General features: G+C 40.9%; 59 protein-coding genes and 1 pseudogene (1 of these 60 only partly in view). 11 read left to right on the top strand and 49 right to left on the bottom strand.

What is annotated here, in order from left to right:
• The 5 genes in view from IQ19_RS13755 to IQ19_RS13735 are tightly spaced (at most 50 nt apart) and all read right to left on the bottom strand, a layout consistent with a single transcriptional unit that may run on beyond the window.
• On the bottom strand, positions 1 to 1,053 hold the 5' portion of the coding sequence (locus IQ19_RS13755) for an MmgE/PrpD family protein (protein WP_144542969.1). The gene continues 300 nt to the left of window position 1, outside the view; the window shows 1,053 of its 1,353 coding nt (coding positions 1–1,053); it begins with the start codon at positions 1,051 to 1,053; its stop codon lies beyond the left edge, outside the window.
• Positions 1,054 to 1,067: 14 nt separating this feature from the next.
• Positions 1,068 to 1,928, bottom strand: a complete 861-nt coding sequence (locus IQ19_RS13750) for an HpcH/HpaI aldolase/citrate lyase family protein (protein ID WP_144542968.1) — start codon at positions 1,926 to 1,928, stop codon at positions 1,068 to 1,070.
• Positions 1,929 to 1,978: 50 nt separating this feature from the next.
• Positions 1,979 to 2,623: a GntR family transcriptional regulator gene (locus IQ19_RS13745; protein ID WP_144542967.1), complete on the bottom strand. Its 645-nt coding sequence runs from the start codon at positions 2,621 to 2,623 to the stop codon at positions 1,979 to 1,981.
• Between the two features lie 35 nt (positions 2,624 to 2,658).
• The gene (locus tag IQ19_RS13740; RefSeq protein WP_110066884.1) at positions 2,659 to 3,927 is read right to left on the bottom strand and encodes a TRAP transporter large permease; all 1,269 of its coding nucleotides are present in this window, start codon (positions 3,925 to 3,927) and stop codon (positions 2,659 to 2,661) included.
• Positions 3,924 to 4,478 (bottom strand): TRAP transporter small permease, encoded by a 555-nt coding sequence (locus IQ19_RS13735; protein ID WP_144542966.1) that lies wholly within the window; start codon positions 4,476 to 4,478, stop codon positions 3,924 to 3,926. The genes IQ19_RS13740 and IQ19_RS13735 overlap by 4 nt, the downstream gene beginning before the upstream one ends.
• 218 nt (positions 4,479 to 4,696) lie before the next feature.
• Between IQ19_RS13735 and IQ19_RS27760 the strand changes: the two genes are divergently transcribed.
• From IQ19_RS27760 to IQ19_RS13725, 3 genes are read left to right on the top strand one after another with little or no spacing between them, the layout of a single operon-like run.
• Complete coding sequence (locus tag IQ19_RS27760) at positions 4,697 to 4,852, top strand: hypothetical protein (protein WP_158638791.1); 156 nt, start codon at positions 4,697 to 4,699, stop codon at positions 4,850 to 4,852.
• Positions 4,849 to 5,829: an NAD(P)-dependent oxidoreductase gene (locus tag IQ19_RS13730; protein ID WP_144542965.1), complete on the top strand. Its 981-nt coding sequence runs from the start codon at positions 4,849 to 4,851 to the stop codon at positions 5,827 to 5,829. Before IQ19_RS27760 ends, IQ19_RS13730 begins: the two co-directional genes overlap by 4 nt.
• The gene (locus IQ19_RS13725; protein ID WP_144542964.1) at positions 5,750 to 6,787 is read left to right on the top strand and encodes a DctP family TRAP transporter solute-binding subunit; all 1,038 of its coding nucleotides are present in this window, start codon (positions 5,750 to 5,752) and stop codon (positions 6,785 to 6,787) included. The genes IQ19_RS13730 and IQ19_RS13725 overlap by 80 nt, the downstream gene beginning before the upstream one ends.
• A gap of 172 nt (positions 6,788 to 6,959) precedes the next feature.
• Here IQ19_RS13725 and IQ19_RS13720 read toward each other — a convergent pair whose 3' ends face one another.
• From IQ19_RS13720 to IQ19_RS13690, 6 genes are all read right to left on the bottom strand, one after another.
• Positions 6,960 to 8,033, bottom strand: a complete 1,074-nt coding sequence (locus tag IQ19_RS13720) for a tartrate dehydrogenase (protein WP_144542963.1) — start codon at positions 8,031 to 8,033, stop codon at positions 6,960 to 6,962.
• The gene (locus IQ19_RS13715; protein WP_144542962.1) at positions 8,030 to 8,611 is read right to left on the bottom strand and encodes a FumA C-terminus/TtdB family hydratase beta subunit; all 582 of its coding nucleotides are present in this window, start codon (positions 8,609 to 8,611) and stop codon (positions 8,030 to 8,032) included. Before IQ19_RS13715 ends, IQ19_RS13720 begins: the two co-directional genes overlap by 4 nt.
• A gap of 23 nt (positions 8,612 to 8,634) precedes the next feature.
• On the bottom strand, positions 8,635 to 9,477 hold the full coding sequence (locus IQ19_RS13710) for a fumarate hydratase (RefSeq protein ID WP_144542961.1): 843 nt from the start codon (positions 9,475 to 9,477) through the stop codon (positions 8,635 to 8,637).
• Complete coding sequence (locus IQ19_RS13705; protein WP_144542960.1) at positions 9,478 to 10,149, bottom strand: GntR family transcriptional regulator; 672 nt, start codon at positions 10,147 to 10,149, stop codon at positions 9,478 to 9,480.
• Positions 10,150 to 10,317: 168 nt separating this feature from the next.
• Positions 10,318 to 10,698: a 4-carboxymuconolactone decarboxylase gene (gene pcaC, locus IQ19_RS13700; RefSeq protein WP_144542959.1), complete on the bottom strand. Its 381-nt coding sequence runs from the start codon at positions 10,696 to 10,698 to the stop codon at positions 10,318 to 10,320.
• A gap of 260 nt (positions 10,699 to 10,958) precedes the next feature.
• Positions 10,959 to 11,426 (bottom strand): PaaI family thioesterase, encoded by a 468-nt coding sequence (locus IQ19_RS13690; protein WP_144542958.1) that lies wholly within the window; start codon positions 11,424 to 11,426, stop codon positions 10,959 to 10,961.
• Between the two features lie 231 nt (positions 11,427 to 11,657).
• Here IQ19_RS13690 and IQ19_RS13685 point away from each other — a divergent pair, with 231 nt between their 5' ends.
• Positions 11,658 to 12,578 (top strand): LysR family transcriptional regulator, encoded by a 921-nt coding sequence (locus IQ19_RS13685; RefSeq protein WP_144542957.1) that lies wholly within the window; start codon positions 11,658 to 11,660, stop codon positions 12,576 to 12,578.
• 294 nt (positions 12,579 to 12,872) lie between these two features.
• Here the strand turns inward: IQ19_RS13685 and IQ19_RS13680 are convergent, their stop codons facing one another.
• From IQ19_RS13680 to IQ19_RS13650, 7 genes are all read right to left on the bottom strand, one after another.
• A complete protein-coding gene (locus IQ19_RS13680) occupies positions 12,873 to 13,949 on the bottom strand; it encodes an acyl-CoA dehydrogenase family protein (protein ID WP_144542956.1) in 1,077 nt (358 codons plus the stop codon).
• Positions 13,946 to 15,103: an acyl-CoA dehydrogenase family protein gene (locus IQ19_RS13675; protein ID WP_144542955.1), complete on the bottom strand. Its 1,158-nt coding sequence runs from the start codon at positions 15,101 to 15,103 to the stop codon at positions 13,946 to 13,948. The genes IQ19_RS13680 and IQ19_RS13675 overlap by 4 nt, the downstream gene beginning before the upstream one ends.
• Before the next feature lie 45 nt (positions 15,104 to 15,148).
• Positions 15,149 to 15,922 (bottom strand): enoyl-CoA hydratase-related protein, encoded by a 774-nt coding sequence (locus IQ19_RS13670; protein ID WP_158638789.1) that lies wholly within the window; start codon positions 15,920 to 15,922, stop codon positions 15,149 to 15,151.
• A 49-nt stretch (positions 15,923 to 15,971) separates the two neighbouring features.
• Positions 15,972 to 16,757 carry an SDR family oxidoreductase gene (locus IQ19_RS13665; protein ID WP_144542953.1) on the bottom strand — a complete coding sequence of 262 codons (786 nt, stop codon included), beginning with the start codon at positions 16,755 to 16,757 and terminating at the stop codon, positions 15,972 to 15,974.
• 302 nt (positions 16,758 to 17,059) lie between these two features.
• Positions 17,060 to 18,229, bottom strand: coding sequence for a UxaA family hydrolase (locus IQ19_RS13660; protein ID WP_144542952.1), 1,170 nt, complete (start codon positions 18,227 to 18,229; stop codon positions 17,060 to 17,062).
• The gene (locus tag IQ19_RS13655) at positions 18,229 to 18,528 is read right to left on the bottom strand and encodes a UxaA family hydrolase (RefSeq protein ID WP_144542951.1); all 300 of its coding nucleotides are present in this window, start codon (positions 18,526 to 18,528) and stop codon (positions 18,229 to 18,231) included. The genes IQ19_RS13660 and IQ19_RS13655 overlap by 1 nt, the downstream gene beginning before the upstream one ends.
• 15 nt (positions 18,529 to 18,543) lie before the next feature.
• Entirely contained in the window at positions 18,544 to 19,812 is a 1,269-nt protein-coding gene (locus IQ19_RS13650; RefSeq protein ID WP_242020999.1) for a nickel pincer cofactor-dependent isomerase, group 22, read from the bottom strand.
• Positions 19,813 to 20,250: 438 nt separating this feature from the next.
• On the opposite strand from IQ19_RS13650, the gene IQ19_RS13645 reads away from it, so the two are divergent.
• A complete protein-coding gene (locus IQ19_RS13645) occupies positions 20,251 to 21,954 on the top strand; it encodes a dihydroxy-acid dehydratase (RefSeq protein ID WP_144542949.1) in 1,704 nt (567 codons plus the stop codon).
• Between the two features lie 45 nt (positions 21,955 to 21,999).
• On the opposite strand, the gene IQ19_RS13640 is transcribed toward IQ19_RS13645, so the two are convergent.
• From IQ19_RS13640 to IQ19_RS13520, 26 genes are all read right to left on the bottom strand, one after another.
• Complete coding sequence (locus IQ19_RS13640; RefSeq protein ID WP_144542948.1) at positions 22,000 to 22,875, bottom strand: fumarylacetoacetate hydrolase family protein; 876 nt, start codon at positions 22,873 to 22,875, stop codon at positions 22,000 to 22,002.
• Positions 22,876 to 22,934: 59 nt separating this feature from the next.
• Complete coding sequence (locus tag IQ19_RS13635; protein WP_144542947.1) at positions 22,935 to 23,627, bottom strand: RraA family protein; 693 nt, start codon at positions 23,625 to 23,627, stop codon at positions 22,935 to 22,937.
• A 39-nt stretch (positions 23,628 to 23,666) separates the two neighbouring features.
• Entirely contained in the window at positions 23,667 to 24,647 is a 981-nt protein-coding gene (locus IQ19_RS13630) for a 2-hydroxyacid dehydrogenase (protein ID WP_144542946.1), read from the bottom strand.
• A gap of 210 nt (positions 24,648 to 24,857) precedes the next feature.
• Positions 24,858 to 25,724 (bottom strand): 2-oxoacid:ferredoxin oxidoreductase subunit beta, encoded by an 867-nt coding sequence (locus tag IQ19_RS13625; RefSeq protein ID WP_144542945.1) that lies wholly within the window; start codon positions 25,722 to 25,724, stop codon positions 24,858 to 24,860.
• The gene (locus IQ19_RS13620; RefSeq protein WP_144542944.1) at positions 25,724 to 27,454 is read right to left on the bottom strand and encodes a 2-oxoacid:acceptor oxidoreductase subunit alpha; all 1,731 of its coding nucleotides are present in this window, start codon (positions 27,452 to 27,454) and stop codon (positions 25,724 to 25,726) included. The genes IQ19_RS13625 and IQ19_RS13620 overlap by 1 nt, the downstream gene beginning before the upstream one ends.
• A gap of 53 nt (positions 27,455 to 27,507) precedes the next feature.
• Positions 27,508 to 28,293, bottom strand: a complete 786-nt coding sequence (locus IQ19_RS13615) for an SDR family NAD(P)-dependent oxidoreductase (protein WP_144542943.1) — start codon at positions 28,291 to 28,293, stop codon at positions 27,508 to 27,510.
• A 51-nt stretch (positions 28,294 to 28,344) separates the two neighbouring features.
• Positions 28,345 to 29,532 carry a CaiB/BaiF CoA transferase family protein gene (locus IQ19_RS13610; protein WP_144542942.1) on the bottom strand — a complete coding sequence of 396 codons (1,188 nt, stop codon included), beginning with the start codon at positions 29,530 to 29,532 and terminating at the stop codon, positions 28,345 to 28,347.
• A gap of 36 nt (positions 29,533 to 29,568) precedes the next feature.
• Positions 29,569 to 29,775, bottom strand: coding sequence for an FAD-binding oxidoreductase (locus IQ19_RS29135; RefSeq protein ID WP_338422660.1), 207 nt, complete (start codon positions 29,773 to 29,775; stop codon positions 29,569 to 29,571).
• Positions 29,776 to 29,847: 72 nt separating this feature from the next.
• Entirely contained in the window at positions 29,848 to 30,084 is a 237-nt protein-coding gene (locus IQ19_RS29130; RefSeq protein ID WP_338422657.1) for a hypothetical protein, read from the bottom strand.
• An 80-nt stretch (positions 30,085 to 30,164) separates the two neighbouring features.
• Positions 30,165 to 30,914 carry an SDR family NAD(P)-dependent oxidoreductase gene (locus IQ19_RS13600; protein WP_144542941.1) on the bottom strand — a complete coding sequence of 250 codons (750 nt, stop codon included), beginning with the start codon at positions 30,912 to 30,914 and terminating at the stop codon, positions 30,165 to 30,167.
• Positions 30,915 to 30,984: 70 nt separating this feature from the next.
• Positions 30,985 to 32,967: a TRAP transporter permease gene (locus IQ19_RS13595; RefSeq protein ID WP_144542940.1), complete on the bottom strand. Its 1,983-nt coding sequence runs from the start codon at positions 32,965 to 32,967 to the stop codon at positions 30,985 to 30,987.
• 31 nt (positions 32,968 to 32,998) lie between these two features.
• Positions 32,999 to 33,400: a PaaI family thioesterase gene (locus tag IQ19_RS13590; protein ID WP_144542939.1), complete on the bottom strand. Its 402-nt coding sequence runs from the start codon at positions 33,398 to 33,400 to the stop codon at positions 32,999 to 33,001.
• A gap of 135 nt (positions 33,401 to 33,535) precedes the next feature.
• Positions 33,536 to 34,681, bottom strand: a complete 1,146-nt coding sequence (locus IQ19_RS13585) for an acyl-CoA dehydrogenase family protein (RefSeq protein WP_158638786.1) — start codon at positions 34,679 to 34,681, stop codon at positions 33,536 to 33,538.
• Positions 34,682 to 34,691: 10 nt separating this feature from the next.
• Positions 34,692 to 35,498, bottom strand: coding sequence for an enoyl-CoA hydratase/isomerase family protein (locus IQ19_RS13580; protein ID WP_144542937.1), 807 nt, complete (start codon positions 35,496 to 35,498; stop codon positions 34,692 to 34,694).
• A gap of 15 nt (positions 35,499 to 35,513) precedes the next feature.
• On the bottom strand, positions 35,514 to 37,079 hold the full coding sequence (locus tag IQ19_RS13575; protein ID WP_144542936.1) for an AMP-binding protein: 1,566 nt from the start codon (positions 37,077 to 37,079) through the stop codon (positions 35,514 to 35,516).
• Positions 37,080 to 37,102: 23 nt separating this feature from the next.
• Positions 37,103 to 38,053, bottom strand: coding sequence for a hydroxyacid dehydrogenase (locus tag IQ19_RS13570; protein WP_158638784.1), 951 nt, complete (start codon positions 38,051 to 38,053; stop codon positions 37,103 to 37,105).
• A 157-nt stretch (positions 38,054 to 38,210) separates the two neighbouring features.
• Positions 38,211 to 38,774 (bottom strand): thiamine pyrophosphate-dependent enzyme, encoded by a 564-nt coding sequence (locus tag IQ19_RS13565; RefSeq protein WP_144542934.1) that lies wholly within the window; start codon positions 38,772 to 38,774, stop codon positions 38,211 to 38,213.
• Positions 38,771 to 39,295, bottom strand: a complete 525-nt coding sequence (locus tag IQ19_RS13560) for a thiamine pyrophosphate-binding protein (protein ID WP_144542933.1) — start codon at positions 39,293 to 39,295, stop codon at positions 38,771 to 38,773. Before IQ19_RS13560 ends, IQ19_RS13565 begins: the two co-directional genes overlap by 4 nt.
• Before the next feature lie 12 nt (positions 39,296 to 39,307).
• Positions 39,308 to 40,078, bottom strand: a complete 771-nt coding sequence (locus IQ19_RS13555) for an RraA family protein (RefSeq protein WP_144542932.1) — start codon at positions 40,076 to 40,078, stop codon at positions 39,308 to 39,310.
• Positions 40,079 to 40,166: 88 nt separating this feature from the next.
• The gene (locus IQ19_RS13550; protein WP_144542931.1) at positions 40,167 to 41,192 is read right to left on the bottom strand and encodes a TAXI family TRAP transporter solute-binding subunit; all 1,026 of its coding nucleotides are present in this window, start codon (positions 41,190 to 41,192) and stop codon (positions 40,167 to 40,169) included.
• A gap of 330 nt (positions 41,193 to 41,522) precedes the next feature.
• The gene (locus IQ19_RS13545; protein WP_144542930.1) at positions 41,523 to 42,920 is read right to left on the bottom strand and encodes a hypothetical protein; all 1,398 of its coding nucleotides are present in this window, start codon (positions 42,918 to 42,920) and stop codon (positions 41,523 to 41,525) included.
• 12 nt (positions 42,921 to 42,932) lie between these two features.
• Positions 42,933 to 44,402: an acetate--CoA ligase family protein gene (locus IQ19_RS13540; protein ID WP_144542929.1), complete on the bottom strand. Its 1,470-nt coding sequence runs from the start codon at positions 44,400 to 44,402 to the stop codon at positions 42,933 to 42,935.
• Positions 44,399 to 45,133: an acetate--CoA ligase family protein gene (locus IQ19_RS13535; protein WP_144542928.1), complete on the bottom strand. Its 735-nt coding sequence runs from the start codon at positions 45,131 to 45,133 to the stop codon at positions 44,399 to 44,401. Before IQ19_RS13535 ends, IQ19_RS13540 begins: the two co-directional genes overlap by 4 nt.
• A 50-nt stretch (positions 45,134 to 45,183) precedes the next feature.
• Complete coding sequence (locus tag IQ19_RS13530) at positions 45,184 to 45,372, bottom strand: hypothetical protein (RefSeq protein WP_144542927.1); 189 nt, start codon at positions 45,370 to 45,372, stop codon at positions 45,184 to 45,186.
• On the bottom strand, positions 45,365 to 46,597 hold the full coding sequence (locus IQ19_RS13525) for an acyl-CoA dehydrogenase family protein (RefSeq protein WP_144542926.1): 1,233 nt from the start codon (positions 46,595 to 46,597) through the stop codon (positions 45,365 to 45,367). Before IQ19_RS13525 ends, IQ19_RS13530 begins: the two co-directional genes overlap by 8 nt.
• Positions 46,598 to 46,926: 329 nt before the next feature.
• Positions 46,927 to 47,364: a VOC family protein gene (locus IQ19_RS13520; RefSeq protein ID WP_144542925.1), complete on the bottom strand. Its 438-nt coding sequence runs from the start codon at positions 47,362 to 47,364 to the stop codon at positions 46,927 to 46,929.
• A gap of 175 nt (positions 47,365 to 47,539) precedes the next feature.
• Here IQ19_RS13520 and IQ19_RS13515 point away from each other — a divergent pair, with 175 nt between their 5' ends.
• Together IQ19_RS13515 and IQ19_RS13510 are read left to right on the top strand one after the other, a co-directional pair.
• Positions 47,540 to 48,763, top strand: a complete 1,224-nt coding sequence (locus IQ19_RS13515; RefSeq protein WP_144542924.1) for an MFS transporter — start codon at positions 47,540 to 47,542, stop codon at positions 48,761 to 48,763.
• Positions 48,764 to 49,032: 269 nt separating this feature from the next.
• Positions 49,033 to 49,215: a hypothetical protein gene (locus tag IQ19_RS13510; protein ID WP_144542923.1), complete on the top strand. Its 183-nt coding sequence runs from the start codon at positions 49,033 to 49,035 to the stop codon at positions 49,213 to 49,215.
• 49 nt (positions 49,216 to 49,264) lie between these two features.
• Here the strand turns inward: IQ19_RS13510 and fosM are convergent, their stop codons facing one another.
• Positions 49,265 to 49,687 (bottom strand): FosM family fosfomycin resistance protein, encoded by a 423-nt coding sequence (gene fosM / locus IQ19_RS13505; protein WP_144542922.1) that lies wholly within the window; start codon positions 49,685 to 49,687, stop codon positions 49,265 to 49,267.
• A gap of 223 nt (positions 49,688 to 49,910) precedes the next feature.
• Entirely contained in the window at positions 49,911 to 51,434 is a 1,524-nt protein-coding gene (locus IQ19_RS13500) for a DHA2 family efflux MFS transporter permease subunit (RefSeq protein ID WP_144542921.1), read from the bottom strand.
• A gap of 186 nt (positions 51,435 to 51,620) precedes the next feature.
• Between IQ19_RS13500 and IQ19_RS13495 the strand changes: the two genes are divergently transcribed.
• On the top strand, positions 51,621 to 52,520 hold the full coding sequence (locus IQ19_RS13495; protein WP_144542920.1) for a TetR/AcrR family transcriptional regulator: 900 nt from the start codon (positions 51,621 to 51,623) through the stop codon (positions 52,518 to 52,520).
• Positions 52,521 to 52,680: 160 nt separating this feature from the next.
• Entirely contained in the window at positions 52,681 to 54,171 is a 1,491-nt protein-coding gene (locus tag IQ19_RS13490) for a spore germination protein (RefSeq protein ID WP_144542919.1), read from the top strand.
• Between the two features lie 46 nt (positions 54,172 to 54,217).
• Here the strand turns inward: IQ19_RS13490 and IQ19_RS13485 are convergent, their stop codons facing one another.
• Positions 54,218 to 55,645 carry an FMN-binding glutamate synthase family protein gene (locus tag IQ19_RS13485; RefSeq protein ID WP_144542918.1) on the bottom strand — a complete coding sequence of 476 codons (1,428 nt, stop codon included), beginning with the start codon at positions 55,643 to 55,645 and terminating at the stop codon, positions 54,218 to 54,220.
• A 220-nt stretch (positions 55,646 to 55,865) separates the two neighbouring features.
• Here IQ19_RS13485 and IQ19_RS13480 point away from each other — a divergent pair, with 220 nt between their 5' ends.
• Positions 55,866 to 56,612 carry a YqjF family protein gene (locus IQ19_RS13480; RefSeq protein WP_144542917.1) on the top strand — a complete coding sequence of 249 codons (747 nt, stop codon included), beginning with the start codon at positions 55,866 to 55,868 and terminating at the stop codon, positions 56,610 to 56,612.
• A 93-nt stretch (positions 56,613 to 56,705) separates the two neighbouring features.
• Positions 56,706 to 56,864 carry a hypothetical protein gene (locus IQ19_RS28105; protein WP_199749470.1) on the top strand — a complete coding sequence of 53 codons (159 nt, stop codon included), beginning with the start codon at positions 56,706 to 56,708 and terminating at the stop codon, positions 56,862 to 56,864.
• 46 nt (positions 56,865 to 56,910) lie between these two features.
• On the opposite strand, the pseudogene IQ19_RS13475 reads toward IQ19_RS28105, so the two are convergent.
• Both IQ19_RS13475 and IQ19_RS29285 read right to left on the bottom strand, forming a co-directional pair.
• Positions 56,911 to 57,241, bottom strand: a pseudogene (locus tag IQ19_RS13475) (nitric oxide synthase oxygenase); the annotation flags it as partial.
• Entirely contained in the window at positions 57,234 to 57,347 is a 114-nt protein-coding gene (locus tag IQ19_RS29285) for a nitric oxide synthase oxygenase (RefSeq protein WP_415802457.1), read from the bottom strand. The gene IQ19_RS29285 and the pseudogene IQ19_RS13475, both read right to left, overlap by 8 nt.
• Positions 57,348 to 57,671 lie beyond the last annotated feature (324 nt).

Genomic DNA, 57,671 nt, shown 5'->3' with positions numbered 1-57,671 from the left:
AGCCTTCACCTCCGGCTTATTGACAAATTCGTCTGTAAACTCATTTACGCCTGCTTTTAAATGGAGGAACCCTGCAGCAACACAGTGGTAAACACTAAATTTCCCTTCAAGCCCTGTCGTAAAATCAGTTTTGCCGGTTAGTTCTTTAACAAGCGGATGGCCTGTAATATGAATTTCTTCTACTTCTTCAGGTTTTAAGTTATGTGCTCTCTGAATGGCTATGATTCCATCAATGGCCGGATGGGTAACAATGCCGCTGGCAAATGGTTTATAGCTGTTCTTCTCAATTTCCCAATTATCTCCCCAGTTATCTGTCAGAAGCTCCAATTTTGTTTCTTCTGATAAAACATTGATAAATCCGCGCTCTGCTTCCAGCGCTTTTTTAGAACTTGTAAATCCTTCGCCTGCAATGAATGCGGCCAGCATCCCATTCATTGCCGCTTTTCCCGGATGGTAGGGCTTCGTCATGGTTCCAAACATTTCCCTTAACCCGGTAGGATCTGTGGCGGCTATTCCAATGGCAAAGGAGGTTTTTTCCTCGTCCAGCCCCAATAGCTTGCTCATTGCCGCAGCGGCTCCAATTCCTCCTACACTGCCTGTTATATGCCAGCCCCGCCAATAGTGGGAAGGATATACAGCCAGGGCTAGTCTAGCCTGAACCTCACACCCTATAATGAAAGCCTCTAAAACCTCTTTCCCGGTTTTTTTCTTATATTCGCTATAAGCTAATACAGCAGGAAAAACAGGTGAAGAAGGGTGAAGGACCGTTTCAAGCAATGTATCATCAAAATCATAAATGTGGGAGGACATTCCGTTTAGCAAAGCAGCGAATAGCATATCCGCCTTTTCTTTTCTTCCCAGAATAGTCGCTTGCGGGCTGCTATCCATCAATCTTGAAACATTTAAAACTTTGTCCATTGATTCATGGTGAGCTGCTCCAATAGCAACACCGAGCCAGTTTAATAGACTTCTTTTTGCTTCATATACAGCATTTTCACTGATTTGGCCAAAATTTGTACGGTTGATATTTTTGGCAAGTTGACTGGTTACCATATTGGTCTCTCCTTTTATAAACCTGAATACTGTAAAAGCCCTTTTGCTTTTTTATACACAGGATAATCCACTAATTTATTCCTTACCGAAATAGATGCACTGCCCTTTTGTTCAGCCTCCTCAAATGCTTCTACAATTTCTCTGGCTTCCTCAAGAATTTTTTCATCCGGAGTAAAAATCTGATGAATGACATTTAGCTGTTTTGGATGGATGGCCAGCTTGGATTTAAATCCTGAAATTCTCGCCCGGTCAGCCTCTCTGCTTAACCCTTCTTCATTGGATAGATCAGGGTATACTGCATCCACTGGGCTGCCGACTCCAGCTGCTCGCGATGCATTAACAATTTGGGATCTTGCATAATAAAGTTCTTCTCCGCCATCCGTGAGCTCGCAATCTATATCTAGTGAATAGTCAATAGAGCCAAACACAAGCCTCGGAACTAAGGAATGAGAATTTGCAATTTCATAGGCAAAGTGAACGCCAGACGCTGTTTCGATAAGGGGCAGCACTTCAAAAATATCCCCTTTTCTGCCTGCTCTTTCAAGCAGCTCAATCACTGTTTGGCAAATAACTTTCATATTGCTGCCGCTTTCGGCTTTCGGAACAATGATCCCCTTCGCTCCTGATTCCACGGCACACTCGATGTCCTTTCTCCAATACACTGTTGTAAAATCATTGATTCTAATATATACATCTTTTTCAGCCGGATAATTTAGTAAGTAGTTTTTTGCTCTTTCTCTTGCAATCTCTTTTTCATTAATGGCTACAGCATCTTCCAAATCAAAAATAACGCTGTCTGCTTCACTGGATATTGCCTTTCCCATCATTTTTTCAGAAATGGCTGGAACAAATAAGTAGGAACGCTTTGGTGCCATCGTAACTCCTCCTTAATGGATATTGGATCCGATTCTTATGAAGAAATAACTTACTCAATTACTTGAGTAAGCGCATTCCCTGCCCTCATGATGTGATTTTCAACCAGCTGCCTTAGCATAATAGGATCCTTCAATTCAAGTGCTCTTAACATTTGTTTATGCTCTTCATTCGAAACAAACATTGTTTTTGGAATGAGGCTTGGAACATGTGCCGGATAACCCTCAATAAATTCCTTCGTCAGCAATTTAATTTTTTTCCAATTGCATCCCTTTTGCAGCAGCATGTGAAACTGATGATTATGGGTGATAAAGGAATCCATATCATTGTTATCAATATCCTGATCCATTTTTTCAACCAATGTGTTTAGTTCTGTCCTATCCTTTTTAGTAAGAAAATTCATTGATTTTTGGACTGTAATGCCTTCCAGGAGTGCCCTCAGATAATATAACTCTTCTATATCTTCCCTTCTAAAGCCAATTACCTGGGCTCCTTTATGGGGAAGAAATGCCACTAATCCTTCTCTCTCCAGACAGCGAAGCGCCTCCCTTACAGGCATCCTGCTCACGCCAAATCTTGCAGCTAGTTCATCTTGAATCAATCTTTCCCCTGGTTTATAAACCTGGGTAAAAATAGACTCCCTGATCATATCTGTCACTTTTTCTTGTAATGTATGAAACTCTTTGACTTGGTTCATTTTAAAACTCCTTATACATTAACAGCTTTAAAGAATTATTTTGCTAAAAGCAAAGAAATTTGCGGGAAGATGACAATCAAAACAAGCGCTACGAACATCAATCCAAAGAATGGGAGAACCCCTCTTACGACTTCCCCTACCTTCTCTCTTGTTATGCCGCTCACAACGAAGAGATTTAATCCGACTGGAGGTGTGATCATCGCCAATTCCATATTAATTGTCATGATGATCGCAAAATGAATGATATTAATATCAAACATTACTAAAACCGGAAGCAAGATTGGAAGTGTAATTAAAATGATCGCAACTGCTTCCAGGAACATTCCCAGTACGAAGAACATCAGATTGACGCCAATCATAAATATCCACTTATTTGTTGTGCTTTCTTCAATCCAGGCTGCAAAGTTTTGCGGAACCTGCTCTGTTGTCAAGAACATTCCAAAGATCATAGCAGAAGCAATAACCAGGAAAATCATCGAAGTAATATTGATGGATTCTTTAAGTACTTCTCTGAACTTAGGAAATGACATTTCTTTATAAATAAAAACTGAAACAATGATTCCGTAGAAGCAAGAAACAAATGCTGCTTCAGTTGGGGTTACAATTCCTGAGTAAATACCGCCGAGTATGATTACCGGGAGAAGGAATCCCCAAATGGCTTTATAGGTTTTTTTCCAGCGGACATTCATTGGCTCCTTAGGTAATTTCCCATAGTTATTAATTCGTGCATTAACAATTGCAGAAACAAGTAAAATACCGCCAAGCATTAATCCAGGGATAATACCTGCAGCAAATAACTTACCAACAGACTCTTCTGCAACTGATGCGTAGATAATTAATGGGATGGACGGCGGAATCAGGATTCCAAGCGTTCCGGATGCTGCAACTAATCCCATTGCATATCGCTTGCTATAGCCTGCTTTAACCATTCCAGGGATCATAATGCTTCCAATAGCTGCTGCTGTGGCAGGGCTTGACCCTGAGATGGCTGCAAAAATCATGCATGCAAGGATGGTTACAACCGCAAGTCCTCCGCGAATATGACCCACCCATGATTTTAGAGCTTCAATCAAATGATATGATATACCGCCTTTTGACATGATGATTCCGGCAAATACGAATCCGGGAATAGCCATTAGCGTTGCGGAGTTTAAAGAGTTAAACATTTTTTGAATGACAGTATAGAGTGTAAAATCGATCATTGAAAGAGCCACGATACTGGATAACCCCAAGCTGACTGCAATCGGGACTCTAATAAGACACAAAATGGCAAACACCAAAAATAACACTAAAACCGGACTCATGCTCCTACTCCCTTCTGCTCAGCTTCTTTGTTTAATTCCTGCATTTCTTCATAGAGATGTTCAAGTTCTCCTGTGATTTCACGTTTATCTCCTGTAAATGCCCGATAAGCCTTCACAATAAAGTACAACCCCAATAAACTCATGCCCACTGGCAGAACCAGATAGGTGATCCAGATTGGAATACCAACATCGATGGTAGTAATCCCCTGTTCCTTTGAAAGCGTTATCAATTCCAGGGATGAAAAAGCGAGATAAAAGGAGAAGCCCGCTCCTATTATATTACTAATACCGGCAACGATCTTTTTTATTCCTTTTGGCAGCAAATCAAACAATAACTCTACTTGAATATGGCGATTGTCTTTTAAGGCCATTCCAAAGCCGATAAATATAGCCCAAACGAGCAGAAATTCGAAAATCTCTGTTACCCATGCCTGTGGTGCATTTAGAACATATCTTGTAAATACACCGTATAAACTTACCACTACTCCTCCAATAAATAGCAATCCAGCTGCTCCTTCTTCGATGCGATCGAGCCATTTAAAGAGCTTCATACAAATCAACTCCTTTTTTTGGATTGTATCCAATCCGTGCTTGGTTTCTTTTTCAATATACAAGAAATGAAAATAAAAATAAACAGAAAATTTTATTTTTTTATTATTTTTTGTGTATTCACAATATTCCACTGTTTTGTTATACTATTTTCATCAGCCTGTATTAGCACCTGGTCAAAACTTGTTTTGTATCCAAAATCCAAAAAGGAGGTCGAAAGGTGGTATTAAAAGACAGGACTTTAGCGCTAATCAAGAAATCCTTCATAGAATGTTTCAAGGAAGCTGAAGAGAATCTCGAAAATGTTCCTGTTGTCCAAAGAAGAAATAAGGTTGGCTCTTTACATAAGGGGCTTAGGGGAGATGCTTCTTTATGAATGAAAATATTGGCTTTATCGGACTGGGAAAAATGGGTCTGCCAATGGCAAAGAATCTCCTTAAGAACGGATACAGTGTTTTTGGAGCAGATGTAAGTGAAAATGCATTAGAAGAACTCCAGGCATTGGGCGGAAATACCGGCAGCATGAAAGATTGGATTCATAAAGTGGAGTATATTGTGTTGATGCTCCCTTCCTCTGCCATCGTTAACAAAGTATTAGAAGATATTATTGACGCAATATCCTCCAGCACTCAGAAAGATCAGAATTCGCTCATGATTATTGATATGAGCAGTTCTTATCCGGCTGATACAAAAGAAAACAGCAATAAGCTGGAGACCTATAATATTGGTTTTGTCGATGCTCCTGTAAGCGGGGGAGTCAAAAAAGCAGTTGATGGGACATTGACGATTATGGCCGGAGGATCAGCGGAACATTTCGAGAAATGTAAGCGTTTGCTAGGCGCCATGGGCAGCAGTATTTCATTAGTCGGGCCATCTGGAAGCGGTCACTTAATAAAAGCAATTAATAATTACTTATCAGCTACCCATCTTTTAGCATCCTGTGAGGCTGTACAACTGCTGGAGAACTTTGGCGTGGAACCTGAAAAGGCAATCAATGTCATTAATCAAAGTACTGGCAGGAGCGGCTCTACAGAATACAAGTTCCCGAATTTCATTTTGACAGAAGCTTATAATTCAGGATTTTCTCTTGAACTGATCAAAAAAGATATAGGTATGGCAGATCAGCTTTTTAAAGATGCAGATGCTGCTACTTCATTGCCTCAAATTATATATCAAAAATTCAGTGAAGCAAGCAATGTACTGGACAAAGAAGCTGACCATACAGAGATAAATAAATTTGTCTCAGCCTATTTATTAAAAAGGGGGATTTTAAATGAAGAAAATGAAAAAATTGTTTCTGGCGGCTCTGGCTCTGGTAATGATGTTCGCCCTGGCGGCGTGCGGCAATTCTGAGAAAACAGAGGGCTCAGGAGGCGGAGTAGAAAGTGATGGAGTTCAGGAGATAACAATTAAAATTTCTCACGTTGTAGCTGAAAATACTCCTAAACATCAAGGTGCTCTTAAGATGAAAGAAGTCATTGAGAAAGAATCAGACGGCAAAATAAAAGTTCAGGTTTATCCAAATAGCTCTTTATTTGGCGATAAAGATGAATACCAGAACCTGGTTGCTGATAATGTTCAATTCATTCTACCTGATATGTCTAAGCTTGTTGGTAACGATCCTGGTTTTAATATCCCTGCCATGCCTTTCCTATTTGAAAGTGATGAGGCAGCAAATGCATTTTGGGATGGAGAAAAAGGACAAGAAATCTTTAAGCGTTTAGAAAAAGATGGTGTTTTAGGCCAGGCAATGTGGCCAAACGGTGCAAAGCACATGACTAATGATAAAAAGCAAATTACGAAACCGGAAGATCTTAAAGGCATGAAAATTCGTACACAAGGCGGCCAATTACTGGAAGCACTTTATGATGAGCTAGGCGCTGGATCTGCTTCCATTCCTTTCGGTGAATTATATACTGCTCTTCAGCAAGGAACTGTTGATGGACAGGAAAATACCTTCAGCAACATTGAATCCAAGAAATTTGATGAGGTTCAAAAGTACATGACAGTTATGGGCCATACTCGTGTTGACTATGCGCTTCTGACAAACACTAAGTTCTGGGATAGCCTGAACGAAGAAACAAAAGCAATTGTACAAAAAGGTGTAGATGAAGGAACAAAACTGGCCAGAGAATCTGCCAAACAACTTAACGATGATGCTTTAGCAAAGCTTAAGGAAAATGGCCAGGTAGAAATTCATGAATTAACTGAAGAAGAAATTGAAGCATTCAAAGAAGCTCTTGCACCTGTTTACGATGAATACGCAGAAGTGATCGGAAAAGATATTATTGAAGACGCAGAAAGCAAATAATAGAGTCCTCTCCAGTATAAGTGAAAGCAAAAAAACAACCGCAGCCAATTGTGGCGCGGTTGTTTTTTTGCAGCTGGTTATACTACAAGTCTGTCCATCAGAGACCCCTGCAGCCTTCTATATAAAAAGAATCCCAGATTCGAATCTGGAATTCTTCTAATTATATTAAGAGTTAAACAGAAACCGCCTTTTTAAGCCTTCTGCAAATTTCATCTCCAACCTCTTCTGTTGACGATGTTCCGCCAATATCTGGAGTCTTTATACCATCATTCGTAACATCCTCGATTACATCCAGTAGCTTTTTGCCCAGTTCTTCTTCACCGAAGTGGTCCAGCATCATTTTGGCAGTCCAGATTTGTCCGATTGGATTAGCAATTCCTTTGCCTACGATATCAGGAGCAGAGCCATGAACCGGCTCAAACATGGATGGATACTTTCCGTTAAGATTGATATTAGCTGCAGGAGCAATTCCAATGCTTCCCATAATTGCGCCTCCAATATCGGTTAAGATGTCGCCAAATAGATTGCTTGCTACGATGACATCAAATATTTGAGGACGAGTTACAAAAAATGCAGCTAGTGCATCAATATGGTAGGAAGCTGTCTGCACATCCTGATACTCTTTCTTGACTACGTTGAATACTTCATCCCAGAAAGGCATGGAATGGAAAATGCCATTAGACTTGGTAGCTGATGTCACATGGCCCCTTCTTTTCTTTGCAAGTTCGAAGGCATAGCGCATGGCTCTTTCTGTTCCTTTTTTTGTAAAAACAGCATTCTGGATGGCCAGTTCATCCTCACCTTTGTGAATTCTCCCTCCTACTTCGCTATACTCTCCTTCACTGTTTTCCCTGACTACGATTAAATCAAAATCATTAGGGTTGACCAGAGGCGACTTTAACCCTTTAAAATATTTTGCCGGACGAATATTAATAGATTGTTCAAATTCCCTTCTGATTTTAATTAACAGGCCCCATAAGGAAATGTGGTCCGGCACTAAAGCTGGGTTACCGATGGCACCAAGAAAAATAGATTCAAAGTTTTTTAATGTTTTTAAGCCATCTTCTGGCATCATCTTCCCATGTTCAATATAATATTCGCTGCTCCATGGAAAGGATTGAAATTCGAATTTTAATCCGCCATGTACTTCTGCAACCGTTTCTAATACCTTTAATGAAACTGGTACTACCTCTTTTCCGATTCCGTCTCCCGGTATTACGGCAATTTCATATTTTTTCATGATCATACAGCTCCTTTATTTGTTTTTTGGTTATAATTTTCATATTTTGTAATCTCCTGCTGGTATAAATCGTCCCCGTTTGAATCATAAGCGACAAGCAAAGGAAAATCCTGAACTTCTAATCTTCTTATCGCTTCCGGCCCTAAGTCTTCATATGCAACCACCTGGACAGCTTTCACTCTCCTGCTTAAAATGGTTGACAACCCTCCAATCGCTGCAAAAGAAACAGCTCCATATTTCTTGCAGGCATCCTTGACCAAATCCCTCCTTGGGCCTTTGCCAATCGTTCCGACAACACCATATTCGTACATTGAAGGTGCATAAGGGTCCATTCTAAATGCAGTAGTCGGTGCCACCGGCCCTATTACCTGACCAGGTTTTGGGGGACATGGACCTGCATAAAAGATGACTTCTCCTTTTAGATCCACTGGCAAAGACTGATTATTTTCAAGCAGCTCTACCATTCTTTTATGTGCAGCATCTCTAGCCATGTAAATGGTTCCTGAAAGCAGAACCGTATCGCCGATTTTCAATTTTTTAATGTCTTCCTTGGTAATAGGTGTTTGCAGCCTGTATTCCGGCAAACTGTTCCCTCCTAACTTTTCGTTTATATAACAATTGTTTTCTTTCTTGCAGCATGGCACTGAATATTGACTGCAACAGGCAAAGCCGTAATATGGCATGCGTAGGTTTCAATAGGCACCCAAAGGGCTGTACTCGTTCCGCCAAGTCCCTGCGGTCCAATCCCTGTATCATTAATGGCTTCAAGCAATTCCTGTTCCAGCTCTGCAATGTGCGGGTCAGGATGATGAACACCGATTTCTCTTAATACAGCATGTTTCGCAAGAGAAGTCACTTTATCAAAACTGCCTCCAATCCCTACTCCTACCACAACGGGCGGGCATGCCTTTCCTCCAGCCTCTTTGATCGTCTGAAGGACAAATTTCTTCACACCTTCAACACCTTCTCCTGGGAGCAGAAATTTCATGGCGCTCATATTCTCACTGCCGCCGCCCTTTGGCAGGACAGTAATTTTAATTTGATCACCAGGCACAATGTCCGTATGTACGACTGCTGGTGTATTATCACCTGTGTTTACACGCAGTAAAGGATCACCTACAACCGATTTGCGCAAATAGCCCTCTCTGTATCCAGTCCTCACTCCTTCTTGAATGCTGTCAAGGTAGTTGCCGCCTGTTATATGCACATCCTGTCCTATTTCTACAAAAACAACTGCCATCCCCGTATCATGGCAATAAGGCATGTGATTGGTTTTGGCTTCATCAGCATTTTCCAGGAGCTGCTGAAGAATGGATTTGCCGATCGGAGAAGCTTCTGTTTTTTCGGCACGCCTGAACCCCGCCAAAACATCCTCCGGCAAATAGTAGCAGGCTTCCCAGCAAAGCTTGGCAACGCTTTCAGTTAAAACCTCAGCATCTACAATCCTCATTTAATTCTCCCCTTTTCCCTCAATAAGCTTAATCAGGTTTTTTAAATCCTCTTTCGTATGTTCCTTTAAGCTTTTTGCTGCTTTTTCAGGATCTCTTTCTCTAATCGCTTTAAAAATTTCTTTGTGCCCTTTTAAAATGATTTGTCCGCGTTCATTACCCTCAATATTTAAAAGCCGATAATAATAAGTTAAGGAATGAAGCTCATCCACCAGTTTTTTTAACCTTACATTTTCGCTTATTAAGATGATTTGCTCATGAAACTTTGTGTTCCACTTTACGATTTCTTCCTTTTCATTTTTTTCGATAGCCGTTTCTGTTCCAGCTAATATTCTTTCCAGTTCTTCTATTTGCGACTCTGTTGCCCGCTCTGCTGCCAGAGCCACAGCAGCGGATTCAAGCGCAATCCTGCAGCCGTATATATCCCTTACATCTTTCAGCGTAGGCTTATATACAGTTATCTGAGACTTTTCATCCATGATCAAAAGGCCCTCATTGATCAAAGTCCGGATCGCTTCTCGCACCGGGCTGCGGCTAATGGAGAATTGCTTGGCAAGCTGGGCATCATATAAGCGGTCGCCTGGTTTATATTCTCCGTGCCAAATTCGCTCTTTTATGGTTTGCTGAATTTGCAGGTAAAACGGAAGTGCCTTCTCAAGTGGTTTCCGGCTCACATTTGCCCCCCTTTCATTTAGTGATTGATAATCTGTCGGCTGTCGACAGCTTTAATTTTATAATAGTACCAATTATCATAAAATTCAATAAATAATCAAGGAAACACCATTCTTCTTTAACCTTGCAGAATGGTGTTTCATAACTGGAAGTACGACTAATGCCAACTGTTATTCTTCTATTCCCATTTCCTTGAAAATTTCCTGGACAGTCTTAAAACTATCCAATGAAGCCGGTACTCCGCAGTAAATTGCAGTCTGTAAAAATATCTCCTGAATTTCTTCTTTTGTTACTCCATTATTAATTGCACCGCGTAAGTGAAGCTTTAATTCATGCGGGCGATTCAATGCAGTCAGCATAGCTAAATTGATCATGCTTCTCGTCTTTTTAGGCAATCCTTCTCTAGTCCAAATTTCTCCCCAGCAATATTCCGTCACTAACTCCTGAAGAGGCTTTGTAAAACTGGTAGCATTTTTAATTGAGTTATCAACATATTCAGCCCCTAAAACATCACGCCTCACTTGCAATCCTTCATCAAATTTTACACTCATTTTATATCCTCCTTTGATTTATGGTTTGGATCTGGTTAAATTTGCCTGTTGATTTCCGCTCCAGGGACTCAGCGACCGCGGGCGGTCCGAAGCTCCTCGGTGCATTCGCACCTGCGGGGTCTCCCGCTGACTCGCTTCTCCCGCAGGACTTTGAATAAGCATCCTCGAATAAACACCGCACGAAGAAAATGCGAATGCATTTTCGAGGATCTCGTGCCCTCCGCTCCAATCAACAGGGTGCTAAAAATCAACACTAAGCGTTAACTCAGCCTATGTTTTAAAAAAAATGTACCTAAAGCGATTGTCACTACCTGCCCCTCTTCATCTATAATTTTGCACTCTGAAACAACTGTACTTTTTCCTAGATGAATAATTACAGGTTTTGCGTACAACTTCTTCCCTTTGCCTGGTCTGATATAATTCATTTTCAATTCTAAGGTGTAGACTTGAGAATCTTTTGGTATCTTGGTCATTATATGAAAACCAATAGCTACATCTGCCAATGTATAGAGAGCTCCTCCTTGGGCAACATCGTATGTATTTGCATTTTGCATACCCAATTTCATGCTCATTTCGCCATTTTCTTCAAAACCGATCCCTAAAAGTCTCCCTGTGTAATGCAGTTCCTCTTTTGATCCCTTAAGTGCCTTTATCACATGGAAAACCTGTTCTAATTCCTCGCTTGAAAGATTCTCAATTTCTTTTAAAATATCACTGGCAGCTGTCATGGTTTTAATTTCGCAGTCCTCCTCCCTTAAGTATTGATTAATAAACCATCTAACCTTAGGATACTGGATCCAATTAAAAACGTCTATACTTTTCTGAATCTTTTTAATAATCTATATAAAGTTTTATATAATAAAACAAAATATGCTTTTTTACTATTAAAATATTAATAATTATGATATAATGAAAATAATTATAGGCAAAAACTATAAATGGAACAAGGGTGACTTTAGATGGATATAAAACAATTAGAGGTTTTTAATACGATCTATAAACACAAAAACTTTTCAAATGCAGCGAAGGAGCTTTTTATTTCACAGCCCACTGTAAGCGCTCACATTAAAAGCTTAGAGGAAGATCTAGGGCTGCAGCTGTTTAACAGAAAAAATAAAGCGATGGGCAATTTAACGGATGCCGGAAAAATTCTCTATCAGTATTCCACCCAAATCCTTTCTCTTGTTAAGGAGGCTGAAGCTTCATTGGCCAATTATAAACAAGGCCATTCCGGTTCCTTGTCTTTGGTCACTTCGCATTCGTTTTGTTATTGGGTTTTGCCAAAAATATTAGAGAAATTTAGTCACCTATATCCGTCCGTTGACATTATCCTGCATACAGAATTCACACCCAAAATGATTGAAATGGTTTATAACCGTGAGGTACACTTTGCGATTGCAAGAACGAGTACACCTGACTTCAGCGACGACCTTCTTCGCAGTGAACTGATTGGACAGGATCCTTCTGTTTTTGTTGTTTCACCACATCATCGACTCGCCGATGCAACGGATGTATCAATAGAAGATATTCTACAAGAACTATTTATTGTTTACGGGAAAAAGTCAAGCTTCTGGCCGCAAATTGAAAGTATGTTTACCAATATGGGCTATACTCTTAAAACAGGAATGGAACTGAATGATATCAATGCCGTCAAGAAAATGATTGAAATCAACATGGGGATTTCCATTTTACCGCAAATTTCGGTCCAAAATGAGCTTGAGAACGGAACGATTAAAATGGTTAAAGTTGAAGGCTTTCCCCAAATCATGCGATATTCAAATTTAATATACCAAAAAGATTTAATCATGACAGGAGCTATTGAAAATTTCGTTAAATTCATTCATGATACCAAGCCTTATTCCTTGGAAGGACCCATTTAAAAACAGGCTGTCTCAAAAGTTTTTTGCACCCTGTTGATTGGAGCGGAAGGGGCTAATCCCGCGAAAATGCATTCGCATTTTCTTCGTGCGGTGTTTATTCGAGGATGCTTATTCAAAGTCCTGCGGGAGAAGCGAGTCAGCGGGAGACCCCGCAGGTGCGAATGCACCGAGGAGCTTCGGACCGCCCTCGGTCGCTGAGTCCCTGGAGCGGAAATCAACAGGCCAAATTTTACAGAGCTATTGTCTTACCAAAAGAGGGTGTCCAAAAGCTATACTTTTGGGACACCCTCTTTTTTAAATGTTTTTAGCTTTAATTCCCGGGATTTTTGTAATAAATCCCCATAAATCTTGTGACTGTTGAAGAACCCTTTCGCCAAGTTGCCTGGCCAGCATACTCTCGGAACCAAATTCATCGCGCCATGACCACAATCGCCTCGTACTTTGGTGCAAAGGATGTTCGTCTGTAAAACCCATAGCGCCATGTACCTGATGGGCAATCCGGGAGCCAGCCTCTGCTGCATCACCAAGCTGGATTTTTGCCATGGCAGCTTCCTCCGCACTAATCGTTGAATCAATATTTGAGATGATAAAATCGGCAACAGCCAAAGAAGCTGTTGTTTCACCAGCTAAAACAGCAAGATTCTGCTGAACAGCCTGGAATTTGCCAATGGGCCTGCCGAATTGTGTTCTTTCTTTTGTATAAGTAACCGACAACTCCAAAGTTCTTTCCAAGGCACCTGCCATTAGCATTACCCTTGTCAGTGCTGCCAAATTTATAAATTCACTTATCATTCCATTATCTATGGCCTTGACCTCATGATCATTCAGACGGACTTGGTTGAGAAGGACTTCATCACGAGGATCACCTGCTAAGTTCTCATGGTGGCGGGCTTCACAATTTTCTAATGATACATTCGCAATCATTCTTTTATTCTCAAAAGTTTTACCTAAGACTGTAATGGTTCTGGCATTTCTGGCCCATGGGACATATTTCGCTTTTCCGGATAGTACCCAGCCCGAGTCGGCCTTGTCAAATTCAATTTCATTTTCAAAAGAAAACGTACTAATTTGATCACTTATGGGCAGGCCGCTTTTTTCCAGTGCGATCTTAGAGAGGATATTTTCAGCCAGTGGCACAGGGGCAGCGTAATATCCGGCGGTCTTGACCAGGGTCATAAAGTCGCCTAAATCACCTCCGGATCCGCCTCTCTCTTCACTAATTCCAACTGATGTTAATCCCAGTTCTTCAAGTGTCTTCCACAGCATTGCCGGGAATTCACCTTTCTCTGCAGCTATAATTAACTCCTTTGTACAAAGATCTTTTAATACCTTGCTTACCGTATCCTCCAGCATAGACCTTATTTCACTCATCGTACTCCCAACCCCCTTGCAATGATCCCGCGCAGTATTTCTGTCGTTCCTCCCCGCAGAGTAAAGCCTGGGGCATGAAGAATAGCCTGAGCCAATAATGCATCAAACCTGGATTCTGCTGTTACGGAAGGATTGCTTGGAATCAGCAGCCTTGCTACTTTAATAATTTCATTTTCATATTCTGTCCCCAGGTCCTTTACAAGGGCTGCTGCGATTTCCGGTGATTTTCCCTGTTCAAGCAAACCGGCTACACCCAAAGACATTTTGCGGAGTGTCCATAACCTGGCAACAAGACGTCCAACGGCAATTTTGGCATAATCGCTGTCAGAATCCGAAAGCCTTCTTACTAACTCTTCCAGCAGCGGGTATGTACTCATAAACCGCTCAGGGCCGCTCCTCTCATACGCAAGCTCTGCCAGGCTTTGCTTCCAGCCTTCCCCCTCTTCCCCGATTATCATATCCTCCGAAACCTCAACGTCTTCCATTATGACTTCATTAAAATGATGTTCCCCCGTCATTAAGTGGATCGGGCGGATCGTTATCCCTGGTGCAGATAGATCCAGCAGGATCTGGCTTAGTCCCTCATGTTTTTTATCACCTAAAGGGGCAGTACGGACTAATGTAATCATATAATGAGCATGGTGGGCTCCACTGGTCCATATTTTGCTTCCATTAACAATCCATTTATTTCCGGACTTTTTGGCCCTGGTGGAAACGGAAGCAAGGTCTGACCCGGAATTAGGTTCGCTTAAGCCAATTGCAAAATAGATTTCACCTTTTGCAAGCAATGGCAGAAACCGCTGTTTTTGCTCTTCGGTTCCGTAGCGCAGCAATAAAGGACCTGTTTGCCGGTCCCCAAACCAATGTGCTGCAACTGGCGCTCCTGCTGCAAGAAGCTCTTCGGTTACCACAAATCGTTCTAAAGCAGATCGTTCATGGCCTCCATATTTTTTAGGCCAGGTCATTCCAAGCCAGCCTTGCTGACCGATTTTACGGCTGAATTCTGCTGAGTAACCTCCCAGCCACGTGTCACACTTTGGTTCAAAGCTCCCCTGTATACTTGCCTTATTTAAAAACTCTCTTATTTCCTTTCGCAAATATTCAGCTTCTTCCGGTAATTCAATATTGGGCAGAGTTAATTCCTTCAAAATCATTCCTCCTATATACCAAGAGTCAAAAGATATTAACCAGAAATATGCTTACCTTCCTTTAAACACAGGCCTCCTTTTTTCCTTAAATGCAGCAAGTGCTTCATTGCGGTCTTCTGTTTTCAGCACTCGTCCATATGCTTCAGCTTCATATAAAAGTCCCTCTTCCAATGTCACTGATCGGCCAAAATTGATTGCCGCCTTTGATTCCCGTATTGATAAAGGTGCATTCTGATTAATTTCCTCTGCTAATTCCAGGGCCCTTTCCATTACTGGCTGATCTCCAACAGTCTCATTGATCAAGCCGATGCTTAAAGCCCTTTCGGCACTTATCTTTTTGCCGGTTAGGATTAGCTCCTTTGCATATAAGTCACCAACTGCTCTTAGAAGCCTTTGCGTCCCGCCAACGCCAGGAATTATTCCAATCTTGACCTCGGGCAGGCTAAATAAACTATGTGAGGCTGCTATTCTTATATCACAGGCTAGGGACATTTCAAGCCCCCCGCCTATGCATAATCCATTCACAGCTGCAATGACAGGTTGGGGAAGGCCTTCAATTTCCAAATAAGTTTGCCTGGCTTTTTCCAGGTAATCCTGCACTTCCTGTGAATCCATGTTAATCCTCTCTTTTAAATCCGCACCAGCTGTAAAGGCTTTGGATCCGGCACCTGTAATAATAACTGTTTTATAAAAATCGGATTCCTTTATCTTGATCAGCGAATCATACAGCTGCAGGAACGTTTCAGAATCAAGTGCGTTATACCCATTCTCCCTATATAGCTGCAAGATTGCCGTCTCGCCATTTTCCTGAAAAATAACACTCAATTTTATTTCACTTCCTTGATTCCTTGTTTATGATTCAATATGCAAATGGTTAGATTGCTTTTACCATACCGCCATCTACCAAGAGAGAAGTTCCGGTAACAAATGAGCTTGCATCAGATGCGAGGAAAGCAACGACCTTTGCAAATTCTTCCGGATTCCCATAACGCCCTAAAGGAATCGACTTTTTAGAGGCTTCCTCTATTTCATCTCGGGTTTTCCCCTGATTATCTGCTTTCATTTGATCTAGGAACGCGACCCGGTCAGTCGCAATTCTTCCTGGAGCGACTGTGTTTACGAGGATGTTATATGGTGCCAGTTCTTCTGCGAGGCTTTTGGCCAGCCCAACCACTCCCAATCGGAAGGTATTGGATAGAATAAGGCCAGGAATTGGCGTTTTAATAGAAGAAGAAGCGATGTTAATAATACGTCCGCCCTCTTTCTTTAAATCTGGAAGGGCAGCCCGAATCAGCCTGACATAGCTTAATAGATTTAATTCAAATGCATTTTGCCAATCTTCATCAATAAATTTTTCGAAAGTTCCCCCTGGAGGGCCGCCTGCATTATTTACAAGAATATCAATCTTCCCTAATTCTTGATTTGTTTTTTGCAGCAGTGCCTGGATTTCATCCGGTTTTGTAATATCGCACGAAAAATAAGAGATTTTGCCTTCACCCAAGCTATTAAGCTCTTCTTTCACTTGCTGCAGTTTATCTTCATTCCGGCTTGTTAGCATCACATGGGTTCCCTCTTTGGCCAGTTCGGATGCGATTGCCTTTCCTAACCCCTGGCTTGATGCCACTACTAATGCTACTTTTCCTGCTAGATTCAGCTCCATACTATACCGACCATCCTTTTAATTTTTATTTGTAGTAGACTCTGTTAATCTTACCTGTTGATTTTCGCTTCAGGCACTCAAGCTTTCCGCGGGCGGTCCGACGCACCTCGGCGCATATTGCGCCTGCAGGGTCTCCCTTTGACACGCTCCTCCCGCAGGACTTTGAATAAGCATCCTCGAATAAACACCGCACGAAGAAAATGCGAATGCATTTTCGCGGGATTAGCGCCTTCCGCTCCATTCAACAGGGTGCTAAGATCAACAATGAGCATTTACACACCCTTGAATTACCTGCCAGATCTTTATGGCAGCCGGGTCACACAGAATTGCTCATCATGGCCGAGAACTTCCGATTTTACATATTTTCCTGAGGCCACTTCTAAAATTTCCTGATAAATTTCATTTCCCATTTGTTCGAATGTTTTTTCTCCAGTTAATACCTGGCCTGCATTGATATCGATGTTTTCTCTCATTTTTGAATAGGTCTTCGGGTTTCCGGTGATTTTTATTACAGGGATACCCGGAAATCCTGTTGGCGTTCCTCTTCCTGTTGGGAAAAGGATTATTTGGGCGCCAGCGGCCACTTCCCCTGTCGATACCTCCCCGTCATGGCCAGGAGAATCAAGTAAAAACAGACCTTTTTTATCAGGCTGGTGTCCATATTGAATAACACCTGAAAAAGGAGCATTTCCTGACTTCTTCATGCTTCCGAGAGACTTTTCGACTACGCTTGACAAGCCCCCTGCATAATTCCCTGTGGAAATTAAATGTGTTCTCTCTTTATTGCTTGAGTTTTGTGTCTGCCTTCTCAGCTTTTCTTCTGTCCTAAAAATCGTTTCCCTTATTTCATTTGCTACTTCTTTATTAACAGCTCTTCTCGCCAATATTTCTTCCGTGCCAATTAACTCGGTAATTTCACTTAAGATAGAGGAACCCCCTTGGGACACAAGCTTATCAGAAGCTATTCCTAAAGCAGGGTTGGCGATTAAACCGGATGTCATATCCGAACCTCCGCAATTTAATCCAATCATTAATTCACTTACGGGTACTTCTTCGCGAACCTGCCTTGAAGCAATCTGCTGCATTTCCCTAGCAATCTTGCTTCCTTTTTGAATGGCTGCCAGGGAATCTCCTTCCGTCTGAATGACGACAGTCTCCAGCATTTTATTTGCAGGTGCAATTCCATCCGCCAATTCATATGGAGAGAATCTTTCACAGCCCAAACCGACTACGACTACTCCTGCAAAGTTCGGATTTTTTCCAATGGAGATTAAAGTTTTGGCTGTGACCTCCAAATCTTCCCCAACCTGGCTGCAGCCTACCGGATGCCGAAAATAGACGCTCCCCGGGACTTGGTTGGCTATTCTTTCGGCCACTTTAGCTGAACAAAAAACAGATGGAATGATGGCTATTTGATTCCGAATACCTACGGAACCATTTTTTCTTCGGAATCCCATAAATGTATCTGCCATTATTTCAGCCCCCTTTCACAGTACATATTATGATTATGGATGTAAGCTCCTCTTTGGACTGGGACTATCATTTTTCCAATTTCTTCACCGTATTTTAAAACGCTTTCATCTTTTTCAATATTAGAGATTGCTACTTTATGGCCGAAAGGGATGTCCTCCAGCAGCACGACCTTTTCTTCTCTGTCATTAAATCGCAGAATACACTCTTCACCTTTTTTCAGATCAGTAAGGGCAACAGCCACATTATCTGAGCGATCTATCACAAGAGCAGCTTTCTGAAGATTTATAGTGTTTTCCATTATTAACCCTCCTAGTTAGCTATACTGATGGACAGTCAATTTCCTTTGAATATCTCCGTTCTCGTCAAATGCCATCTGATGTGATCCTTTTATGGTAAACTTGCGGTTTGATTTTTTTAGCTCCTCAATTACTGGGCAGGTCGCGAATAATCGATTCAAATGAAGCGTATTTGGGATTTGGACAATTTTAATCATTTCTTTGGCGACCTGTGGGCCAAGACTGTAGATGGCTGTTTCTACTGTTTCCTGTTCTGAGTCGAATATCATCGGAAGCATGGCACGCCTTAAATATGTTGCCGTAAGAGCATTCGTATATGTAGATTTGCGGTCCATTTTGTCCACCAATCTCTGTGTCGTAAAATCAGCCAGTCCAATTCCTTGGGCATTGCCAAAAGACTTTTCTGCCAGATCCAGAACAGCCAGTTTGCTGACAGCTGGAAATTCCGGTTCCTGTACACCGTCAATACGCCATCTTCCTATGATATTGGGGTCCATGCCAGTACCGCTAAAGCATTTACCCATTTCCTCCACTAGAAGTAAATCAATTTCATCAACTGGCAGGCTCGGCATCATAGCTTTGGAATAATTGAGAAGCTCCGCTTCCCTGGAATGCCAGTTTTCCACTGTTACACCTGCTATATCAGCCGTTTCATCATAACCATTTTCTATAATGGCCAGTCCCATCAGAATAGGACTGTTTTTTAGCGCAAAAGAAGATACCTCTTCAATATTTTCAGCCATTTTTAAAGCGCCGTCGCTGTGGACAAAAGAAGCTCCTTTTATTTTGCCGAGTCCAATGGTGACCATTTTACTCAAGCCGCTCTCCACTCTGCCTCTAAAAGCTGTATGGGCTTTAACGCGGTTAATAACCAGGATTCCATCAGCTTGATAGGCGTTTTTGTCCATGTAAACCGGCTGTCCTTTAGGCGTGTGGCCTAAAAGCTGTACCTCCATGGAAGAACGGATTTCTGCGCCAACCGTTTCCTCTGTGATGCCGAGATGTCTAAGAACCTCTATCTGGCCTTCCGCTGTTGCACGTCCATGGCTGCCCATTGCCGGAACCAGAAAAGGCTTGAAGCCTCTGTCCTTTAGAAAAGCTGCTGTTTCTTTCAGGATCTGAACAATATTGGAGATCCCTCTGCTTCCCGCTGTAATCGCTATCTCAGCATTCCTCGGCAAACTTTCTGTCGAGAGATATTTACTTAACTCGCTGTGTATTTTCCCTTTAATATCAGTAAGTCGATCATCTGGAAATTGCTGTTCAATTTCATAAAGCTCGAACAACTCCTCACTCCCTTTCATTTTTTAAAAATCATAGTAAAAAAGTCAATTATATACCAATAGTATAAAATATTTCTGAAAATTAAGTCAATAAATTATTGATTAACTTTATTAATTTATTATATTTTATAGAAAATATTAATAAAATGAAATATAATTATATTCATAATCTTCAATAAAAATAGGTTATTTTGGCTGTCACTCTATTGATTTGAGCGGAAGGAGCGAAATCACCGTAAATCCTTTCGCATTTCCTTCGCGAGGTGTTTATACGATGATGCTTATTCAAAGTCCAGCGGGAGGAGCGTGTCAAAGGGAGATACCGGAGGCGCGTATGCGCCGTGGAGCTTCGGACCGGGCGCGCAACGCTTGAGCGCCTAAAGCGGAAATCAACAGACAAGATTAACGGAGCGAATTTTTTATAGAAAAGGAGAATCGACCATGACAGAGGATAATAAAACAAAAAAATTGACCTCATATGGAGATAAGGGGTTTAGCCAGTTTATTAGACAAGCCTTTAACAGGCATCTTGGCTATGCCCCTGAGGATTTTACCAAACCTGTTATCGGCATTTGCAATACTAAGAGTGAAATTAACCGCTGCCACTCCCATATTGAACCTTTAATTACAGCCATTAAAAATGGTGTCCTTATGGCTGGCGGAATCCCATTGGAGTTCCCTACTATATCTCTGGGAGAAATTAACACAAGTCCAACAACCATGCTTTATAGGAATCTTGCAGCCATGGATACAGAGGAAATGATCCGTGCCCAGCCTATCGATGGAGTTGTATTAATAGGCGGATGCGATAAGGTAACACCCTCTCAGCTGATGGGTGCGGCCAGTGCCAACATTCCTTCCATCCTTATTACAGGGGGGCCAATGAATAATGGAGAGTATGAAGGCCGGACTTTGGGAGCCTGTTCTGACTGCAGGTTTTTTTGGCAGGAATACCGCGGTGAAAAAGTCAATGACCAGGAAATTAATGAAATAAATAAGGCGTTGGCTCCCACTGCCGGACATTGTATGGTTATGGGCAGTGCCAGTACGATGGCGGTATGTGCAGAAGCAATGGGAATGATGCTTCCCGGCGGCGCTGCCATCCCGGCAACACACAATCGCAGGCTTGAACATGCTGTTCAGACAGGAAAGCAGATTGTTGAATTAGTAGAAAAGAATATTACCCCGTCACAAATCATTACAAGGAAATCACTTGAAAATGCCATACGAATGTTAATGGCTGTAGGAGGATCAACAAATGCCGTCATACATCTGACAGCCATTGCAGGTCGTTTGAATATCGAACTGCCGCTGGATCTATTTGATGAACTAAGCAGAACCACACCATTTATCGCCAATTTGCGCCCTGCTGGCAAGTTTCAGATGGAGGACTTCTTTAAAGCAGGCGGTGCTCCTGTGGTACTGAAGGAGCTTGAATCTTTGCTGTATACAGAGGAATTGACGGTCACAGGAAAAAGCCTTCGTGAAAACTTAAAGGATGTCAGATGCTCTGATACATACAGAGAAATTATTACACGTTTTGAAAAACCATTGCATCAGGAAGGAGGCATAGCCGTATTAAAAGGCAATCTTGCACCGAATGGAGCTGTCATAAAACCGAAGGCCGCATCTAAGGAGTTATTAAAACACAAAGGACGGGCTGTTGTTTTTACTTCATTAAAAGATCTTGAGGAAAGAATCGATGATCCGGAGCTTGATATCTCACCGGACGATATAATGGTGCTGCAAAATGCAGGACCGATTGGCGGTCCAGGCATGCCAGAAGCAGGGATGCTGCCGATTCCCCAAAAGCTTTTGAAACAGGGAGTACGTGATATGATTCGAATTTCCGATGCCAGGATGAGCGGCACTGCCTTTGGTACGGTCATACTTCATGCTGCACCAGAAGCTGCTGCAGGGGGTCCTATCGGCCTTGTTAAAACAGGTGATATAATTGAACTTAATGTAGAGGAACGGGTCCTTCAGCTCCATGTTACAGATAAAGAGCTGAAAAAGCGGCGTATGGAATGGAAACCGCCTTCATATTTTGAAAGAGGCTATACCTCTCTGTACCAAAAGCACGTTCTTCAAGCTGATAAGGGATGTGATTTTGACTTTTTGGTTTCTAATCCCGATAAACGCTAATTGACAGAAATGGGCTGTTCCCGCCATGGAGAACAGCCCATTTTTTCAATTTGCTTTTAAGTCCTTCACAGGATTTTTTAACGGTTCAAAACCATCAATCTGGCATTCTACCACATCTCCATCTCGAATGACGACCGCTCCTGGAGTTCCAGTGGAAATAATGTCCCCCGGAAGAAGTGTCATAACTTTGGAATGGAAAGATACTAAGTGCCAAGGATTAAAGGTCATATTGGAAACAACATTTTTCCGGTGCAATTTTCCATTGATAACTGTAGAGACATTTAAATCTAGTACATTTTCTACTTCATCCGGTGTCACTAACTGCGGACCAAAGCTAAAGAAAGTATCAAAGCTTTTTGAACGGGTTAGATAGCGGGGATTCAGCTGCAGAATATCTTCTGCAGTCATATCTATGATCGTAGTAAAACCCGCAATCACATTCGGTGCATCTTCAACGGAAACGTCCTTGCATTCTTTTCCGATTATAACACCCAGTTCGGACTCTGCTGTTGTACGGTTTGATTGGTTCGGTATTTTTATTGTATCTTCCGGGCCAATAATGGATGTAGTTGGCTTCATAAAGCTTGCTGGTTCTGTATTTGGAGCAGATTCACTTAAATCTGCTGCATGTTCTACATAATTTAACCCTATGCCCCAAATTTTTTGGGGGAATCGGTATAAAGGTCCATATTCAATATTGCTTGGAGGAATTACCTCATGAAAATCTTCAATCATACTTTTTCCGCCATTAATATACCAATCTGTTAAATGCCTGAGCTGTCCGGAGTCAATAATTTCTAAAACCTTTGTTGCCCAATTTGCATTCAGGTTTTTATTGATGGACTCTACCAGTACCGCCCCTTGTCCGGTTATGATCGCAGCCTTCTCTTCCCCAAATCTTTTTACCGTTGCTAATCGCATATTTTCATCTCCCTATCAAAAATGTATGGTTTCCTGTATATGACTTAGTAATGACATTGTCAGTTTTCAGCCATTTCTACTTCAATCCCTTTTTTCTTTAAGGTTTCATCGACCCATGACCGGTCCCACAGTCCCTGGCCAATGGATCGCATAGTCTCTTCTTCCTTAGCTGCCAATTCAAGTGCTTTTTCTAAAACAACTCTGGCTTCATCTCTTGGGATGACAACAACACCATCATCGTCCCCGACAATAATATCACCTGGGGAAACGGGAACATTTCCGCAGCTAATGACTGTATTTATCTCGCCTGGCCCTTCTTTATAAGGCCCCCTGGGTGTTGTTCCCTTTGCAAAAACAGGCAGCCCCAGTTTGGCTATCCCTAATCTGTCCCTTACAGCCCCATCTATTACAAATCCGCCAATCCCTTTCGTTTTTGCATAAAAGGACATGATTTCACCAATCATGGCATGTTCTGTATCACCGCTTGCATCTATAACGATAATATCCCCCGGCCGTGCAATGTCCATCGCTTTATGTACAAGTAAATTGTCTGAAGGGTGGGTCCGAACCGTTAAAGCACTGCCAGCCATGTGAACACCAGGCTCGTTGATAGGCTTAATCGCATAGTTCATTACCCTCATTCTGCCCATCACATCTCCAAGAACGGAAGTGGCGATAATTCTGCATTCATCGATGATGCTCTGGTCAATCCGCACAAAATCATTTATAACACGATAGCCTGTGCTTCCCATTTTCATACCTCCAGGATTTTATTTATAAATTCTTCTAAATTACCTGGCTGTTAAAAGAGATTTATTGATGAGGGACAGCGGTGTTTCTCCAGATAAACCCCTTACCAGATTTTCAGCAGCAAGGTAAGCCATTTTAGCTCTTGTTTCTGAGGTAGCCGAACCCATATGCGGCAGTGTAACTGTATTTTTCATCTCAAGAAGTGCATGATCACGGTTTATTGGTTCTTCTTTATAAACATCAAGCCCAGCACCTGCTATTTGCCTGTTCTTCAAAGCTTCGACTAAAGCTTCTTCATTTACAGTCTCCCCCCGGGAACCATTAATAAAAATGGCGGTCTTTTTCATTAATTGAAATTCACGATAACTGATCAAATCTTTCGTTTCCTCAGTAAGAGGAGTCATTAAACAAATAAAATCTGACTTGGACAGCAGCTCATCAAGTTCGGTCTTCTTTGCGCCATAAAGTTCTTCGGCATTTTCGTTCCTGCTTCTGTTATGGTATAAAATCTCCATATCGAACCCAAAGTTAGCCCGTTTGGCGATGGCCGAACCAATTCTCCCCATTCCAATAATGCCGAGAACTTTATGATGAACATCCAATCCAAATAGATCTTCCTCTATAAGTCTTTCCCACTTCCCATCTTTCACAAATCTGTCCATTTCGCAAATCCTTCTAGCAGCAGACAGCAACAATCCAAATATGGTATCTGCGGTAGTGTCAGTTAAAACATCTGGTGTATTTGTTGCCATTATTCCCCTGCTTGTGAGTTCATCCATATCAAAATTGTTATAGCCGACTGAAACATTGCAGACAATTTTTAATTGAGGGGCTTTATCAAGCAATTCTTTATTGATGCTCATGCCGCTTCCGAGCAGCCCGCGTGCATCATGTAAGTCCTTTAAAAATTCCGGATTTAACCAGCTATCCAGATTTTCATAATAGCTTACCTGGCAATATTCCTTTATATAAGACAGCACTTCATCAGGAACTTTTTTATAAATCACAACTTTTGGTTTCATATCTGCTCCTTAAATCCATTTTAGAGTTTTCAGGACTAAGCAATACATTATGGCTTTGACTGTTTTTCCCATATTCGACATCTTCCCCGCCCTTTCCTGCTGAATCACTCTCCTATGATCTGAAATTGCATTTTTTAATTGCTGGTAAACAGGTTCAGTTTTTCATCGGATAATCCATCATCATGCAGGAGCCAGCATGGCTATTCCTTTTCAGATAAATCTGCTAATCAGCTTATCTTTCATGTTTTCATTCAGTTCAAACTGCCCCTGTCTTAACATATCTGTTCCCGACCCTTTTGGCTGTGATTCCGTTAATGTTTTTCTTTCATTCTTGTAAAGGACTCCAGTAAACATGCTGGAGGTTTCTTCCACAATATTAAAGGCCATGCCCCGATTGGATGGTTCGTATCCTTCCCTTTCGTCCAAGTTCACCAGGTTCTTTTTAAAAAATTCATAGGTTAATATTTTGTTAAAAGTCACACAGGGGCTAAAAACATTGATAAAAGAAAAGCCTTTATGCTTCATGCCTTGCTCAATAAGCGATACTAGCTGTTTTAAATCTCCGGAAAAGGCTTGAGCAATAAAGCTGGAACCTGATGCGAGAGCCATTTGCAAAGGGTTGATAGGCTGTTCCGGATTTCCGCCTGGGCTTGACTTTGTTTCCATGCCCTGTGGGCTTGTAGGCGACATTTGCCCTTTGGTTAACCCGTATATCTGATTATCCATTACAATATAGGTGATATCTACATTTCTCCGTCCAGCATGAGCAAAGTGGTTTAGGCCAATACCAAAGCCATCACCGTCTCCTCCTGCACAAATCACATGCAAATCAGGATTAGCGAGCTTTACACCCTGGGCTACAGCCAACGCTCTGCCATGCATGGTATGCATACTATACACGTTAACATAGCCTGAAATTCTCCCCGAACAGCCAATGCCTGAAATCAGAGCCATATCCTCTGGTTCGATATTCAGGTTCACAGCACTTTTTTGAATGGCGGCTAGCACGGAAAAATCGCCGCAGCCAGGGCACCAATTAGGCTTAATATCCATGCGGTAATCTTTTAAAGTCGACATTATACCAGCTCCTTGCAAAATTTCCTGATATCTGATGGTGCAAAAGGCCTGCCGTCAAATTTTGAAAGCTTTTGGATTTTGGAATGGTCAGGTATGTGCTGTTTTATTACATCAGCCAGCTGGCCGGTATAATTGTTTTCAATTACAATTACCTGTCTTGCCTTGTTAATCATGCCTTCCAACTGATCTGCAGGGAAAGGGTGCAATAAACGGATATGAGCAAGTCCTGCTTTTATCCCATCTTTGTTGAATGCCTCACAAGCTTCTCTGATCGCCCCATAGGTCGAGCCAAAACCGATTAGTAGAAGATCTTCACCTTCACCCTCTGCCTTTATATCTTCTCCAAGAGTAACGGTTTCGATCTTTTTCATCCTTTTGATCATCATTTTTTTCCGGTTTTCATAATCTTCTGTTGGATGTCCGGTCTGGCCATGCTCTATTCCTGTTGCATGATGTGTTCCGAATTTTTGGCCCGGTATGGTTCTTGGTGAAATATGATCATCCGTAAAGGCAAACCTGTCATATAGAGCCTTGCCTTGTTCGGCTAATTCTTCATCGGAAACTCTTTTACCCCGTTCCATTTCAATCCTGAGAGGATCCAGTATCTCTGCACTTTGTTTAGACGTAGACAAAACAAGATCTGCAGCAATGAAGACCGGGCATTGATACTTTTCTGCAAGGTTAAAAGCTGTATTCATATCATAAATAGCTTCCTGCACAGTACTTGGCGATATAATAATTCTTGGTATTTCGCCATGGGTTCCTCCCAGCATGGCTGTTAAATCACTTTGCTCCATTTTAGTAGCAAGTCCGCTGCTGGGTCCCCCGCGCTGGGTATCAATAATAACTAAAGGAATTTCAATGGCTCCAGATAACCCGATCGCCTCCTGCATTAAAGAAATCCCCGGGCCGGAGGTTGCTGTCATCGACCGGGTTCCAGCAAAGCTGGCGCCGATTGACATTGCTACAGAGCTTAATTCATCTTCGGCCTGAACAACAACTCCTCCAAATTCGGGCATCATGTTTATCATATTTTCCAATATTTCTGAAGCAGGCGTAATCGGATAGCCAGCCATGAAGCGGCACCCTGAAGCAAGGGCTCCAATAACCATTGCCTCGTTTCCAGATAAAAACATTTTGTTAGAGTTTATGGCCGGAACTAACGGGATGGAGAACAAGTTTTTTTCTTTAATAAAAGCGTAACCTTTCTCAAAAGCTTCAACATTTAATTGTGATATTTTCATTCCCTTTTTTAAGAACTGTTCCTGAATGACCTTATGGAAACTGCTGGCTGAATGGTTATTCAATGCACAGATCATTCCCAGGGCAACCATGTTTTTCATAATTGGAGATCCCAGCTCAGACGCCAATTCCTGAAAGGGAGCCTCAATCATTATGACTCCTTTCGGAGCGATTGGCAGGTTATCAGATTTAACGCTTTTAGAGTCATAAAGAATAATACTATTTTTATCCATTTGGTTTATATATAGATCTATTGAAGCCCTGTCAAAAGCGACAAGGATGTTGACTTTTTCGGCATTTACATAGATTTCTTTTCCTGAACTGATCCTTAAGTTAAAATCTGAGTGTCCCCCTTTAATCCTTGAAGAAAAATTACGAAATCCATATAGGGAAAAACCCATCTGGCTTAAAACCTTTGTGAGAATCTCACCTACACTTTCAATTCCTTCCCCTTGCTCACCGCCAATTACAATTGTAAGTTCCTCCACGTTTTTCCTCCTAACGGATAATGGATATTGTATCCCTTTTTAGGTTTTAGAATCTAGTCGACAGCGCCTTTTCCGCCATCTACATTAACGGACGTTCCCGAGACATATGACGCCGCATCTGAAGCAAGAAAGGCAATGACTTTGGCTGCTTCCGATGTTTCACCTATCCTCCCCAGCGGAATATCGTGCTTTGGATCACTGGAGAATTCTTCCCAAGTTAAGTGGCCTGCAGTCTTTTTCCACTTTTTTTCTTCGATTTGGCTGCTTCGGATTAAACCAATACATACGGTATTAACCCGAATTGAGTATTTACCTAAATCCCTGCTCATCGCTTTAGTCAAGGCGATCCCTGCTGCTCGTGTAGCGGATGTAGGCAGGGATGAAGCCGGAGGTGACTTTCCGATTACTGCGGTAATATTAACAATGGATCCGCCGCCGCCTGTTTTCATGTGCTTAACCGCTTCCCTTGAGCAATTTATTGCTCCAAATAGCTTTAAATTTATATCTTCTTCCCACATTTCCGCAGTAACATCCTCAAAGCCATGTGCGGAAGATGTCCCTGCATTATTTATTAATATATGGAGGGACCCATAATGAGCCATGGTTTCTTCTATTAATCTAATACAATCATCTGCTTTGGAGACGTCTGCCTGAATCCCCAAAACCTTTTCGCCTGTGTCGGCATAAATGGATTGAACTGCTTTATCTAATGCTTCTTTTCCCCGGCCGCAAATGGCTAACTTTGCTCCTTCTTTCAATAGCTGGCATGCCGTTTCATAACCTATCCCCTTGCTACCGCCAGTAACAATGGCGACCTTTCCCTTTAATCCTAAATCCATCGGGTGACTTCCTTTCATGTTTTTTCATAACTAGCACTTTAAATAAAAAAGTTAGATAATCCCTTCTTCTCTCAAGCTATCAATTTCCGCCTTGTCAAATCCCAGCTCTTTCTCCAGGAACTCATCTGTATGCTCTCCTAATAAAGGGGGATGGTTTTTTGTTTGAATTTGCAGGCCAGAAAATCTTATGGGGCTCTTTACAAGTTTTATTGTTCCAAGGGTTGGATGTGAAACCTCTTCTACTGTTTCCCTGGCTTTTACCTGAGGGTGTTCAAAAACCTGTTCGATATTATTTACAGGTCCGGATGGCACACCGGCATTTGATAGCAATTGGAACCATTCATCAGCAGACTTTCCTGAAAAGACTTCCTGTATTTGGCTAGTCAGCTCCTGGCGGTTTTCAATCCTTTTATTATTGTTTTTGTATTTTTCATCATCTGCCCACTCGGCATGCCCAAGCACATCGCAAAGCTTTTTATATAGCCTGTCATTTCCAGCACATACCATCAATGGTCTGTCTTTGCACTGGAACACCTGATAAGGAACGATATAACTATGGCTATTCCCGATTCTCTTTGAGATGGATCCTGTATTTAAGTAGCTGCTCGAGATGTTTGCAAGGGAGCTTAGCTGAACATCCAACAGAGAGATATCAATGTGCTGCCCTTCTCCTATGTGGTCTCTCAACCTAAGGGCTGAAATAATACTGATGGCAACATATTGAGAAGTCATAATGTCAACAACAGGAACACCTACTCTTGTTGGCTCCCCATCCGGAAAACCGGTAACATCCATAAATCCGCCAATCGCTTGAATAACCGGATCAAATCCGGGCTCATGGCTATAAGGACCCGTTTGCCCGTAGCCTGTTACAGAGCATAAAATGATGGCAGGATTTACTTTTTTAAGCTCTTCATATCCAAGACCCATTTTTGCCAATGTCCCAGTTTTAAAATTTTCAAGAACAACGTCAGCGTCTTTTACCATTTTTAATAATAAATCTTTGCCTGTTTTATTTTTCAGGTTGAGTGTAATGGATCTTTTGTTTCGGTTGGCACACATATAATAAGTGCTTTCTCCCTCGACAAATGGCACCCAGTCTCTCATGCTGTCTGTTCCGTTAGGAGATTCAATACGAATCACATCCGCTCCCAGATCCCCTAATATCATTGATCCGCCTGGACCTGCATAAACGCGTGACAAGTCCAGGACTTTAATATCCTCTAATGGCTGTTTCATGTGTTTTCCTCCTATGTATTTTTTAGGTTAGGTCTGTTAATCTTGTCTGTTGATTTTCCGCTCCAGGCGCTCCCTTTCCGCGGGTGATCCGCCAGAGTTTTCTGCCAAATTGCCTCCAATTGTACAAACAGATGAAGAACTGGGGTCTGGAGGATACATTAAGCCGTGTTTTTCCGCCTCTTTATGAATGTCAGCTGTTATTACCCCGGGGGAAACAATGGGAATTAAATTATTAGGATAAATTTCCAGATTGTGCTCATTCTGGATAAATCTAAGACAATCCCTCCCTTAACAGGCAATGGGCCCCCTGATAAGCTAGTGGATTGTCTTCTGGGATATATAGGGATTTTTATATTTATTTGCAAGGATAGCGATCCTCGAGATTTCTTGTGTCTCCAGAGGCTGGAGGACTGCTTCAGGTTTAAAGCAGCCAAATGAGGCGTCAGACGCATAGCTTAAAATATCCATTTCATCCGTCAAAACCCTTTTTTTGTCAGGAATGACCCCGTATAGCTCTTCAAGAATAAATAGATCTATTTTGCTATAAGTCATATCGATCCCTCTCCCTTGTTTGCTTCGAAACTCTGCCTTTTATAAGGACAGCCTATTTGTAACCTGCCTAAATTGGTAAACTATCTCCCACCGCTTACGGTAATGATTTCACCCATCATATAATCAGCTGAATCTGAAGCCAAAAACGCGACCACTTTGGCTATATCTTCAGAAGTTCCTGCACGGCCAATTGGGATTGTAGGGAGAATACGGTCAATTCTCTCCTGAGTTGAATACTTATCCTGAAAAGGTGTGAGGATAAAGCCAGGTGCAATTCCATTCACTAAGATTCCGTGGGCGGCAAATTCCTTAGATAGGCCAACAGTGAGAGTGTTGACTGCTCCTTTTGCTGATGCATAGTGAATGCTTTCACCAGGTCCCCCAATCCTTGCTGCTACTGATGAAATATTGATAATTCTTCCTGACTTTCGGGGAACCATATGCTTTAAGACTGTCTGTGATACCAAAAATACACTTTTCACGTTGACATCGTATGTCTTTTCCCAAAGCTCTTCATCAATATCTAAAAACGAACTGCGTTTTATAGCGGCTCCGGCATTATTAACTAATATATCTATCTGGCCAAAGGCATTTAAAGTTTCTTCTACCAGTTTCTGAACCTCTTCCTTAATGGTTACATCAGCTTTAACGATAAGACACTCACTGCCGGCCTGCTCTACCAATTGCTTTGTCTTTTCAGCGCCTTCAGCATTTGAATTATAAGCGGCCACAATGGCGTACCCTTTCTCGGCCAGTATTTTTGCTGAGGCCTGCCCGATTCCGGAACTGCCTCCTGTAATTAAAACGACTTGTTTTTGATCAGTGTTCATAGCTACCCGCCCTTTTGACTATTCAGAATTCTATGGCTGCAATTTGATTGCAGCCATAGTGTATTTTGCATCAACCGGAAATGTTGCTAGTTGTTTCGCTTACATCATTTGTCTTTTGGTCATTAATCGTAACGGAGGCAATTTTTTGCCAGATGATAATAGCTGCTAAGATCGACAGCCCAATAATGTCAGTCAATAACGTAGGCTTTATCATTAAGAATGCTGTAACAAACAGTGCCAGTCTTTGAATTAAATTTGTTCTTGTTAAAAACCAGCCTTGTAAGCCCCCCGCCAAACAAACAACCCCAATCGTTGAAGTTGCCATAGCAATTAGGCTTTCGGTAACAGTTTCGCCATTAAATAATAAGACTGGGTTGAAAAGGAAGAAAAACGGGATGATGAACCCGGTAATCCCTATTCTCATTGCTTCTATTCCAACTTTATTAGGAGGGGCCCCTGCAAGCCCTGCCGCAGCATATGAAGCCAGCGCAACAGGAGGTGTAATGTTTGAAAGTGCCGAGTAGAAGAATGCGAACATATGCGCCGCCAATGGAGGCACACCAAGTTTTACAAGCAAAGGTGCAGCAATCGTAGCAACAATAATATAAGCCGCTGTGGCAGGAATCCCCATCCCTAAAACGATACTAATTAACATGGTCAGGATTGCAGCAATGATTAAATTATCTCCAGCCAGGGCAAGAATGTTATTTCCTAATGTTAAGCCCAAACTTGTTAATGAAATCGTTCCCACTACGACCCCTACAATGGCACAGGCAATTCCTACTCCAATCGCTCCCTTGCTCCCTTCTATTAGAGAGTCAACAATCATTTTAAAGTTCATTCTTGTTGATTTCCTTAACCAGCTGGCCAATACAGTTGAAATTAGAGCAAATACTGCTGCATATAAAGGCGTAACTCCTGTACTAAGCAAGCCGATTAATATGATAAGCGGCAAAAGTAAGTGGCCCCTGTCTTTCATCACTATGACCATATTTGGGATATTTTCCTTTGAGATGCCAGTCAGGCCAATTCTTTTTGCTTCGAAATGGACTACCATAAATACAGTGACGTAATAAAGAAATGCAGGGATGATGGCGGCCAGCATGATCGTTCTGTAAGGAACTCCCAGGAATTCAGCCATGATAAACCCGGCTGCACCCATAATAGGTGGTGCAAATTGACCGCCAGTAGACGCGACAGCCTCAACCGCACCAGCAAACTTAGATTTATAGCCTGTTTTTTTCATTAAAGGTATGGTGACAGCACCAGTTGTAACAACATTGGCAACCGCACTGCCATTTACCATCCCCATGAATCCGCTTCCGATAACAGAAACTTTGGCAGGTCCGCCTGCAGTCCAGCCGGCAATGGATAAAGCAATGTCATTAATAAAATCAGTAAAACCGCTGTTCTTCAAGAAAGCCCCAAATAAAACAAACAAGAAGATATAAGTGGCAGAAACCCCTAACGCAATTCCAAATAACCCCTGGCTGCCCCAGAACATAATATCCGTAACCCGTTCAAAGCTGAACCCAACGTGTCCTAGTGCTCCTGGAATATAAGCACCAACGAAATTATAGATTAGAAAAATCGCACATATAATTGTGAGTGCATTCCCGATAACCCTTCGGCTTGCTTCAAATACAACCAGAATCCCAATTGCAGCCATGTAATAGTCCATCTCAACATGTATGCCAAATCTTTCTCTTGCAAAAGTATCATAGGTTAAAAGCAAATAGCCGATTGAAATCAATGTCAGCAAAATGCATATCATATCCCAAATTGTCGGCAATGTTCGGCTTGCTGCTGATTTTTTTGTCGCTGGATAAATTAGGAATGATAAGATTAAGAGAAAACCAAGATGCCATGCACGCATTTTAATAGCTTCCAATATTCCAAAACTGCTAGTGTATAGCTGAAAAAGAGCCCAGATTATCAATATCCCTGTCACAACTTTGGCAGTAAGGCCGAGGTAGTCTCTTGTCCTAAAATCGCTGTCATATTTTTTTAGGATTTCTTCTTCATTTTGAAATTGGTTTGCCAATTGACTCAACTTCCATTCCTCCTTATTAACTCGCAATATTCTAGGTTTTTTCTTTATTTACAAATGTCCCTGTTGCAAATGCCACCATTTTGTCTTGTTCATCATAAATTTCACTTTTGCAGATTGTTACAGTTTTTCCATTCTGGATTACCTCTCCTTTTCCGATCAGAATGCTGCCTGTTGCTGGCCGCAAGTACTGGATTTTCATTTCGGCTGTCACAGAAAAAACATGGTCTTCCAAAACAGAATTAATGGCTGATGCCATCGTAGCATCTAAAAGAGTTGCCAATATCCCACCATGGACTTTTTCGAAAATCTGCAGAAATTCTTTTTTTACAGGCATGGAAACTTTTGACTTGCCGCTATCAGCATATTGCAGTTCTAGACCAATATGATTCCAGACCGGAGATGATGAGAGCGTTTTCAATTTTTCCGTTAACATGTAGGAAACCACCTTTTACTATTCTCATTTTCAATAATTATCTTTGTTTTATTTAATTTTATAATAAAAAGTATAGAAAAATCCATAATTATTTAAAAATTATAATAATTATATATATTTTATTAATTTAAAATTTTACGAATATAACTTTTGCAGATTCTTTTTTATTTCCTTGCCAATCGTATTTCTTAAGATTTCGTTGCTCCCTCCTGCAATCTCATAGGACTTGGCATCCCGTAAGTACCGGCCAAAAGGCGCATTAACGGTTGTCCCATAAGCACCGCAGACCTGTATGGCATCCGAGCAGACTTTTGTTGCCATCTGTCCGGCAAAAAGCTTTGCCTGGCTGGATTCAGAAATAGAAGCTTTTCCAATATCATGTAAGAAAGCGGCCTGATAGGTTAATAGTCTGGAAGCATTTATATTCATAAGCATATCTGCAAACATCCATTGAATTCCCTGAAAATTGATCACAGACTGGTCAAATGCTTTTCTGGATGATACCCACTCCAAGCTATGTTCATAAGCTGCCCTGGCAATCCCTACGCTGATAGCGGCTGCTGCAGTCCTGCTGTTATTAAGGGTAATGACAGCTTGCTTAACCCCTTTTCCTTCTTCCCCGACAAGACAGTAATCCGGGACAGCAACATCTTCAAAATATGCATCCATATGTGGTCCATTTCGGAGGCCTATTGTTTGTGAATAGTCACCGATTTCTGTCGTAATACCAGGAAGGCTGCGGTCAACAGCAAAGATGGAAACCCCTTTATTTGTTTCGGCCAGCAAAATAAAAAATTCGGCCGCAGAGCCGGATGTAATAAATGTTTTTTTTCCATTTATGATCCAGCTCCCGCCTTTTTTCTTTGCTTTTGTATCAACACTTCTGATATCCGATCCTCTTTTGGATTCTGTTAAAGAATAGGAAGCGATTAGTCCTTCCCTAAAAAGCGGAAGGTAATGGCTTTTAACTTTTTCATTCCCAAAAAGCATAAGCATGGTTTCTGCCTGAAAAATAGTGATCAATGAAATCGCTGTAGCTGCACATCCGTATGCAACTTCTTCCATTAAAATACATGCATCGATTTTGGAACGATTTAAACCATTATATTTCTCAGGCACTGTCAGGGCTGTATAACCCTGTGCGGCCATTTCTTTAATTATCTCCCTTGGATACACATCCTCACGGTCTCTCTCATCCGCTGTGGGAATTATTTTTTCTCTTGTAAAATCGCTTATTTCCTTCTGAAATTTAAGCTGCTCTTCAGTCAATTGAAGTTTCAAGCTATGCACCTTACTTTCGTTTGTTTTTCATTTGTTCCAGTAAAGCCATATATTCATGTGTATCTGTTACAACAGCCATATGCGAGGATACCATATCCAGGTGGTTCCTCAGACTGACTTTGTTATGGTTTTTAACAAGCCTTTTAATCATCCTAATTGCATTCTGTGGCTTTGAGCATAAGACCTTTGCAAATTGCTGTGCCTTTTCAAAAACTTCATCCTTCTCATATACATAATCGACCAGCCCGATCTCCAAAGCTTTCTCTGCATTTAATCTTTCGCCTGTCCACAATAACTCCAGAGCTTTTGATTCTCCTACAATTTTAGGAAGGAAGTATCCGCCGCCATCTCCCGGTACAAGCCCTAAATGGATGTACCCCTCTCCCAGTCTTGCATGGTCTGCACAAAAACGAAGATCACACATTAGAGCCATATCCAAGCCCGCCCCAATAGCATCGCCATTCAAGCATGCAATAACCGGCTTATCAATTTCTTCTAATAATAGAGGGATTTTCTGAATATTTTCCCATAAAGAAGCTTTTCGCTTAACGGCATCACTCCATAAATCCTCTGTAGGGTCTCCTATAAATCCCTCTCCATTTGATAATGCTTTAATATCTCCCCCTGCAGAGAACGCCTTCCCTGTACCTGTAAGAATAAGAACCTTTAAATTATCATTCTCTTTAAATTCCACGAGTGATTTATACCAGTCCGTAATCATTTCGTGGCTGAAAGAGTTTAAAAAATCCGGCCTATTTAATCTAAGCACGGCTATTTCATTTGTAAGGTTTTCAAAAACAATATGATTTTTTTCCATTTTAAAAACTCCTTTTTATCTGCTAATTTGTTTTCTTTCTCTGTCCCATACATGTTTAATTCCTTCATCTATAAGAACCTGCAGCTTAATTTTTTCTGATGAAGTTTTCTCAAAGGATTCCCTGATTTCCAAGTACCTTGGAACCAAATGGGATGGCAGGTTATCCAGCAGCCACTTATATAATTCCTCAATGGAGACCTCTTCTCCTTTTCTGCAGACAACACTTAATTTAATCTCTTGTCCGGCAATTTCATCAGGAATCGGCACGACTGCATTTTCCAGGATACTTGGATGCTGCTGTACCATATTTTCAATGTCATAGGCGGAAATGTTTTCTCCTTTTCTACGAATCATATTTTTCTTTCTTCCCTTGAAATAGAAGAAGCCATTTGAATCTTTCTCAGCCAAATCACCAGTGTGGAACCATAAATTCCTCATTGCTGATATGGTGTTTTTCTCCATATTAAAATAGGAAGTGAACATTGAATAAGGAACGTTGGGGCGTACAACAATTTCCCCTACTTCCCCAGCAGGCAATTCACAGTCATGATCATCAAAAATGCGAATGTCATAGAGTTCACGCGGCTTTCCAATACTCCCAATCTTTGATTCTTTCAGGGAATTCATAATAGCAAAACCGCCAATTTCTGCCATCCCATAGCCTTCCATCATTCGAGCATTTGTTTTCTTTTCAAGGCTTCTCCAAATTTCCTCTGGAGCACCGCCTCCATAAGCCGTCCTCAAACTGGTGCGAACCAGTGGCGGTGTCACTTTATCCAATATGCTTAATACCGTCCCAACATAGGTGAAAAGCGTTACATGATAATGGTTAACCGTATCCCAAAAAGAAGAAGCTGAAAATTTTCTTCCTAAAACGATCGTCGCGCCATTTAGAAGTAAAGCGGGTATGCCCATTAGTTGGGGATTGGCATGAAACAGGGGCAAAAACAAATATAAATTGTCAGTCTGGTCCATTCCGACTGCATCTCCTATATCTCTGCCCGATAATACAAACGTTTCGTGTGGATTCACGACTCCCTTAGCGGGACCGGTTGTTCCTGAAGTATAGACGATTGTTAGAGGCCACCCAGGCAGAAGAGTATATTCGATTAAACCTGAATCAACTTCACTTTCATTTAATAGAGTATTGAAATGGGTCATCTCCTTTTTGATGCCTGTAACATCTTTATCAGAGATAATAATTAAGCGATCAATGCCTAAATCATTTTTCATATCCATTTCAAGTATGGCAGGGAGAAACTCATCCTCAGTTATGATTGCCATGCTTTCGCTATTTTTTAATTGATGGTGCAATAAGGATCCTTTTAAACGCGTATCAAGCGTTACAGCTATTGCACCAATCTTTGACAAAGCAAACCAGCTCCAAATAAACTCTGGCCGATTTGATAGAATAATGGAAACATGATCACCTTTCTTAATTCCTTTTTTTAAAAATCCATTTGCCAGCCTGTTCGTAATATTCCACATATCTGCATAGGTATAGCATTCTTCCTCAAATTTTAAAAATATATTTTGGGGGTGATTTTCATTTCCAGCCAAAAGCAATTCATTAAAATTCATGTTCTCCGACCTCCTTTCTTTTCTCAGGCGCCGGGAGTAATGGCATCAACTTCAACATTGAGATATTCAAGGCATTCAGTTACAACTCTTTTGCCCGCCCTGCTCAAGGCGTCATATGTTAACCCAGCAATGTGCGGGGTTGCAATAAAGTTATCAAGGGAAAATAAAGGAGAATGGTAGCACGGTTCAGTTTCCTGAACGTCAAGTCCTGCGAAGCGCAGATGATGATTCTTTAAATATTTATACAGTGCATCTTCATTGATGATTCCGCCTCTTCCAGCATTTAGCAAAATGGCATCCTTTTTCATCTTTTTAATTTCTTCTTCTGCAATCATATGATGTGTTTCATCTGTCAGCGGGGCATGAATGGTAACGACATCTGATTGTGTTAATAGCTCATCAAGAGACACCAATCTGGCACCGTTTTCTTTGGCTTCCTCCTCATCAATGTATGGGTCGAATGCAAGCACATTCATATTAAACCCTTTTTTCAAAATGGAGCCGACACTCTTGCCAATATTTCCAAATCCGATAATGCCAACGGTTTTCCCGTTTAGTTCCAGCGCAGAAGTGAATCCATGTTTATTCCAGATTGATTCCTTCATTTGCTGATAGGCAAGGAGGATATGCCTCATGCCGCACAAAAGAAGAGAAACAGTATGTTCGGCCACAGATACCGAATTGACACCAGGAAGATTGATTAATTTGATTCCTTTAGAGGCTATGTAGCCCTGATCAAACTGATCAAGCCCAACAGATGCGATTCCAATGACCTTTAATTTGCCGCTGTTCTCCAATAAGGGTTTTTCAATTTTGCCCGTTAAATGTGTAGCACGCCCAAGTAAAATATCATAATTCCCAACAATTGCAGCCAGCTCTTCAGGTGATAAACCATGATTAACGTCTACTTCACAATATTGTTTTAAAAGGGTAATACCCTCTTCGTGAATATGGTCTATGACTAAAGCTTTCATATTGCTCCCCCTCATGTATTATGATTTTCGAAGTTTTCTGAAAAAATATTATGGATTTCTATTTTACATTTGGCACATACGGCTTTATAGTTAAGATACAATCTGTTAAGACTGTATAGAGAAAGAACCTTTCCCTATACAGTTTTTTTGTTTTCTTTTAATTTAAGAAGCTTGAAAACTTATATGCCAGTACAGCGGGGTCATCATTTAAAAAAGGATTCTTTTGATTTTCCTGATTGATCTTTGCATGTAAAACAATAGGGCCATCCTCTTCGATCGACTTCTGAACTGCCTTTTCAAAGTCCTCAGCATTATCTGTCTGAATCGTTTTTAAATTAAATCCTTCTGCAACTTTGGCTATATCAATGCGGCTGGCCAAGGAACATTGGCCACCTGTCGATGCAAAACATTCATTATCAAAAACAATCAGCATCCATTTACGCGGGTTCAAATAGCTTGCTGATGCCAGAGAATTGGGATTCATTAGTACGCCCCCATCCCCTTCAATGCCAATGCACTTTTTAAATCCTTTCTTTTCCAAGGTTAGGCTGACACCGATTGCAACAGATGGAGTCAATCCCATCGTATCCACCATATATAAATGATTATCCCGTCTTCCAAGGCTAGCCCATTCTCTCGAGGTATTCCCGCAAGAAGAAATGACAGGTATATTCTCTGTATATTTATAAAGAATTTTTAGCGCATCGAGTCTTGACATCATTGTTCTGCACCCCCTTTAATATTGAACATAACAATAATAGGGCGATGTGTATCCTTGGCATACTTAGCCCCTTGCTTTATGGCTGTACTCCATTCCTTCAAGGGAACACGATAATCAAGCTTAAATGTTTTCACCCTTGCAGCATCCAAAATGTCCGGCAGCGGTTCTGAAAACAAGTTAACTGCCGAATTAATTTCACCGAAACCGCCTCTGCGGGTTACTAAAATAAGCATGGGAACATGATAGGCCTGCGCAAACGTTGTGATAGCCAGGATTGAATTCCCGATCCCGGTATCCTGGATCAGCATAATTGGGAATTGTCCTCCCAGGCTGATTCCCGATGCAATTCCTACTCCATCTTCTTCCCGGCTGATCGGGAAAGAAGTAATTGTATCAGAGTTCTCAAAATGTTCAATGACCTTGCCAATTGTGCTGCATGGTAAAGTCAGCAAATAATCGGCACCTGTTTCCTCAATGCCTTTAATGATTTCTTCACAAGCTAAATCCTGAAACGTCGTCATGTTTATCCTCCTTTACCATTTGCTTGGCGGCAGGATGCTGGTTATTTCTTCAATTGATGCGCCGCTTTCAAAAAGCCTCACTACTTCATCTTCTCTTTTGGTGGCAGCAATCGTCTTCTCTAAAACTTCTTCTGCTTTGGTTCCTGGAACTACCACAACCCCGCTGTCGTCAGCAATAATCAAATCACCCGGATTCACCCGTACACCTGCTATTGAAATGGGGCCATTGATTTCCATTGCCTCTACACGGTATTTGCCTGTAATTGGCGTTTGGCCAGTACTCCAGACTGGATAATCCAATTTGCGGACGGTATCCACATCCCTTACACCGCCATCAACGATATTGCCTGCCATTCCCCATTGCTTAGCAACAAGAGTGGAGAGCCCTCCCATTACAGATACATCTCCCAGCGCAGCTGCATCGAATACTGCTACATCCCCCTTGTCTGCAACGGCATATACGTCTCTGTCCGCAAGCTTTGCCCGTTCCATATTGTAATAACCATGATCGGGAGTGTTACTTTCAGGAATATAGCGGATGGTAACGGCAGGACCGACTATCTTTTTGCCTGTTATAATGGGGCTCAGCCTGCTTGCTGAAATGGCCCCTTTAATGCCCATTGAATCAAGAACATCTGAAACTGTAGGCGTAAGTCCATCCAATTCCATAAAAGCTTCTATAATTTCCCGGGAAGGCCTTGTAAATTCCACTTTTACGATTCTTTCTGGCGGTATCAGACCCATTAATTTATGTTTATACTTTTCCAATTCGGCTGTCTTCATTTAGCAGCTGCCTCCTTTTGCTTAAGTAACAATATAACTCTATCGATTCAGACTCGATCGGTAGAGTTATATTGGTGTTCATTCTAATTTACTTAAGAATACCCTTCTCTTTGTAGAACTTTTCAGCACCAGGATGGATTGGAATACCCGAAGTTCCTTCTAATGCCTTTTCAATATCAAACTGTTCGATTACAGCGTGAGATCCTTTTAATTCCTCAATGCCCTCCCAAAGAGTCTTGACAAGATCATATGCAACTTCATCAGGCATATCTGCTGTTGCTACAAGGAAGTTATTTTGGGCAACTGACAGCACATCTTCCGGCTGGTTTTCATAGCTGTTTGCTTTGATTGTATATTCCATTGTCCAAGGGTATTTCTCTTTTAAGTAGTCAACAGCTTCCTGAGTATAAGGAAGCAGTTCGCCATTAGCTGTTGCCAGCATTTCCGTTACAGCGGATGTAGGAACTCCAGCCATGACCATTGCAACATCTGTTTGCTTATTTCTCATCAAGTCAGTTGCTTCTGTAAATCCAACAAAATCTTTGCCCAGACCTTCATAATCTACGTCATAAGCTTCCATTGCGCGCTGGGTTTCAATTTCAGTTGCACTTCCAGTCGCACCGGGAACAATCTTTTTCCCTGCCACGTCAGCGATTGATTCGATACCGGCTCCTTTTCTTGCCACTAGATGATTGACGTTTGGATATAACCCAGCCAAAATGCGGACATTTTCAACTTTATTTCCATCAAATGAGGCCTCGCCGTTAAAGCCTTCATAAAGAGTCCCTGTTGGTGTAAGGGCTACTTGAGCCTCACCCTGTTTAATAAAAATCAGGTTCTGTACACTTCCATTTGTGGCTTGAGAGGAAGCTTGAACATAATCCAGTTTTTTATTCCAGTAATCAGAGAATATAGCTCCCAATGGATAATAAGTTCCAGTAGTTGTTCCTGTTGCAAACATGATTGAATAGTTATCCGGTTTGCCGGATGACCCTGAATCTGAACCGGAAGAACCGGAATCCGAATTTCCTCCACCGCTCGTACTGTTGGAGCTGCAGCCAATTAATGCAAAAGCCAATAATGCAATGATAAAAATAGATAAAAGTTTTTTCATCTCTCTTTCTCCCCTCGTTTATTAGTTTGGTGTCATGTTCATTAGTAAAAAAAAGAGCTCGATAATTACTCTCAATAATCACCTCCCTAAAGGAATAGAACGATGGTACCGCTTTCAAAAAAGGTAATAGATTTTACTTTTGCTCAACCTCTGTTATAGCTCATTGTCTGTAATGGCGCCTGTTGATAGGAGCGCAAGGCACGATCCTCCGGCGGGAGAAGCAAGTCAAAGGGAGCCCCCCCTGCAGCCTTAGTGCTTGAAGAGCCTCGGACCTTCAAGGAAAGCGATCTTCCCTGGGCGGAAATCAACAGGCAAGTAACAAAAGACTCTCTAAAATAACATGTTTATTAAATAGATCGATATGGATGATACTAGAATAATAGAAAAGGCATATTTTATATTCCAAATCCCTATTTCAAATGGTTTTGTCTTAAATAATGCAGATGCAAGCAAGTTTGCTGCAGAAACTGGCGATAAAAGCGGAGTAATGCCCCAGCTTATTACCAGGATCAAAACGTATAGTTCTGGCTTTAGTCCAATGACGTCAGGGGATAGGGTAGTCGCAAAAATTGAGATGGGAAGCACTTGGTGTATGAAAAAAGATGATATTACACAAGTCAAGATGATGGTTATAACCGTTAAGATGAGAGAGATCTCGCTTATGCTGGAAAATAAGGATGTTAAGTATGCAGGAAATTCTGTCAGCAAAACCATCTGGGAAAAGAATGTTGCTGAAATTATCATGATCGATTCTGTATGGACATTGGGAGCCACTTCTGTGAAGTAATCTTTTAAGGAGAAGGCATATTCCTTAATTTTCTTTATTGCCAAAGACCAAAGAATGGAATATGTAATGGCAAGTATCGAAATTAGCAGCAGCACATTATAATGATGAAGCCATTTTTCCAGGAAGAATAACGCCAGGAATAGCCCTATGAAAGCTATGATTAATTCAATTCCTCTCTTATGCTCTACCTTTTTAGTCTGCTCCCTGCTTCCATCTTCATCAATGCTTACCGCTACATAGGGAGCTGTATTTGTCGTTACTTCTTTGGATAGGTACCTTAGATTGATCACAACAGATGTCAGGTAGCAAATGATGACCATGACGAATCCATATCCAAAAAAAGACACAAAGCTCACTCCGACAAGATGCAAGATGATGGCGACGCCCGCAAAATATGGAGACCAAAAGGCTGCCAGGGAAAACCCTTGAACAAGGCTTCTAACAAATACCTTGTTTAAGTACTTGAATCGCTCTGAGAATAAATCATACATGACTCTTATTGAGCCTAAATTTAAAAATGAACTGACAATGCAGGTTATCGCTGTTACAAAGGCAATTTTTTTCATATCTTTCTTTAGAAAGTTCACCACAAAATAATCCATATACTCGATATAACCGCCATTTTTTAGAGGGTAGGATAATAAAGGGACGGTTATAAACAATGAAACTAGAGCCACATTGTTAAGAATGGAGTCCACCCAGTATTCTGCGCTTCCACCATAGAAAAAGAAAATCATATTGCCAAAAATGAGCAGAGCACCGCTCATAATTTTGGGGAAGTTAGCCATCCAGGGCAAAGAAATCAGAAAGGCGAGAATGACCAAAGATACGAGAAACAGATCCAAAGGTAGCGAGAAAAAAGAGTAAAGCATATAAGACAATGCCAATGTTAATAAAGTAACGCCCCTTGTTAATATTAAAACCGGCATTATGTGCTGCATAACTTCACGACCTTAACTATTTGAAATTTCCTTTTTACTGCTGGAAAAAAAGAAGCTGCTGTATTCCTCTTTCTTTCCCTCCCACTCTTCCAAAAAATTCATATGCTGCTGTACGGCAGCCAAAGCCTTTACAGCTCTCTCAGCACTAGGGTATAGAGGGATTTTAGCTTCACGGAGTTTATTCATTCCATCCTTTGCCAGGGATTCGGCAATCGTCCAAGCAACATACATGGGTTTCTCAGTCTTTTTTGAGAGCTCTATAATATCCTCAGCGACTTTAGATGCGATTGTCCCTCCAATGGTTGTCAGCATAAGTACTAAAGCATCAATATTTTTATCTTCTATAAATACTTCCAAACTTTTTTTAAATGAGCCTGGATCATTTAATATTTGTGCGGTTGTGTCAAACGGATTCTGTGGAGTGGAAAATTCGGGAGACATTTCTGTCAGCTTTTTTATACTTTCATTTGAAATATCAGGTACATCTAATCCATATTTAACACACTGATCCGTTACAATCGTGCAGGCCCCTCCTGAGGTCGATATAATGCCTATTCGGCTGCTTTTCAGATTATTTGGAGAATCAAAGGCAATTGCATAATCAAATAAATCGTCGAGATCTTCAGCATTTACCGCTCCGAATTGCTTAAATACTGCCTTGTAAACATCATGGTTTCCTGCCAGTACCCCTGTGTGGGATTTTACTGATTTCTGGCCAATGTCGCTTCTGCCATTTTTATAAATAATGACAGGCTTCTTCTTGTTTGCCGCTTTGGCCAGTGCAGCTTTAAAGCCTTCCCCATCTGCCAAGCCTTCAAGGAATATGCATACCGTGCCGGTTGAAGGATCATCAACGGCATATTCGAGATAATCTGAAGCATTCAAATCTGCTTCATTCCCCGAACTAATCCATTTATTAATGCCTATTTTCTTTTCCCAACCCTGGCTTAGCATGGCACCGCCGATTGCTCCGCTTTGGGTTATATAGGAAATTCCTCCTCCCATAGGTATCTCGCTGCTCGTCATGGCCATGCTGAAGCTGGCAAACACTCTGTTATTTACATTTGCAATCCCTATCGTGTTCGGGCCGCAAATTCTTATGTTGTGTTCCTTGGCAAAATCAACGATCTCTTGCTGAAGCACTTCACCATCTTTGCCTGTTTCGGCAAACCCTGAAGCATGGATCATTACCATCTTGATATTTTTTAAAGCACAATCTCTTAGTGCTTCCATCAGGAGACCAGGCGCAATTAAAAGGCAGGCAAGATCCGGAATCTTGGGAATATCTAAAATGGATTTATAGCAGGCAAGTCCCTGGATTCCCCCCCCCTTTGGGTTTACAGGGTAAATTTCACCCTGGTATTGATGTTTTAAAAGGTGTTCAATCAGCCTTCCGCCATGCTTTTGAACATTATGTGAGGCGCCGACTACAGCAATGGATGAAGGATTAAGCAATTTTTCAATTGCATCGTACTTACTCAACTTGCAGCCACCCCCGATTTTCGATGGTCAAGAATAACGCGGGCATCCAACGCAACAGCACCATTTCCTTGTCCATAAACAATAACAGGATTTAATTCAAATTCAGAAATTTCAGGGAACTCAATTGATAACTGCGCTACTCTTTGGATGATTTCCTTTAAGCTCGATAAATCTGCTGGCTGCGATCCTCTATAACCTGTAAGAATTTTGCTTGCCTGTATCTCTGAAAACATGTTATCGATGTCCCTATTTGCTATGGGCAGGACTTTTAATGACACATCTTTTAGCACCTCAACAAATATGCCTCCAGCACCAAACAATAACACAGGCCCGAATACAGGATCCCGGTTCATGCCCACAATTACTTCTTTATCGCCTTTGATCATTTCCTGGATGGATATCCCTGTAATTTCTGCATTTGGATTGTAACTTTTTGCATTCCGGATAATCTCTTCAAAAGCACTTCTAAGCTCCGGCTCATTCTTAATATTCAGCATAACACCTTTAGCGTCAGACTTGTGGACGATATCAGGCGAAACTATTTTCATAGCCAGAGGAAAGCCTATAAATTGTGCAAGTTCTACTGCTTCATCAGCAGATGTGGCTAACCGAAAATCGGGAACCGGGATTCCAATATCCTGCAAAATTTGTTTTGATTCTATTTCCGTCAGGACTGTCCGACATTCTTCCTTTGAAAGGTTAATAATTTGCTGTATAGCTGTTTTAATCATATTGAAATCCTTTCTTTTTAGTTATTACCTATTCAGAGATCTACTCTTATTTATACTTGCACTGTTAAACTAGCCTGTTGATTTCCGTCCAGGTGCTTAGCGAACTGCGGGCGGTCCAGCGCCTTGCGCCTGCGGGGTTTCCCTTTCACTCGCTTCTCCCGCTGGAGTCTTGCACCTTCCACTCTAATCAACAGGGTGCCATAATCAACAATGAGCGTTTTAAATAGAAATCTATCCATTAATAGATTCTGCTTTTTTACCATCCCTAATATCACTGCTTAAAGCAAATCTTCTTTCAATATGGTGCCTGTTTGCATTTTTAATTCCTAGAGCGTCGTTAGCAATTAAAATTCGCTGGATATTGGCAGAGCCTTCTCCGAAATGAAGCATATTGGCATAGTTGACGTATTTCATGATCGGATATTCATCTGATATGCCATTGCCGCCAAAGATTTCAAGTGCATTCCTGGAAACCTTTGCAGCAACTTCTGAGGCAAAATATTTAGCGTAGGAGCTTTCCCTTGTAGCCGTTTCTCCTTTGTCCTTCAGGTAAGCACTTCTATAAGTTTGGAGCCTTGCTGCATCGGTTTCGACAACCATGTCTGCAATCAGATGCTTAATCATCTGGTATTCGCCAATCGGATTTCCGCCTACTATTCTTTCATTACAGTATTTTATCGATTCGTCTACACACCCCTGGGCAATTCCTACAAGGCGGGATGAAACCGTTAGCCTGCCGTAGTCAAGTGCGTTCATCGCAATCTTAAAGCCTTCTCCTTCTTTTCCTAGAAGATTTTCTTTCGGTATTCGGTAATCTTCCAAAAATACTTCACAGCTTCTCATCATAAAGCCTAAAGAGCTGATTTCAATCGGTTTTGCAGTAAAGCCAGGGCGGTTTGTTTCGACGATAAATGCTGAAATTCCTTTGTGGCCAGCCTTTAAGTCTGTTTTAGCAAAAAGGACTCCGACATCTGCTTCGTTTGCAAACGTAATCCACGTTTTTGAACCGTTGATGACATATTCATCGCCTTCTAAACGCGCATATGTTTTCATGGATCCTGCTGGATCTGACCCTCCTCCTGATTCTGTTAGGGCAAACATGCCGATCAGATTCGCTTTAATCAAGTCTGGAACATATTTTTGAATTTGTTCCTCTGTTCCCCAATTTAATATCGTAAAAGGGCAAGTCATAGCCTGCATATTGAAAGCGTATCCAAAAGAAGGATGGGCTTTAGAAATTTCCTCTGCTATGATTGCCAGGTTCAGAAATCCCATCTCAGAGCCGCCGTACTTTTCCGGGAAACATGCCCCAAATATTCCGGCTGCCCCCATCTTCTGCAAAATTTCCTTAGGAAATTTTCTTTCTTGTTCAAAGTATTTTACATTCGCCAGAATTTCCTTTTCAGCAATGGCTCTTGCCATGTTCTTCACCTGAATATTTTCACTGCTTAATTCAAAGTTCATCTAACCAGACCTTTCCATATGGTTTCTTCATTTTATAACGTTCTTTTCTCATAGATTGTTGTTTGTGTTATGAATTCTGCCCGTTGATTTCCGCTACGGGCACTCAGCGAACCCGCGGGGAGGGCTGCGAGCCTCCTCGGCTTCGCCTGTGGGGTCTCCGCACTTCCCTCTCTTCCCGCAGGACATTGTCTAAACATCCCTGAATTAACACCTCGTCGTAAGAAAATGCGGATGCATTTTCGAGGAGTCAAGTGCCCTCCGCTACAATCAACTCAGTGGGTAAAATAAGTTTGCCTTCAAAAAGCAACAAACTTTACGAAAACAGCCTTTTATAAAGTCTCAATCCTCTTCTCCAATGACTCTTTAAACGGCTGTTCCCATTCTATTAGCTGCAGAAGCAATCCAAATGAACTCTTGGGATGAGTAAATAATTCCTTCCTTAAACCATGGCTTTTTTTGAATCCGGCAACTTTAACTTCACTATCCAGTAGACGGCTATGTAAATCGTCAATTTCATCAATATTAAAAGCTATATGATGTAAGCCTTCACCCCTTCTTTCTAAAAAGTTATGAATGTCTCCTTTTTCACTTAATGGAGTCTCAAGGCCTATTACAATACCCCCGACTAAGAAGTAAGCAGCCCGGGCATTTTGTTCCGGCAAGACCATTTCTTTTAGAAATTCCCCTTTTAAAATAGTAGAAAAAAGCTGCTTGCTTTTTTCTAAATCTTTCACCGCGATTACAATATGATCAATACTGCTTGCCATATTAAGCACTTCCTCGAACAATGGTTACTAATTTAGAATTTTTAGAATGTTTGAAATTAACTTTGTATTTATATTATTATATATATAAATATAATTCAATATTATATAGATATTTTCTAAAACTTTTTGGATCCTGGTTTATCATTTAGTTTTTTTTAGGAAAGGATTGATCTAGGTGGTCAAAAGAAAGGTTTCTGCATATCCAAGACTGAAACTGTTTAATCCGCTATTAGCCCAAACAGCAGCAGCATTTGGGGTTCTTACCTTACCCCCTTTGTCAACTTTTATTGTAAAAGAGCTTGAACTTTCCGCTTTCATGATGGGACTTATGATGTCCTCTTTTTATTTGGGCTGTATTGTCTTCTCCTTTTTTACTGGCCAAATTATTAACTTCCTCGGCATACATAAATCGATCTTTATATCACTCCTTGTTATTGGTTCTTTTATTATGGCAGGCAGTTTTTTCGACTCGGTATGGGCAATGCTTCTGCTTCTGGCATTATCGGGAATGGGATACAGTTTAATTAATCCTGCCATTAATTTATTGATCACACAGGATTTTTCAGTCGAAGTTCGGGGTTTTGCCATGAGCGTAAAACAAATGGGGGTAACATTAGGGGGGGTATTTACAGCGTTATTGCTTCCTAAGCTTGCCTTTATCTTCGATTGGAGGACTTCACTTTTTATAGGAGGTGCCATGGTGGCATGCTTTTCGCTTTATTTCTATTGTATGCTAAAGAGCTATGCCTCACCGCCAGCTCCCAACTCTAACCCAAACCACCTAAAAAATATTAAAATCTTTTTCCAAAATTCAAAGCTTGTCCGTTTAAGTATTTTGTCGTTCTTCTTTGTCGGTGCTCAATTTTCTTATTTTATGTACCTGGTTTTATTTCTAAATTTGGATCTAAACTATTCAATCGCCGCTTCAAGCTTTCTGTTGGCCCTTTCACAGGCTTCGGGAGCAATTGGAAGAGTCATATGGGGAGCAGCAAGTGACCGTTCAGGAGATAAACGGAAGGTTCTTTCATTGATTGGTATTCTTTCATCCATATTTTTGGTGCTATTATCTTTGAGTCCCTTCTTTTCTATGCCCTATTTACTGATGGCAGCTATTACGATCATACTCGGATTTACTATAAGCGGTTGGAATGGAATCTTCCAGGCCGCAATTATAGAGTATGGAGGAGAAAAAACAGCTGCTGTTTCAAGTGGAGTCAGCTTAACCTTTACCTATCTGGGCATTTTTCTCTTTCCACTCTTTTTTGGCTGGACGAAAGATTTATTTTCAAGCTTCAGCCTATCCTGGGTCATCTTATCCATTTGTTTAATATTATCAACCATACTAATCTATAAAGATCAGCGTTCAACATCAGTCAAAACGAAAAAATTCGCTGGTTAATAGAAGAAAGAATGCTAGAGGGCTTAAAAATACAATTTTAAACGTCAAATTTTCCTCCCCATGTAAATATCTCACCAATCTTCCAGTAAAAGTGTATTTGTTTAGGTAGAAACTTAAATAAATCAATTTCGATTCCTCGAAAAATTGACGAATTTAAGCCTGAATAATTGTTGAAAACCACTTAATTCCTACTTGACTAATCGGATAAATAGGAATTATAATGATTTTAATAAAACTTCGAACAGTCTCACTTATAAGGAGGGTAAAAAATGCCATTAAACAGAGAAACTCTCATCAAAAAGCTTCTATCACTATCCAAGTTCCAGCAAAATCATAGTTTGTTTAGTTTAAGCGACAGAAAACTGGAAGCTCTGTATCTTGATCATATTTTATATTCCCCACACCCTCATAGCGGACATCAATCAATTAAATTAACAGGAAAAAATAGATGAGAAAAAGCCTGCAATTGTTAACACGCAATTTGAAGGCTTTTGTTGTTTCTCATTCCAAAAACTCCATATGACCCTTTTCAGATCGATAGTATTCCAGTCTGTCCTGAAGTGTTCCAGTATGGAATTCAAATTTGTGTCCATCCGGATCTGTGAAATAGATTGATTTCTTATCCTTCTCGTCTCTGTACCGGCCTGGCAAAATGTTAACATGAAGCTTCCGAAGCTTTTCGTATATTCCTTCATACTTAGACTCGTCAATGGTAAAAGCTATATGGGTGTAAGATTTCTCAATTTCATTCCGAGGTACATCACGTTCCTCATTCAATGCAAGCCACATGCCATTTAAATCGAAATAAGCAGTAGTCCTTCCTTTAACCAATAGCTTGGCATCAAACACATTCTGATAAAACGGAATCGACTTTTCCAAATCTGAAACTGAAAATAGGAAATGGTTCAAGCCTTTGACTGTCACATAATCAACCTCCAATTCTATACGCCATGTCTTTGAAGCTTTTAAAAGCAAAATGGAAAGGATAATCAATAATAAGAGAACAACACCAAAACTAAAGCGAACATGCGACTAGCCATAGAAGTCCCCCCTTTTAATTCATTTAGACGTTTGGGAAGCCAGTTCAGTTTCAATGTCAAATATATAAAATAAAAAAAGAGGAAATCATTCGATTTCCTCTAACCTATTAATTCCGTGCCAGCTTCTGAACCATTTTTTCCTGCTTTACTTCTTCTTCTGCAGGTTTGGCGCGTTTAATGAAGAATGCTAAAACCAGGGCAACTGCAGCTATAAAGGTCGCTACAAAGAAAGCATCATTAATTCCCTCGAGCATAGCTTTTATAAGTACTTGCTGCTGCATTTCAGACATAGCAGCTTCAGTCAGCTGACCGCCTCCATTTGCCATCGCGCCTTCTTTGGCTATTTCGGCGGCATGTGTTTCTGTTCTTGTTGACATCACTGTCACTAATAAAGCAGTTCCAATGGCACCAGCAACTTGATTTAACGTATTGTTCATGGCTGTACCATGAGGATATAAATGTCTTGGCAATTGGTTTAAGCCATTTGTTGATACAGGCATCATCACCATTGACATGCCAAGCATTCTTATCGAATTTAGAATAATTAATTGTGTATAAGTTGTTTCCAAAGTCAATCTGCTGAAAACATATGTGGTTGCAACAGTGATCGTTAAACCGATAACAGCTAAAATACGGCCGCCAATCTTATCAAAAAGTCTGCCTGTTATAGGAGACATTACCGCCATGACTAGTGCTCCAGGGAGCATCATCAATCCTGCATCCAATGGGGAAATGCCACGGATGGTTTGAACATAAATCGGAATGAGAATCATACCCGAAAACAGCGCCATATTTACAGTCATGGCAATGGCAGAAGACAGTGCGAACATTGGATATTTGTATACGCCAAAGTTCAGCATTGGGCGGTCGGTTTTAGATTGCTTCAATATAAACCATACTAAAGAAATTACACCAATCATAATGGTCAAGTATACATGGGGACTATCCCATCCTTTGTTGCCGGCAGAGCTGAATCCATAAAGAATCCCCCCGAAACCAATACTTGAAAGGAGAAGAGAAAAAATATCCAACCGGATATTTACTTTATCCTTTTTATCTTTTAACAAAGCAGCCCCCAACAGCAAAATAGCTCCTGCTATTGGCGTAAGGAAATGGAAAAGCATTCTCCAGTCATAATGTTCAATAATCCAGCCTGAAAGAGTTGGACCAATAGCGGGAGCAAACATTAAAATCAGGCCAAATACACCCATTGCTGCACCGCGTTTTTCTACCGGAAAGCTGATCAGCATAACATTCATCAAAAGAGGCAGCATGATGGCTGAACCTGAAGCCTGCAGCATTCTTCCCGCCAGCAGTATCGGAAATACGTGAGCGACCCCCGCAATGATTGTTCCAGCTGTAAAAAGGCCCATCGCAACAATGAATAGTCTGCGGACGGTATATTTTTCAATTAAAAAAGCTGTAGCAGGAATTAAAATACCATTAACAAGCATAAATCCTGTGGTCAGCCACTGCACAGTTGCCGCTTCTATTTTTAAATCTGCCATTATCGAAGGCAAAGCGATATTTAGTAATGTATTATTTAAAAAGGCAATAAAAGCCCCTATCATTAAAACAGCCAGTATCCCATAAGGGGGACGATCTGTTTTATTATTTATTGCATGACCCATTGTTTTTCCTCCTGTACACTCAGTTCATTCTTTTATACTCTCGTTACACATCAAACATATAATATACCACGAGTACAATTTTTGCAATAAAAAAACCCTTGTAAAATAGAGGGTTTGTATAATTCATTAGAATAATGTACTATAAGATTATACCGACAGTTCAAATAAAATGACAGGTGATTACGAATGAATGACAGGAAACAGCTTGTAATTAAGAAAGCACATCAATTATTTCTGGATAAAGGCTACCAAGCTACATCTATTCAGGATATTTTAGAATACACGGGAATATCGAAAGGAACTTTTTACAACTATTTTTCCTCAAAAAATGAACTGCTTATTTCCATTTTTAAAACATTGCATAAAAAAATGGAATATGAGCGAAATCAGCTTCTAATAGGCAAGGACCCTTCAAGCATAGAGGTGTTTACTATGCAGGTTGAGTTTCAAATGAATATGAATCGCTCAAATAATTTGGTCACTCTTTTTGAGGAAGTGCTTGTTTCACACGATCCGGAACTCATGCAGTTTATAAAAGAAGGACAATTAAGAATGGTTCATTGGATTTTCCAGCGGTTTATTGAAATCTTTGGAGAAGAAAAGAAACCATATTTACTCGATTGTGCCGTTATGTTTCTCGGGATTCTTCATCATAACGTGAAATTCAGTACGAAATTCTTTGAAGAGCCATCAAGCATCAATCATGTGATTCGGTATAGTGTGGATCGTATTTCAAAAGTTGTTAAAGAAGTTAGCTCTGCAGGAGAACAGCTGCTAAAACCTGAACTAATAGACAATCGCTTTAATCATTTAAAGCATCGGGACCAGGGATTTAAGCACAATCTTTGCAAAACCATATTCACGCTGAAAAAATCAATTCGGCAGCAGGAACAATCTCATTGCATTGAACTACTGGACTTTATCCAGGAAGAGCTGCTACATTCCAAAAAGCCAAGAAAGTTTCTAATCGATAGTGCTCTCCAAACTCTCCGCAACTGCCTTGCCTTTTTAGATGAAAAAGAATTTGAAACACTTGACCAGCTTGCTGCTGCATTTTTTAATCAAACAGAAGAAGAACTAGTTTAATTTAAGCCTAATCCTTTATGGGTAGGCTTTTTTAATGCCTTAAATGGAAGACCTCATATCCCTGCCCAATATGATCTTTCCCTTTTTCCGCTATGCATTCATATTCCTTCCAAAAACGGAAACAATAAAGGATGATGCCAAACTAACCGGTGATTTCTTTATGAAAAAAGAGTTAAAAAAGAAGAAAGCCTTTAATGACTTTGACCTTGAAGATTTGGAACGTTCTTTTTCCAAGTCCAATGATTTTAAAAAGTCTGCCTATTGCAATAAAAAAACGGGCACAAATTTTTCATTTATTTTTTTCACTACACTTACTGATCAGCAAATTATTAGCAAGAGTATACTCCCCGGGCTGCTGCTGGGTGAATTTTCAAAACTTGATGACTTAAAGAAGCTTCTTCCTTCAGCAGACATCCAGATATGCGAGGACCTTTCCGGTACGGAACAAAAGCTGCTAAATGGCTACGTCATGATTTTAGTTGACGACGAAGAAAAAAAAGCTGCCTTCATAGCAGCCCAAAAAGAATTTGTCCGTGAATTGGGCCATGCAGAAGTTGAACATACAGTTATTGGGCCGAAAGAAGCTTTTGTGGAATCATTCGGGCAAAATTTAAATTTAATCAGAAAAAGGCTGCCTATTTCGGAACTTACGATTGAAGAATATTCGGTAGGCAGTATTTCTAAAACTCCAGTAGCGGTCATATATATCGCCGGCATAACAAATGAGGATAACGTCAACATGGTAAAGGAGCGTCTGGAGAATGTTGACTTTGATGAAATAACAGACAGTTCCTATATTGTCCAGCTCATCTCAGATAACTCAAAATCTCCTTTTCCGCAATTATTGGATACAGAAAGACCGGACAGAGCTGCAGCTGTACTGGCGGAGGGCAAAGTTGTTATTGTTGTAGATGGTTCTCCCCATGTCTTAATTACACCAACAACCTTTGCGGAATTTTTCAGTTCCTTTGAAGATTATTTTCTAAATTGGATCGTAGCATCTTTTGTAAGGATCCTTCGAGCGTTTGCTGTAATCTTTTCCATCCAGATCACACCCATTTATGTAGCAACGCTTACTTACCATCAAGAAATGATTCCTTCTGATTTAATGGGAACCCTTGTGTCCTCGAGACAGCATATCCCACTTCCGCCATTTTATGAAGCCTTATTGCTGGAATTGGTTATTGAACTTCTTAGGGAGGCTGGAGCAAGATTGCCAACCAAGGTGGGCCAGACAATCGGTATCGTTGGAGGGATTGTGATTGGGACTGCATCCGTTGAAGCTGGCCTAACAAGTAATGTCCTTCTTATTTTCATTGCATTGGCAGCTCTTGCTGCATTTGCTACACCTGTCTATAAAATGAACAATACAATCCGGCTATTAAGATTCCCATTTTTATTTTTTGCAAATCTTTGGGGGTTAGTAGGTGTACTATTTTGCTCATGCCTATTATTAACCCATATGGTAAGGCTAACATCTCTTGGTAGGCCCTTTTTGCAGCCATTTTATCCGCCCAGGTACCGGGACTTGAAGGATTCCTTTGTCAGATTTCCATTTAGTCCACTTCGGCCCGTATACTTAAGAACACAAAATCCATATCGATTTCATCAGGAAAAGACGAAAAAAGCAAAAAAAGATATCGATGAATAAGCCTGGCTTAAAGGCCAGGCTGTTTTATGATTTTGAATACTGCCGGTTAACTTTTTTCTTCTTCACTTTTATTCAATTTATCTTCCCAGGGTTCAAATGTGAAAGGAATTCCAATCATTTTTGCCGTCAGCTCATCATAAGAAACTAAATCTTTTTTGGACAACTCTTGAAGAGATTTTTTCCCCATCGCCCGTAAGGCGATTTTAATTTCCTCCGTACTCGCTGTTAAAAATTTTTCTGCTGATTTAACTCCATCTTCTATTTTAAAAGTATCTTTGAATTTTCCCTGGTTCCATACGGCCTGAGTTGGCGGTTCAAATGGCAATGCATTCAATGTGTGTTTATGAGACGCAGTAAACAGCATAACTGAACCCAGGTATACAGCATCTGCACCAAGCGCCAGAACCTTTAAAAAATGGCCTGGTGTAAAAAGGCCACCTGAAACAATTAAACTGATTTGTCCCTTCTTTTTTCTTTTTTCCAGATGACTTGCAGCCCTGACAACAGCATGCAAGGTAGGGATTCCAAAGTCGTCAGCTAATAGAGGGGGGGCTCCAAGTGTGGCAGCCTGTCCTCCATCTACTGCAATGAAGTCCACTCCCATTTCAATCAGATTGTCAATATCTTCTTCAATTTTTCCTCCTGCCCCTATTTTTGCCCCAATTGGCACCCCGCCTGACAGCTTTCGAAGTTCTTCCACCAGTTCCTTCAAATCATTTAATGTCTGATTTTCAAAATAATGCTCTAATATGTGGGCGACCTCATTATTTTTAAGGCCCATAATTTCCCTGGCCCGCCCAGTTAAATTCTCCGGCGAAATATTCCCGCCCATGCCTTGCATCGCACCTTGGCCCAGCTTAAGCTCAATCATATCGGCACGTTTGATGACCTCTTCTTCCTTCCCCCATTCGGTTTTTGAAAACTGCAAAATATACTTTCCCGCACTTTCGAGTTCTTCAGGCAAAATCCCGCCTTCCCCTGAATTAATAGCAGTTCCTGTATTTTTGGCAGCTGTAGCCAGCGCAACTTTCACTTGTTCACTTAGGGCTATGCCATAGGCCATTCCACTGATCATAAGCGGGATTTTAATTTTCATTGGCTTTTTGGCTTTTGGGCCAATGGTAACCTTAACATCCACATCCTCATCACCATCAATTGGAAAGGGTGATGTCTGAACAGGTATAAAGGTAATTTGGTCAAAATGAGGCCATTTTTTCGAAGAGCCAAACGGTCTATGCAGGATATCCCCCGTTTCAGCACGAAGGTTATTTTCAAGTGCATTTTGTACACCCATATGGCGGAATCCAGGGATTATCTCAATTAAGTTTTCCTGATAGCTGTCAGTAAATATAATTTTCCCAGCTTGCTTAACAATCCGCTTCATAATCCAGCGCCAGCCAAAAAGCAAGATTAAAAAAAGGATAAATAATAATGAAATCATAGCTAAAATAATAATTTGTAAAATATCAGACATGCAAATTTCACCAGATCCTATAATAGTCTTTTTTACTCCATTATTGCCATAGGATAGGAATTTAACCTGTAAATAGGAATTCACTTCAGTTTATACTAGGTAACTTGTACTCGTTTCTCAGTATTGATAAGGATCCTTAGAATATACTAGGAGTAGAAGAATATTTAACCTGGATCTTTTTTATTTAGTTGCGAAAGTTTGTCGTATAAGGAGTCTAAAAATGCACTTGCTAAATAACGCCGCTCACCGCCCTTGGCCCGTCCCTTCTAACAACTGGATTATGAGGCAAAAATGGAGAAATTCCCTATTTATGCACTGGCCTGTAAAACCCGAGCTTGTAAGAAATTTGATTCCTTCCCCCTTAAGATTAGATACTTTTCAAGGTTACGCATGGTTAGGATATATCGCATTTTTAATGGATGGCATTTATCCGCGCGCATTGCCAAAATTGCCTTTGACGAGAAGTTTCCCAGAAATAAATGTCAGAACCTATGTACAATATGACGGTAAGCCAGGAATATTCTTTTTATCTATTGATGTGAAAAACTGGGCTTCTTTAAAAATCGCACGACATTGGTATCGTCTGCCATATCATGCATCAAACGTATCGATTGAACATAAGGGGACAACTTTTTCTTTTCAAAGCATACGAAATGAAAACAACCGCCATATTTCTTTCAAAGCTTTGTATAAGCCGATCTCAGATGTATTTTCCCCTGAAGAAGGTACCCTGGATCACTGGCTGACAGAAAGATATTGCCTCTACAGCAGAGATAAAACATCGAATATTTATTGCGGGGAAATTCATCATCTGCCCTGGCCGCTGCAAAAGGCGGAATTTGAAGTACAGTCCAATTCACTGCTTTCCCCTTTCAATATAAACCTAAGAAATACTAACCCAATCGCTCATTATTCTGGCGGCGTTGATGCACTTATATGGAATATCAGAAAAGTTCACAGCAGATGAGAAAAATGTTCAGCGTTCTTTTTCTCCGGATATTCTTATAGAATATTGTTCAATCTATCAAAAGGGCATGATTTACTGAAATGAGGTGGAAGTGTGAATAACCCTGATTCAAATCAAGCGAGAAATAATGAGGAACCAAAACAAACAAAAGGCAGCCTTCTCGAATCTATGATGGAGCCAATGGATCAACTTTCAAAAGTCGCTCCAGAGAATACGGAGAGAAAAACAAATAATAATGAAGAACCAATGTAAGGAAGGAAAGCTGGCATCTTCGCTTACTTTATTGATGCCGGCTTTTTTATGAATATGGATTAACTTGATAATAGTAATTAGGCTTGTTCCATTCTTTATTATACTGCTTGTGGAAAATGCGTGTGGCAGCTGGTGATACTGGGGGAGTAAGCCAGGTCCAGTCGCCTGTTAATGCTCTGCCTTGAGCCTTTTCATTTTCTTCGAATTTCTTAAATTGCTGGGCGGCAGTGTGATGGTCTACAATGCTGACTCTCTTTTTTAAAAGAATGCAAAACAGCCGCATTCACTTTAACAAGAGCCCTATCCTTCCAAAGGGAAGTATGTGTTCTTATATCTAAACCCATTAGCGAACCGATTTGTGGAAGCATATTATACCGAAAGGCCTGCTAAATGGATTAATTGATAATTCCAAATCCGTATTTTTTGCGCTGAAGCGTACTGCAGGAAGATGGTAAGTTTGGGATGAACCCTGCCATTATTCATGGAAGTCAAATGTGTTCAAACAAAGCAGAAAAAACTCCTCCTCTGTCTAGGCATTCCGCTGACCTTTGCTTTTATTCAAATTCACTATTACAGGTACGGATTAAGTCCTCTGCTTCTTCAAATATGAAATTATTCAAGATGAGTCCACCCAGAATAGACTATCTCCCACGAAAGCATAGCTGGGAGCTTGGTAAAAACAAATGGAGTTTTGTAACTTGTTTTAACTACCATATTTAATTCCTTCCGCTTCTGGCCAGTTTCGTCGTTATTCTGTTCGATTAACTACCGTTTTCCTCTTGCCCTAAACATTTTCGTCGTTATTCT

It is taken from the genome of Cytobacillus oceanisediminis, assembly GCF_007830235.1.
GTDB lineage: Bacteria > Bacillota > Bacilli > Bacillales > Cytobacillaceae > Cytobacillus > Cytobacillus oceanisediminis.
The sequence above is the reverse complement of the archived record's forward strand: the minus strand, read 5'-3'. Positions and strand labels throughout refer to the sequence as shown.

Bases quoted from the DNA above. Each gene is read 5' to 3' on its own strand.
- IQ19_RS13510 (WP_144542923.1), top strand. From the start codon at position 49,033: ATGCCATTAAACAGAGAAACTCTCATCAAAAAGCTTCTATCACTATCC.
- IQ19_RS13665 (WP_144542953.1), bottom strand. From the start codon at position 16,757: ATGGAGCTGAATCTAGCAGGAAAAGTAGCATTAGTAGTGGCATCAAGC.
- IQ19_RS13590 (WP_144542939.1), bottom strand. From the start codon at position 33,400: ATGTTAACGGAAAAATTGAAAACGCTCTCATCATCTCCGGTCTGGAAT.
- IQ19_RS13630 (WP_144542946.1), bottom strand. From the start codon at position 24,647: ATGAAACCAAAAGTTGTGATTTATAAAAAAGTTCCTGATGAAGTGCTG.
- IQ19_RS13570 (WP_158638784.1), bottom strand. From the start codon at position 38,053: ATGAAAGCTTTAGTCATAGACCATATTCACGAAGAGGGTATTACCCTT.
- IQ19_RS13645 (WP_144542949.1), top strand. From the start codon at position 20,251: ATGACAGAGGATAATAAAACAAAAAAATTGACCTCATATGGAGATAAG.
- IQ19_RS13725 (WP_144542964.1), top strand. From the start codon at position 5,750: ATGAAGAAAATGAAAAAATTGTTTCTGGCGGCTCTGGCTCTGGTAATG.
- pcaC (WP_144542959.1), bottom strand. From the start codon at position 10,698: ATGAGTGTAAAATTTGATGAAGGATTGCAAGTGAGGCGTGATGTTTTA.
- IQ19_RS13495 (WP_144542920.1), top strand. From the start codon at position 51,621: ATGAATGACAGGAAACAGCTTGTAATTAAGAAAGCACATCAATTATTT.
- IQ19_RS13730 (WP_144542965.1), top strand. From the start codon at position 4,849: ATGAATGAAAATATTGGCTTTATCGGACTGGGAAAAATGGGTCTGCCA.
- IQ19_RS13520 (WP_144542925.1), bottom strand. From the start codon at position 47,364: ATGGCAAGCAGTATTGATCATATTGTAATCGCGGTGAAAGATTTAGAA.
- IQ19_RS13660 (WP_144542952.1), bottom strand. From the start codon at position 18,229: ATGGCAGATACATTTATGGGATTCCGAAGAAAAAATGGTTCCGTAGGT.
- IQ19_RS13675 (WP_144542955.1), bottom strand. From the start codon at position 15,103: ATGATTTTGAAGGAATTAACTCTGCCCAATATTGAATTACCGGAAGAA.
- IQ19_RS13640 (WP_144542948.1), bottom strand. From the start codon at position 22,875: ATGCGATTAGCAACGGTAAAAAGATTTGGGGAAGAGAAGGCTGCGATC.
- IQ19_RS13680 (WP_144542956.1), bottom strand. From the start codon at position 13,949: ATGAGTGAAATAAGGTCTATGCTGGAGGATACGGTAAGCAAGGTATTA.
- IQ19_RS13735 (WP_144542966.1), bottom strand. From the start codon at position 4,478: ATGAAGCTCTTTAAATGGCTCGATCGCATCGAAGAAGGAGCAGCTGGA.
- IQ19_RS13710 (WP_144542961.1), bottom strand. From the start codon at position 9,477: ATGAGGATTGTAGATGCTGAGGTTTTAACTGAAAGCGTTGCCAAGCTT.
- IQ19_RS13575 (WP_144542936.1), bottom strand. From the start codon at position 37,079: ATGAATTTTAATGAATTGCTTTTGGCTGGAAATGAAAATCACCCCCAA.
- IQ19_RS13555 (WP_144542932.1), bottom strand. From the start codon at position 40,078: ATGAAGACAGCCGAATTGGAAAAGTATAAACATAAATTAATGGGTCTG.
- IQ19_RS13560 (WP_144542933.1), bottom strand. From the start codon at position 39,295: ATGACGACGTTTCAGGATTTAGCTTGTGAAGAAATCATTAAAGGCATT.
- IQ19_RS13655 (WP_144542951.1), bottom strand. From the start codon at position 18,528: ATGGAAAACACTATAAATCTTCAGAAAGCTGCTCTTGTGATAGATCGC.
- IQ19_RS13635 (WP_144542947.1), bottom strand. From the start codon at position 23,627: ATGGGAAGCACAGGCTATCGTGTTATAAATGATTTTGTGCGGATTGAC.
- IQ19_RS13750 (WP_144542968.1), bottom strand. From the start codon at position 1,928: ATGGCACCAAAGCGTTCCTACTTATTTGTTCCAGCCATTTCTGAAAAA.
- IQ19_RS13580 (WP_144542937.1), bottom strand. From the start codon at position 35,498: ATGGAAAAAAATCATATTGTTTTTGAAAACCTTACAAATGAAATAGCC.
- IQ19_RS13500 (WP_144542921.1), bottom strand. From the start codon at position 51,434: ATGGGTCATGCAATAAATAATAAAACAGATCGTCCCCCTTATGGGATA.
- IQ19_RS13625 (WP_144542945.1), bottom strand. From the start codon at position 25,724: ATGTCGACTTTAAAAGATTACCGCATGGATATTAAGCCTAATTGGTGC.
- IQ19_RS13530 (WP_144542927.1), bottom strand. From the start codon at position 45,372: ATGGATAGATTTCTATTTAAAACGCTCATTGTTGATTATGGCACCCTG.
- IQ19_RS13740 (WP_110066884.1), bottom strand. From the start codon at position 3,927: ATGAGTCCGGTTTTAGTGTTATTTTTGGTGTTTGCCATTTTGTGTCTT.
- IQ19_RS29285 (WP_415802457.1), bottom strand. From the start codon at position 57,347: ATGAATAATGGCAGGGTTCATCCCAAACTTACCATCTTCCTGCAGTAC.
- IQ19_RS13545 (WP_144542930.1), bottom strand. From the start codon at position 42,920: ATGCAGCACATAATGCCGGTTTTAATATTAACAAGGGGCGTTACTTTA.
- IQ19_RS13690 (WP_144542958.1), bottom strand. From the start codon at position 11,426: ATGACAGCTGCCAGTGATATTTTAAAAGAAATTGAGAATCTTTCAAGC.
- IQ19_RS13745 (WP_144542967.1), bottom strand. From the start codon at position 2,623: ATGAACCAAGTCAAAGAGTTTCATACATTACAAGAAAAAGTGACAGAT.
- IQ19_RS13565 (WP_144542934.1), bottom strand. From the start codon at position 38,774: ATGATGTCAAGACTCGATGCGCTAAAAATTCTTTATAAATATACAGAG.
- IQ19_RS13720 (WP_144542963.1), bottom strand. From the start codon at position 8,033: ATGATCATGAAAAAATATGAAATTGCCGTAATACCGGGAGACGGAATC.
- IQ19_RS13535 (WP_144542928.1), bottom strand. From the start codon at position 45,133: ATGATTAAAACAGCTATACAGCAAATTATTAACCTTTCAAAGGAAGAA.
- IQ19_RS13610 (WP_144542942.1), bottom strand. From the start codon at position 29,532: ATGAAACAGCCATTAGAGGATATTAAAGTCCTGGACTTGTCACGCGTT.
- IQ19_RS13685 (WP_144542957.1), top strand. From the start codon at position 11,658: ATGGATATAAAACAATTAGAGGTTTTTAATACGATCTATAAACACAAA.
- IQ19_RS13525 (WP_144542926.1), bottom strand. From the start codon at position 46,597: ATGAACTTTGAATTAAGCAGTGAAAATATTCAGGTGAAGAACATGGCA.
- IQ19_RS29130 (WP_338422657.1), bottom strand. From the start codon at position 30,084: ATGACTTATAGCAAAATAGATCTATTTATTCTTGAAGAGCTATACGGG.
- IQ19_RS13480 (WP_144542917.1), top strand. From the start codon at position 55,866: ATGCACTTGCTAAATAACGCCGCTCACCGCCCTTGGCCCGTCCCTTCT.
- IQ19_RS13615 (WP_144542943.1), bottom strand. From the start codon at position 28,293: ATGGATTTAGGATTAAAGGGAAAGGTCGCCATTGTTACTGGCGGTAGC.
- IQ19_RS13485 (WP_144542918.1), bottom strand. From the start codon at position 55,645: ATGTCTGATATTTTACAAATTATTATTTTAGCTATGATTTCATTATTA.
- IQ19_RS13490 (WP_144542919.1), top strand. From the start codon at position 52,681: ATGAAAAAAGAGTTAAAAAAGAAGAAAGCCTTTAATGACTTTGACCTT.
- IQ19_RS13600 (WP_144542941.1), bottom strand. From the start codon at position 30,914: ATGAACACTGATCAAAAACAAGTCGTTTTAATTACAGGAGGCAGTTCC.
- IQ19_RS13550 (WP_144542931.1), bottom strand. From the start codon at position 41,192: ATGAAAAAACTTTTATCTATTTTTATCATTGCATTATTGGCTTTTGCA.